Annotated in this window: 54 protein-coding genes and 1 pseudogene (2 of these 55 running past the window's edge); 22 read left to right on the top strand and 33 right to left on the bottom strand. The window is 68.0% G+C overall.

Annotated elements, in window-relative coordinates:
- Together CYU89_RS04910 and CYU89_RS04905 are read right to left on the bottom strand one after the other, a co-directional pair.
- Window positions 1-527, bottom strand: a pseudogene (locus CYU89_RS04910) (TIGR03915 family putative DNA repair protein); its annotated part reaches 295 nt to the left of the window's first position; the annotation flags it as partial.
- A gap of 8 nt (window positions 528-535) precedes the next feature.
- Window positions 536-1,786: a putative DNA modification/repair radical SAM protein gene (locus CYU89_RS04905; RefSeq protein ID WP_296279110.1), complete on the bottom strand. Its 1,251-nt coding sequence runs from the start codon at window positions 1,784-1,786 to the stop codon at window positions 536-538.
- 206 nt (window positions 1,787-1,992) lie between these two features.
- Here CYU89_RS04905 and CYU89_RS04900 point away from each other — a divergent pair, with 206 nt between their 5' ends.
- Window positions 1,993-2,532 carry a PH domain-containing protein gene (locus CYU89_RS04900; RefSeq protein ID WP_296279109.1) on the top strand — a complete coding sequence of 180 codons (540 nt, stop codon included), beginning with the start codon at window positions 1,993-1,995 and terminating at the stop codon, window positions 2,530-2,532.
- 12 nt (window positions 2,533-2,544) lie between these two features.
- On the opposite strand, the gene CYU89_RS04895 is transcribed toward CYU89_RS04900, so the two are convergent.
- Both CYU89_RS04895 and CYU89_RS04890 read right to left on the bottom strand, forming a co-directional pair.
- A complete protein-coding gene (locus tag CYU89_RS04895) occupies window positions 2,545-3,213 on the bottom strand; it encodes a ChrR family anti-sigma-E factor (RefSeq protein ID WP_296279108.1) in 669 nt (222 codons plus the stop codon).
- On the bottom strand, window positions 3,210-3,734 hold the full coding sequence (locus CYU89_RS04890; RefSeq protein ID WP_296279141.1) for a sigma-70 family RNA polymerase sigma factor: 525 nt from the start codon (window positions 3,732-3,734) through the stop codon (window positions 3,210-3,212). The genes CYU89_RS04895 and CYU89_RS04890 overlap by 4 nt, the downstream gene beginning before the upstream one ends.
- 246 nt (window positions 3,735-3,980) lie before the next feature.
- Here CYU89_RS04890 and CYU89_RS04885 point away from each other — a divergent pair, with 246 nt between their 5' ends.
- The 9 genes from CYU89_RS04885 to CYU89_RS04845 all read left to right on the top strand — a co-directional run bounded on the left by CYU89_RS04885 (window position 3,981) and on the right by CYU89_RS04845 (window position 13,261).
- Complete coding sequence (locus tag CYU89_RS04885; protein WP_296279107.1) at window positions 3,981-4,763, top strand: hypothetical protein; 783 nt, start codon at window positions 3,981-3,983, stop codon at window positions 4,761-4,763.
- A gap of 66 nt (window positions 4,764-4,829) precedes the next feature.
- On the top strand, window positions 4,830-5,780 hold the full coding sequence (locus CYU89_RS04880; protein WP_296279106.1) for an acyl-CoA desaturase: 951 nt from the start codon (window positions 4,830-4,832) through the stop codon (window positions 5,778-5,780).
- Window positions 5,781-5,782: 2 nt separating this feature from the next.
- The gene (locus CYU89_RS04875; protein ID WP_296279105.1) at window positions 5,783-7,066 is read left to right on the top strand and encodes an FAD-dependent oxidoreductase; all 1,284 of its coding nucleotides are present in this window, start codon (window positions 5,783-5,785) and stop codon (window positions 7,064-7,066) included.
- Window positions 7,063-7,854 (top strand): DUF1365 domain-containing protein, encoded by a 792-nt coding sequence (locus CYU89_RS04870; RefSeq protein WP_296279104.1) that lies wholly within the window; start codon window positions 7,063-7,065, stop codon window positions 7,852-7,854. The genes CYU89_RS04875 and CYU89_RS04870 overlap by 4 nt, the downstream gene beginning before the upstream one ends.
- Window positions 7,851-9,101 (top strand): cyclopropane-fatty-acyl-phospholipid synthase family protein, encoded by a 1,251-nt coding sequence (locus CYU89_RS04865; protein ID WP_296279103.1) that lies wholly within the window; start codon window positions 7,851-7,853, stop codon window positions 9,099-9,101. The genes CYU89_RS04870 and CYU89_RS04865 overlap by 4 nt, the downstream gene beginning before the upstream one ends.
- On the top strand, window positions 9,098-9,895 hold the full coding sequence (locus tag CYU89_RS04860) for a DUF1295 domain-containing protein (protein ID WP_296279102.1): 798 nt from the start codon (window positions 9,098-9,100) through the stop codon (window positions 9,893-9,895). The genes CYU89_RS04865 and CYU89_RS04860 overlap by 4 nt, the downstream gene beginning before the upstream one ends.
- Window positions 9,892-10,974 (top strand): cyclopropane-fatty-acyl-phospholipid synthase family protein, encoded by a 1,083-nt coding sequence (locus tag CYU89_RS04855; protein WP_296279101.1) that lies wholly within the window; start codon window positions 9,892-9,894, stop codon window positions 10,972-10,974. The genes CYU89_RS04860 and CYU89_RS04855 overlap by 4 nt, the downstream gene beginning before the upstream one ends.
- A gap of 1 nt (window position 10,975) precedes the next feature.
- Complete coding sequence (locus CYU89_RS04850) at window positions 10,976-11,503, top strand: lipocalin family protein (RefSeq protein ID WP_296279100.1); 528 nt, start codon at window positions 10,976-10,978, stop codon at window positions 11,501-11,503.
- A gap of 171 nt (window positions 11,504-11,674) precedes the next feature.
- The gene (locus tag CYU89_RS04845; protein ID WP_296279099.1) at window positions 11,675-13,261 is read left to right on the top strand and encodes an EAL domain-containing protein; all 1,587 of its coding nucleotides are present in this window, start codon (window positions 11,675-11,677) and stop codon (window positions 13,259-13,261) included.
- Between the two features lie 496 nt (window positions 13,262-13,757).
- Here the strand turns inward: CYU89_RS04845 and CYU89_RS04840 are convergent, their stop codons facing one another.
- Window positions 13,758-14,474 (bottom strand): hypothetical protein, encoded by a 717-nt coding sequence (locus CYU89_RS04840; RefSeq protein WP_296279098.1) that lies wholly within the window; start codon window positions 14,472-14,474, stop codon window positions 13,758-13,760.
- Between the two features lie 81 nt (window positions 14,475-14,555).
- Entirely contained in the window at window positions 14,556-16,223 is a 1,668-nt protein-coding gene (gene hutU, locus CYU89_RS04835; RefSeq protein WP_296279097.1) for a urocanate hydratase, read from the bottom strand.
- A 109-nt stretch (window positions 16,224-16,332) separates the two neighbouring features.
- Between hutU and CYU89_RS04830 the strand changes: the two genes are divergently transcribed.
- Window positions 16,333-17,067: a ThuA domain-containing protein gene (locus CYU89_RS04830; RefSeq protein WP_296279096.1), complete on the top strand. Its 735-nt coding sequence runs from the start codon at window positions 16,333-16,335 to the stop codon at window positions 17,065-17,067.
- 45 nt (window positions 17,068-17,112) lie between these two features.
- On the opposite strand, the gene CYU89_RS04825 is transcribed toward CYU89_RS04830, so the two are convergent.
- Together CYU89_RS04825 and CYU89_RS04820 are read right to left on the bottom strand one after the other, a co-directional pair.
- A complete protein-coding gene (locus tag CYU89_RS04825) occupies window positions 17,113-17,448 on the bottom strand; it encodes a hypothetical protein (protein ID WP_296279095.1) in 336 nt (111 codons plus the stop codon).
- An 87-nt stretch (window positions 17,449-17,535) separates the two neighbouring features.
- A complete protein-coding gene (locus CYU89_RS04820) occupies window positions 17,536-18,054 on the bottom strand; it encodes a nuclear transport factor 2 family protein (protein WP_296279094.1) in 519 nt (172 codons plus the stop codon).
- A gap of 57 nt (window positions 18,055-18,111) precedes the next feature.
- On the opposite strand from CYU89_RS04820, the gene CYU89_RS04815 reads away from it, so the two are divergent.
- The 3 genes from CYU89_RS04815 to CYU89_RS04805 all read left to right on the top strand — a co-directional run bounded on the left by CYU89_RS04815 (window position 18,112) and on the right by CYU89_RS04805 (window position 21,504).
- On the top strand, window positions 18,112-19,359 hold the full coding sequence (locus tag CYU89_RS04815) for an ectonucleotide pyrophosphatase/phosphodiesterase (protein ID WP_296279093.1): 1,248 nt from the start codon (window positions 18,112-18,114) through the stop codon (window positions 19,357-19,359).
- Between the two features lie 49 nt (window positions 19,360-19,408).
- Window positions 19,409-20,905, top strand: a complete 1,497-nt coding sequence (locus CYU89_RS04810; RefSeq protein ID WP_296279092.1) for a DNA-3-methyladenine glycosylase 2 — start codon at window positions 19,409-19,411, stop codon at window positions 20,903-20,905.
- Between the two features lie 101 nt (window positions 20,906-21,006).
- On the top strand, window positions 21,007-21,504 hold the full coding sequence (locus tag CYU89_RS04805; RefSeq protein WP_296279091.1) for a methylated-DNA--[protein]-cysteine S-methyltransferase: 498 nt from the start codon (window positions 21,007-21,009) through the stop codon (window positions 21,502-21,504).
- A 6-nt stretch (window positions 21,505-21,510) separates the two neighbouring features.
- Here the strand turns inward: CYU89_RS04805 and CYU89_RS04800 are convergent, their stop codons facing one another.
- The 4 genes from CYU89_RS04800 to CYU89_RS04785 all read right to left on the bottom strand — a co-directional run bounded on the left by CYU89_RS04800 (window position 21,511) and on the right by CYU89_RS04785 (window position 26,515).
- Complete coding sequence (locus CYU89_RS04800; protein ID WP_296279090.1) at window positions 21,511-22,272, bottom strand: LytTR family DNA-binding domain-containing protein; 762 nt, start codon at window positions 22,270-22,272, stop codon at window positions 21,511-21,513.
- Complete coding sequence (locus CYU89_RS04795) at window positions 22,269-23,486, bottom strand: histidine kinase (protein ID WP_296279089.1); 1,218 nt, start codon at window positions 23,484-23,486, stop codon at window positions 22,269-22,271. Before CYU89_RS04795 ends, CYU89_RS04800 begins: the two co-directional genes overlap by 4 nt.
- Before the next feature lie 2 nt (window positions 23,487-23,488).
- Entirely contained in the window at window positions 23,489-25,132 is a 1,644-nt protein-coding gene (locus tag CYU89_RS04790) for a serine hydrolase (RefSeq protein WP_296279088.1), read from the bottom strand.
- A 126-nt stretch (window positions 25,133-25,258) separates the two neighbouring features.
- Entirely contained in the window at window positions 25,259-26,515 is a 1,257-nt protein-coding gene (locus tag CYU89_RS04785) for a formimidoylglutamate deiminase (RefSeq protein ID WP_296279087.1), read from the bottom strand.
- A 72-nt stretch (window positions 26,516-26,587) separates the two neighbouring features.
- Here CYU89_RS04785 and CYU89_RS04780 point away from each other — a divergent pair, with 72 nt between their 5' ends.
- Both CYU89_RS04780 and hutI read left to right on the top strand, forming a co-directional pair.
- Window positions 26,588-26,782, top strand: a complete 195-nt coding sequence (locus CYU89_RS04780) for a hypothetical protein (protein WP_296279086.1) — start codon at window positions 26,588-26,590, stop codon at window positions 26,780-26,782.
- Between the two features lie 4 nt (window positions 26,783-26,786).
- Window positions 26,787-28,013 carry an imidazolonepropionase gene (gene hutI / locus CYU89_RS04775; protein WP_296279085.1) on the top strand — a complete coding sequence of 409 codons (1,227 nt, stop codon included), beginning with the start codon at window positions 26,787-26,789 and terminating at the stop codon, window positions 28,011-28,013.
- Between the two features lie 64 nt (window positions 28,014-28,077).
- Here hutI and CYU89_RS04770 read toward each other — a convergent pair whose 3' ends face one another.
- Both CYU89_RS04770 and CYU89_RS04765 read right to left on the bottom strand, forming a co-directional pair.
- Window positions 28,078-28,251, bottom strand: coding sequence for a 30S ribosomal protein THX (locus CYU89_RS04770; protein WP_296279084.1), 174 nt, complete (start codon window positions 28,249-28,251; stop codon window positions 28,078-28,080).
- Between the two features lie 140 nt (window positions 28,252-28,391).
- The gene (locus tag CYU89_RS04765; protein ID WP_296279083.1) at window positions 28,392-28,799 is read right to left on the bottom strand and encodes a MerC domain-containing protein; all 408 of its coding nucleotides are present in this window, start codon (window positions 28,797-28,799) and stop codon (window positions 28,392-28,394) included.
- A gap of 90 nt (window positions 28,800-28,889) precedes the next feature.
- On the opposite strand from CYU89_RS04765, the gene CYU89_RS04760 reads away from it, so the two are divergent.
- The 3 genes from CYU89_RS04760 to CYU89_RS04750 all read left to right on the top strand — a co-directional run bounded on the left by CYU89_RS04760 (window position 28,890) and on the right by CYU89_RS04750 (window position 32,851).
- Complete coding sequence (locus CYU89_RS04760; RefSeq protein WP_296279082.1) at window positions 28,890-31,064, top strand: TonB-dependent receptor; 2,175 nt, start codon at window positions 28,890-28,892, stop codon at window positions 31,062-31,064.
- Between the two features lie 180 nt (window positions 31,065-31,244).
- A complete protein-coding gene (locus CYU89_RS04755; RefSeq protein ID WP_343125240.1) occupies window positions 31,245-31,619 on the top strand; it encodes a MarR family winged helix-turn-helix transcriptional regulator in 375 nt (124 codons plus the stop codon).
- A complete protein-coding gene (locus CYU89_RS04750) occupies window positions 31,616-32,851 on the top strand; it encodes an MFS transporter (RefSeq protein WP_296279080.1) in 1,236 nt (411 codons plus the stop codon). The genes CYU89_RS04755 and CYU89_RS04750 overlap by 4 nt, the downstream gene beginning before the upstream one ends.
- 90 nt (window positions 32,852-32,941) lie before the next feature.
- On the opposite strand, the gene CYU89_RS04745 is transcribed toward CYU89_RS04750, so the two are convergent.
- Complete coding sequence (locus CYU89_RS04745; RefSeq protein WP_296279079.1) at window positions 32,942-33,430, bottom strand: Fur family transcriptional regulator; 489 nt, start codon at window positions 33,428-33,430, stop codon at window positions 32,942-32,944.
- Window positions 33,431-33,443: 13 nt separating this feature from the next.
- Window positions 33,444-34,850 carry a glutamate--tRNA ligase gene (gene gltX / locus CYU89_RS04740; RefSeq protein WP_296279078.1) on the bottom strand — a complete coding sequence of 469 codons (1,407 nt, stop codon included), beginning with the start codon at window positions 34,848-34,850 and terminating at the stop codon, window positions 33,444-33,446.
- 90 nt (window positions 34,851-34,940) lie between these two features.
- Here gltX and lpxH point away from each other — a divergent pair, with 90 nt between their 5' ends.
- A complete protein-coding gene (lpxH, locus tag CYU89_RS04735; protein ID WP_296279077.1) occupies window positions 34,941-35,678 on the top strand; it encodes a UDP-2,3-diacylglucosamine diphosphatase in 738 nt (245 codons plus the stop codon).
- A gap of 110 nt (window positions 35,679-35,788) precedes the next feature.
- On the opposite strand, the gene CYU89_RS04730 is transcribed toward lpxH, so the two are convergent.
- The 8 genes from CYU89_RS04730 to CYU89_RS04695 form a co-directional block, all read right to left on the bottom strand.
- A complete protein-coding gene (locus CYU89_RS04730) occupies window positions 35,789-36,586 on the bottom strand; it encodes a ferritin-like domain-containing protein (protein WP_296279076.1) in 798 nt (265 codons plus the stop codon).
- Window positions 36,587-36,600: 14 nt separating this feature from the next.
- The gene (gene purF, locus CYU89_RS04725) at window positions 36,601-38,070 is read right to left on the bottom strand and encodes an amidophosphoribosyltransferase (protein WP_296279075.1); all 1,470 of its coding nucleotides are present in this window, start codon (window positions 38,068-38,070) and stop codon (window positions 36,601-36,603) included.
- 7 nt (window positions 38,071-38,077) lie between these two features.
- Window positions 38,078-38,689, bottom strand: a complete 612-nt coding sequence (locus CYU89_RS04720; RefSeq protein WP_296279074.1) for a CvpA family protein — start codon at window positions 38,687-38,689, stop codon at window positions 38,078-38,080.
- 40 nt (window positions 38,690-38,729) lie between these two features.
- On the bottom strand, window positions 38,730-39,749 hold the full coding sequence (locus CYU89_RS04715) for an SPOR domain-containing protein (protein WP_296279073.1): 1,020 nt from the start codon (window positions 39,747-39,749) through the stop codon (window positions 38,730-38,732).
- 67 nt (window positions 39,750-39,816) lie between these two features.
- Entirely contained in the window at window positions 39,817-41,082 is a 1,266-nt protein-coding gene (folC, locus tag CYU89_RS04710) for a bifunctional tetrahydrofolate synthase/dihydrofolate synthase (RefSeq protein WP_296279072.1), read from the bottom strand.
- An 8-nt stretch (window positions 41,083-41,090) separates the two neighbouring features.
- Window positions 41,091-41,903: a TonB family protein gene (locus tag CYU89_RS04705; RefSeq protein ID WP_296279071.1), complete on the bottom strand. Its 813-nt coding sequence runs from the start codon at window positions 41,901-41,903 to the stop codon at window positions 41,091-41,093.
- A 42-nt stretch (window positions 41,904-41,945) separates the two neighbouring features.
- Window positions 41,946-42,590 carry a histidine phosphatase family protein gene (locus CYU89_RS04700; protein WP_296279070.1) on the bottom strand — a complete coding sequence of 215 codons (645 nt, stop codon included), beginning with the start codon at window positions 42,588-42,590 and terminating at the stop codon, window positions 41,946-41,948.
- Window positions 42,591-42,700: 110 nt separating this feature from the next.
- Complete coding sequence (locus CYU89_RS04695) at window positions 42,701-44,869, bottom strand: S46 family peptidase (RefSeq protein WP_296279069.1); 2,169 nt, start codon at window positions 44,867-44,869, stop codon at window positions 42,701-42,703.
- Between the two features lie 181 nt (window positions 44,870-45,050).
- On the opposite strand from CYU89_RS04695, the gene tdh reads away from it, so the two are divergent.
- The gene (gene tdh / locus CYU89_RS04690) at window positions 45,051-46,085 is read left to right on the top strand and encodes an L-threonine 3-dehydrogenase (protein ID WP_296279068.1); all 1,035 of its coding nucleotides are present in this window, start codon (window positions 45,051-45,053) and stop codon (window positions 46,083-46,085) included.
- A 72-nt stretch (window positions 46,086-46,157) separates the two neighbouring features.
- On the opposite strand, the gene CYU89_RS04685 is transcribed toward tdh, so the two are convergent.
- From CYU89_RS04685 to CYU89_RS04660, 6 genes are all read right to left on the bottom strand, one after another.
- Window positions 46,158-46,904 (bottom strand): TorF family putative porin, encoded by a 747-nt coding sequence (locus CYU89_RS04685; protein ID WP_296279067.1) that lies wholly within the window; start codon window positions 46,902-46,904, stop codon window positions 46,158-46,160.
- Between the two features lie 188 nt (window positions 46,905-47,092).
- Complete coding sequence (locus CYU89_RS04680; RefSeq protein WP_296279066.1) at window positions 47,093-48,163, bottom strand: sulfate/molybdate ABC transporter ATP-binding protein; 1,071 nt, start codon at window positions 48,161-48,163, stop codon at window positions 47,093-47,095.
- A 12-nt stretch (window positions 48,164-48,175) separates the two neighbouring features.
- Window positions 48,176-49,135, bottom strand: coding sequence for a sulfate ABC transporter permease subunit CysW (gene cysW / locus CYU89_RS04675; protein WP_296279065.1), 960 nt, complete (start codon window positions 49,133-49,135; stop codon window positions 48,176-48,178).
- A 1-nt stretch (window position 49,136) separates the two neighbouring features.
- Window positions 49,137-49,997, bottom strand: coding sequence for a sulfate ABC transporter permease subunit CysT (cysT, locus tag CYU89_RS04670; RefSeq protein WP_296279064.1), 861 nt, complete (start codon window positions 49,995-49,997; stop codon window positions 49,137-49,139).
- 1 nt (window position 49,998) lies between these two features.
- Entirely contained in the window at window positions 49,999-51,015 is a 1,017-nt protein-coding gene (locus CYU89_RS04665; protein WP_296279063.1) for a sulfate ABC transporter substrate-binding protein, read from the bottom strand.
- A gap of 16 nt (window positions 51,016-51,031) precedes the next feature.
- A complete protein-coding gene (locus tag CYU89_RS04660) occupies window positions 51,032-52,498 on the bottom strand; it encodes a porin (RefSeq protein WP_296279062.1) in 1,467 nt (488 codons plus the stop codon).
- A 173-nt stretch (window positions 52,499-52,671) separates the two neighbouring features.
- Here CYU89_RS04660 and kbl point away from each other — a divergent pair, with 173 nt between their 5' ends.
- A complete protein-coding gene (kbl, locus tag CYU89_RS04655) occupies window positions 52,672-53,871 on the top strand; it encodes a glycine C-acetyltransferase (RefSeq protein WP_296279061.1) in 1,200 nt (399 codons plus the stop codon).
- A 26-nt stretch (window positions 53,872-53,897) separates the two neighbouring features.
- On the opposite strand, the gene CYU89_RS04650 is transcribed toward kbl, so the two are convergent.
- From CYU89_RS04650 to CYU89_RS04640, 3 genes are all read right to left on the bottom strand, one after another.
- Complete coding sequence (locus CYU89_RS04650) at window positions 53,898-54,188, bottom strand: hypothetical protein (protein ID WP_296279060.1); 291 nt, start codon at window positions 54,186-54,188, stop codon at window positions 53,898-53,900.
- 74 nt (window positions 54,189-54,262) lie between these two features.
- Window positions 54,263-55,060 (bottom strand): pseudouridine synthase, encoded by a 798-nt coding sequence (locus CYU89_RS04645; RefSeq protein ID WP_296279059.1) that lies wholly within the window; start codon window positions 55,058-55,060, stop codon window positions 54,263-54,265.
- Between the two features lie 42 nt (window positions 55,061-55,102).
- Window positions 55,103-55,268 carry the 3' end of a hypothetical protein gene (locus CYU89_RS04640; protein WP_296279058.1) on the bottom strand. It continues 344 nt past the right edge of the window, so the window shows 166 of its 510 coding nt (coding positions 345-510); the start codon falls outside the window, past its right edge; it ends in the stop codon at window positions 55,103-55,105.

The following is a 55,268-nucleotide window of genomic DNA, read 5'->3' as shown; positions in this document are numbered from 1 at the left end:
TGCACGCTGCGGTAGGGCGTGAGGATGGCCCACCGCATGCCGGCGAAGCGGCGCATGAAGAACGGGGCGACGCGGTCGACGATGAAATGGTCGGGCTCGAACCACGCGATATAGGCATTGTCTTCGCCGTCCACCTGCCGGAAGCGGACGAAGGCCTTCATCTTGTGCGTGTCGCGACGCACCGCCTGCGCCCACCGCATCGCGCGATGCACGTCGGCATCGGTGGCGCGGTCGAGCAGCGCCCGCTCGCCGTTGCCGATGCGCCACAACAAGCGGTACAGCAGCGCATGCCGGCCGGCATCGCGATGGCAGAGCACCGAGGCTGCGAATGCCATGAAGTCGGCAGGCACCGACAGGCCCTTACGCCGGCCGGGCTGATCCGCCACCGGGGTGGCCGCCAGCAATTCGCCCTGCGCATCGGCCTGCCATTCCACGTCCTCCGGGGGCAGCGCGGCTTCCCAGGCGTGGCGTGCCTGCACGCGCCACGCGTCGAGATCCCAGGCAGGTGTCACCGTGGCGCGGAACATCGCGCGCGTCAGCCGAACAGATCGGCCTGGCGTGGCGCCGGAGCCAGTTCGCGCCGCAGCCGGACGGGATCGTCCAGGCGTTGCCGCGGGTGGTGGTCCAGCAGCACGATGAACGGCAGGACCTTCTGCAACGGCGCGCGCAGGCGGGCAAGATCGGCAACGCGCAGCCTGCCCTGCTGCCGCGAATCGATGATGCGCTGAACGTTGCGCGCGCCCAGCCCCGGCACGCGCAACAGCATCTCGCGTGGCGCGGTGTTCAGGTCGACGGGGAAACGGTCCGGATGCCGCAGCGCCCACGCCAGCTTGGGATCGATCTCCAGGTCGAGCATGCCGTCCTGCGGTCCACTGCCATCGACGATCTCCTCGACGTCGAATCCATAGAACCGCAGCAGCCAGTCGGCCTGGTAGAGGCGGTGTTCGCGCAACAGCGGCGGCGCACGCAGCGGCAGCTGCGTGGACGCATCCGGGATGGGACTGAAGGCGGAGTAGTACACGCGGCGCATGCGGAACTGGCGGTACAGGGCATCGCTGCTGACCAGGATGGCGCGGTCGTCCGCCGCGTCGGCGCCCACGATCATCTGCGTGCTCTGCCCCGCAGGGGCGAATTTCGGCGGACGTTTCCGCTTCGGCTGCGCTTCCTGCCTGCTGGGCTTCGCGGCCTGGATGCGCCAGTGCAGTTCGCCCATCGCATCGCGGATGCCCTGCGCCTCTTTCTGCGGCGCGAGCTGCTTCAGGCCGGCCTCGGTCGGCAGCTCGACATTGATGCTCAGGCGGTCGGCGTAACGCCCGGCGGCGGCCAGCAGTTCCGGCGACGCTTCGGGAATGGTCTTCAGGTGGATGTAGCCGGCGAAGCGGTGGTCCTCGCGCAGGCTGCGGGCGACTTCCACCATCTGCTCCATCGTGTAGTCGCCGTTGCGGATGATGCCGCTGGAAAGGAACAGGCCCTCGATGTAGTTGCGCTTGTAGAACTCCAGTGTCAGCCGGACCACCTCCGCGGTGGCGAATCGCGCCCGCGGCACGTTGCTGGACACGCGGTTGACGCAGTAGGCGCAGTCGTAGATGCAGAAGTTGGTCAGCAGGATCTTCAGCAGCGAGACACAACGCCCGTCCGGCGTGTACGAGTGGCAGATGCCCATGCCTTCGGTGCTGCCGATGCCGCCCTTGCCCAGCGAATGCCGCTTGCCGGCGCCACTGGACGCGCACGATGCGTCGTACTTGGCCGCATCGGCGAGGATCGCGAGCTTGTCTTTCAACTGCATGGGCGAATCGTAGCCGGGTCGGCGTGCAGGACGTGAGACGGCACGGGACACGCCCCACGATGCCGGCGCGATCCATCGCACGACGAGGGCAGCGCCGGCGACCCGCCGTCCGCAATCAGGGGCCGGTCGACCGGCCGCATCCGCATGCCGGCCTGCGCGCGCCGTGCCAGAATGCGCGCCGTCATCCGGAGCCGACCCTGTCGTCCATGCATGCCTCGCCCCCGCTGGAAGCCTCTTTCAATCCGTTGATCCGCGCCTACCTGGTCGCGATGGTGGCGTGGTACCTGCTGATCAGCGTGGTCGGCGCACCGCTGATCCTGCTGTGGCTGCCGGGGCCCGGCCAATGGTGGGCGCGCCATTACTTCGCGCGGCTCGGATGCACCGTCGACGACCGCACGCTGCAGTTCCGCAAGGGCATTCTCTTCCGCGTCGAGAAGACGATCCCGCTGGAGAACATCCAGGATGTGACGTTCATCGAGGGCCCGATCCTGCGCCTGTACCACCTGAGCATCCTGCGCGTTGAAACCGCCGGCCAGAGCCCGGGGCAGGCGCATGCGATGCAGCTGGTCGGCATCGTCGACGCCCATGCGCTGCGCGACGAGATCCTCGCCCGCCGCGAGCGGCTGCGCCTGCATCACGCGTCGGCCGCGCCTGCGGCGTCCTCGTCGCAGGACACGCTGGACGCGATCCGCGAACGCGTCGACGAGATTGCCGTGCTGCTGCGGCAGCAACGCGCCTCGTCCTGAGCCACGCCGGCGCTACAGCTTGAACAACGGCTGCAGGCGCTGCGCCAGCCAGCCGGGGAAGCGCAGCGGGGCGTCGAGGGCCGACACGCAGATGCAGGCCGTGCCGGGCACGGTGACCGGCTGGTGTTCGACATCGCTGTCCAGGTCGGCCACGTCGCCGGGTGCGAACTGGCCCAGCGCGTCGTGGTAGGCGCCGCGCAGGATCTGGGTCAGTTCGGTGCCGCCATGGCTGTGCACGGGCATGCTGCGGCCCGGGCCGATCTTCAGCATCAGTAGGGTGCCGGTCTTGGTGTTGGGGGCGCGGATGCAATGCACGCCGGGCGCCATCCAGCGCCATTTCAAAGCGCGGTACGAGGTGCCGAAATACGGATGCAGCGGTGCCGGCAGGCGGTCGTCGTCCTCATACGGCGCGCGCGGCGGCGGCACGGTTGCCGGCGCGGGCGCCTCGTCCAGGCGCGACCACATGGACGCACGCAGCTCGGCCTGGCGGTCGCCGGCAGCGACGGCGGGCTGCTGCTGCTCGACCAGGTGCCCGCCGATGCGCTCGGCGTCTTCCACGCGCGCGCGGCAATGCGCGCAGGTCTCCAGGTGGGTGGCGGCCACGATCGCCACTTCGACCGCCAGTGCGCCGGCGGCGTAGCTGACCACGGTGGAAGGATCGAGATGATGGTGCGGGTTCACGACTGACCTCGTACTTGGCCCTGCAGCCGCAGGAATGCGCGGCGCAGGTGCGACTTCACGGTGCCGAGCGGCATCTGCAGCTCGTCGGCGATCTCCTGGTGGCTCTTGGCCTCGAAGTAGGACATGCGCATCAGGCGCGCCTGCACGGGGGGCAAGTCCTCGATGCGGCGCTGCAGATGGGCATGTTCGGCGTGGTCTTCGGCCGAACTGAACGGGCGCGCCAGCTCTTCGTCGACGGCCGGGCCGGCGTCTTCCATGATCTGTACCCAGCCGGGCTCGCGCCGCACGCGGTCGATATGCAGGTTGCGGCCGATGCGGAACAGCCAGGTGGACACCGCACCCTGCTGCGGGTCGTACATGGCGGCCCGCTGCCACAGGCGCAGGAGCGCCTCCTGCGACAGCTCCTCGGCCACGGCTTCGGTATTGCCCAGGCCGCGCAGGTACAGGCACAGGCGCGGCATGAAATGATCGTACAAGCGCATGAAACAGGCGCGGTCGCGCTGCCGGGCCACGGCGAGCATGTCGCCGGTCCAGTCGTGGACATCGCGCGTGGCGGGGGTAACGGTGGACACCGAACGTGCCGCCCGGAGGGGCGACGGTCTCCTTGTGAGGTCGGTGGGCATGGTATGCCAGGTCCGGCTGGGTTCGTGATGACGCTCTCTACGAAGATGACCGGCACTCGGATGCAGGGGGCGCGCACGTTGTCCAGGCATCCGTCCCGCAGTGCGTGCCGTAAGAAGGAACCAGTTCATCTTCGGCACGCTCCCATGACCCGTCCCCTGGCCGTCCTGCCCCTCTTCGCCGCCCTGATGATGGCCAGCCCGGCCGCGCGCCCCGATACGGGCGTGTTGCGGCAGGAGGCGACCGCCTACGCCCGCCAGGGCGATACCGTGCTGTACCGCGAGTCCCACTGGCGCTACCGGCAGGAAGGCAGCGCCCGGCGGCTGGTCCTCTACCGGTGCCCCGATGGCCGTGCCTTCGCACGGAAGACGGTGGTGGACCGCGCGACCGCACAGGCGCCGGACTTCGATTTCGAGGATGCGCGCGACGGCTACCGGGAGGGGGTGCGCAGCAGCGAGCGCGGGCGGGTGGTCTATGTCAGGGAAAAGGCGGGCGCACCTGCGAAGGAGCGCACGCTGGCCGTGCCTGCCGGGGCGGTCATCGATGCCGGATTCGATGCCAGCGTGCGGCTGCACTGGAACACCCTGCGCGCGGGACGCGACGTGACCCAACCGTTCCTGTTGCCCAGCCGGTTCGACTTCATGCCGGTGAAGCTGGATCCCGGCGAGGTCGTACGCTGGAACGGCATCCCCGCCCAGCGCATGGCGATGAAGCTGGATCGCTGGTACGGCTTCGTCGCCCCGACGATGCAGTTGACCTACGCCAATGCGGACCAGCGCCTGCTGGAATTCGCCGGCATCGCCACCATCCGCGACGACAAGGGCCGGCACCAGGACGTACGCATCGTGTTCCCGCAGCCGCCCGCCGCGGCGGATGCGCGTGCACTGCGCGATGCGTTGGCCACGCCACTGGTCGGCCGCTGCGGGTGAGCGGTCTTCACGCATCCAAAGCGCGCGTTCGGTCGTACTAGGGATTCAAGCGATCGAGACCTCCTGATGCCGGCCAGCGATTCCCCCACTCCCCCGCCGGCGCCCCGTGTGCTGCCGGCGCTGCGACGCTGGTTCGACACCCAGGCGGCGCAGGAACACGAGGATGGTGGCGACCGGATCGACTGGCTGCGTGCCGCCCCTTTCATCGGCATGCATCTGGCCTGCCTGGCCGTTTTCTGGGTCGGCGTATCCCCGGTGGCGGTGATCGTGGCCGCGGTGCTGTACGCGGTACGCATGTTCGCCATCACCGGCTTCTACCACCGCTATTTCTCCCACCGCACGTTCCGCACGTCGCGCGTGCTGCAGTTCGTGTTCGCACTGATCGGCGCGTCCAGCGTGCAGCGCGGTCCGTTGTGGTGGGCGGCGCACCATCGCAACCACCATCGCCATGCCGACACCGCGGCCGATCCGCATTCCCCCGCCGTGCATGGATTCTGGTGGAGCCATGCGGGCTGGTTCCTGACGCGGGGCGGCTTCCGCACCGACTGGTCGCGCATCCCCGACCTGGCGCGCTATCCCGAACTGCGCTGGCTGGATCGTTACGACACCGTCGTGCCGGTGCTGCTGGCGGCCGCGCTGTACGGTGTCGGTGCGCTGCTGGAACGCGTGGCACCGCACCTCGGCACCAGCGGCGGGCAGATGCTGGTCTGGGGCTTCTTCGTCTCGACGGTCGTGCTGTTCCACGCCACAGTGACCATCAATTCGCTGGCGCACCGCTTCGGCCGCCGCCGTTTCGATACGCGCGACGACAGCCGCAACAACCTCTGGCTGGCGCTGCTGACGTTCGGCGAGGGTTGGCACAACAACCACCACTTCTTTCCCGGCACCGCGCGGCAGGGATTCCGCTGGTGGGAAATCGACCTGACCTGGTACGGCCTGCGCGCAATGGCGCTGTTCGGGCTGGTGCGCGATCTCAAGCCGGTGCCCGCGTGGGTACTGGCCAAGGCGAGGCGCTGAGCATGCGCATAGCGGTCATCGGATCGGGCATTGCCGGGCTGGCCTCGGCCTGGTGGTTGTCGCAGCAACACGAGGTGACGCTGTTCGAGGCCAACGACTACCTCGGTGGCCACACGCATACGCATACCGTCGTGCAGGCGGGCCGCGAATACCGCATCGACAGCGGCTTCATCGTGTTCAACCCCGACCACTATCCCCTGTTGTGCGGGTTGTTCGACGAACTCGGCGTGGCGTCGCAACCGACGACGATGAGTTTCTCCGTCCACAGCGCGCGCAGCGGCCTGGAATACAATGCGACGTCACTGGACACGCTGTTCTGCCAGCGCCGCAACCTGGTGTCGCCACGCTTCTGGGGCATGCTGCGCGACCTCGCCCGCTTCTATCGCGAAGCGCCCGCGCTGCTCGAGGGCGACGATCCGGGCCCCACCCTCGGCGACTACCTTCGTCAGGGCGGCTATGGCGCCGCGTTCCGGGACGAGCACCTGGTGCCCATGGCCTCGGCCCTGTGGTCGTCGCCGCCGCAGGGCATCCTCGCCTTTCCGGCCCGTTACCTGGTGCAGTTCATGGCCAACCACCACATGCTGACGCTCGGCGAACGCCGGCCGTGGCGCGTGGTGACGGGCGGCTCGGCGACCTACGTGGAGGCGCTGCGCCGGCGGTGGAAGGTGCGCGAGCGCGTCTCCACGCCGGTGCATTCCGTGCTCCGCTGCGAGGAGCACGTGGGCGTGATGACCGCCACCGGAACCGAACGTTTCGATCATGTGGTGATGGCCTGCCACAGCGACGACGCGCTGCGCCTGCTGCACGATGCCGACGCGCGCGAGCGCGGCGTGCTGGGCGCGATCCGCTACCAGTCCAACGACACCGTGCTGCACACGGATGCCCGCCTGCTGCCGCGCCATCGCAAGGCCTGGGCCGCGTGGAACGCGCATCTTCCCGCCGATCCCGCCGCGCCCTGCACGGTGAGTTACTGCATGAACCTGCTGCAGGGTATCGACTCGCCGGAGCCGTTCGTGGTGACGCTCAATCGCAGCGAGGCCATCGATCCGGCGCGCGTCCTGCGACGCATGCACTACCGGCACCCGGTGTACGACCATGCCATGGTGGCGGCGCAGCGGCGCAAGGCCGAGATCCAGGGCGTGCGGCGTACCTGGTTCGCCGGCGCGTACTGGGGCTGGGGCTTCCACGAGGATGGCATCCGCAGCGCGCGCGCGCTGGTCGAGGCATTCGAGGCCCAGCACGCGGCAGGTCCCGTGATCCGCGAAGACGCACCGGTGCCGGCATGAATGCCGGGCCGGCCAAGGCGGACCTCGCCAGCGCGGTGTACGAAGGATGGGTGCGCCATCGGCGGCATGCGCCGCGCCCGCACGCCTTCCGCTATCGCATGGCGCAGCTCTATCTGGACCTGGACGAGGTGGAACGCATCTTCGACCGACGCTGGCTGTGGTCGGTGAATCGCCGCAACCTGGCCGAATTCCGTCGCAGCGACTACCTGTCGCCCCACGAGCAGCCCCTGGCCGAGGCCGTGCGCGACCGCGTCGCGCGCGAAACCGGCCATCGCCCGCAAGGTCCGGTCCGCTTGCTGACCCATCTGCGCTATGGCGGCTACGTGTTCAACCCGGTGAGCTTCTACTACTGCTTCCAGCCCGACGGCATCACCCTGGACGCCGTGCTTGCCGAGATCACCAACACGCCCTGGCGCGAGCGGCACAGCTACGTGCTGCCCGTTCGCGACGGCGTGCCGAAAGGCGACGGCTGGGAATGGGGCTTCGACAAGGCCTTCCATGTCTCGCCCTTCCTGCCCATGGCGTGCGCCTACCACTGGCGCTTCAGTACGCCCGACGACGGCCTGCGCGTGCACATGCAGGTCGATCGCGAAGGCCAGCGTGCCTTCGACGCCACGCTGACGCTGCAGAGGCGCCCCCTGGACGGCGCCTCGCTGGCGCGCGTGCTGTGGCGCTACCCCCTGATGACCGCGCAGGTGATGACCGGCATCCACTGGCAGGCACTGCGCCTGTGGCTGAAGCGCACACCCGTCCACGACCACCCTTCCCTTGCCCGCGAGACCCCATGAACGAGATCGCCGACGTCACTGCCGTTTCTTCCTACGGCGCGCTCGACCGCCTGCTGCGCTCGCAGTTGCTGGCGCGCCTGGACGCGCTGGACCACGGCATGCTGGTGGTACGCGATGCGCTGGGCGAGCACCGTTTCGGCCGGACCGGTGGCGACGCGCTGCCCGCGGTGCACCTGTGGATCGACGATGCCGCGTTCTATCGCGCGGTCGCCGCGCAGGGCAGCGTGGGCGCCGGCGAGTCCTACATCGCCGGCCAGTGGCGTTGCGACGACCTGGTCGCGCTGGTGAGATTGCTGGTGCGCAACCGCGCACTGCTCGACGGCATGGAAGGCGGCCTGGCCCGGCTCGGTGGCTGGGCGTTGCGCAGCTGGCATGCGCTCCGCCGCAACACGCGCGAAGGCAGCCGTCGAAACATCGCGGCGCACTACGACCTGGGCAACGATTTCTTCGCATTGTTCCTGTCGCCGGACCTGATGTACTCGTCGGCGATGTTCGCCTCGCCGGACGACGACCTGGACACCGCGTCGTACCGCAAGCTCGATGCGGTGTGCCGGAAGCTGGCGCTGGTTCCGGGCGATCGCGTGGTCGAGATCGGCACCGGCTGGGGCGGTTTCGCCCTGCACGCGGCACGGCACTACGGGTGCCACGTCACCACGACCACGATCTCGCGCGAACAGCACGCGCTGGCCAGCGCCCGCGTGGCCGCTGCCGGCCTGCAGGACCGGGTGACGCTGCTGCTGCAGGACTACCGCGACCTGCAGGGGCAGTACGACAAGCTGGTGTCGATCGAAATGATCGAAGCGATCGGCGCGCAGTACCTGGAGACGTTCTTCGGCAAGCTGGGCAGCCTGGTGCGCCCCGGTGGCCGGGCGCTGCTGCAGGCGATCACCATCGAAGACCACCGCTATGCGCAGGCACGCGATTCGGTGGACTACATCAAGCGCTTCGTCTTCCCTGGCAGTTTCATCCCGTCGCTCAGTGCGATGTATGCCGCGAAGACACGGGCCAGCGACCTGCAGGTGGTGCACCAGGAAGACTTCGGCCTGTCGTATGCGTACACGCTGCGCGCATGGCGCCGTCGCTTCATGACCCGCCTGGCCGAGGTACGCACGCAGGGATTCGACGAGCGCTTCATCCGCCTGTGGGAGTTCTACCTGGCGTACTGCGAGGGCGGCTTCCTCGAGCGTTCCATCGGCGTGTCGCACGTGCTGATGGCGCGCCCCGGCCACGTGTCGGAGGCCGCATGAGCTCCCTCTCCGCCCTGGTGCTGGTCGCGGTGCTCGCTGCCGTCGTGATGACGCTGGGCTGGCGGTGGCAGCGACGGCACGAGAACACAGGCATCGTCGACGTGCTGTGGTCGGCCTGCGTGGGCGGCGCGGCGGTGCTGCTGGCCGCCCTCGGCGACGGCGCCTGGCAGGCCCGCGCGGTCCTTGCCGTGCTGGGCGGGACCTGGGGTGCGCGCCTTGCGCTGCATCTCTGGCACCGCGTGCGCAGCGAGCCCGAAGACGGCCGCTACCGGTACCTCCGCGAGCATTGGCAAGGCCACCAGGGCAAGCTGTTCCTGTTCTTCATGGCGCAGGCACTGCTGGTGGTGCTGTTCGCACTGCCCTTCGCCGCGGCCGCGCGCAGCCCTGTCGACAGCGCATGGCCATGGCTCGTGCTGGCGGTGGCGATCTGGATCGCGAGCGTGGCCGGCGAGGCCATCGCCGACCGCCAGCTGGCACGCTTCCGTGCCGACCCCGGCAACCGCGGGAAGACCTGCCGAGACGGGCTGTGGCGGTATTCGCGCCATCCGAACTATTTCTTCGAGTGGCTGCACTGGTTCGCCTACATCGCGCTCGCCGTCGGTTCGCCGTGGGCGTGGCTGTCGTGGTGCGGGCCGGTGGTGATGTACGTGTTCCTGCGCTGGATCAGCGGCATCCCGTATACGGAAGCGCAGGCGTTGCGCACGCGCGGCGACGACTACCGCGAGTACCAGCGCACGACGCCGATGCTGTTCCCCTGGTTTCCCAAACCCGCCGCCGAGGAGGCGACACGATGAACGCGATGGTGGAAGAACTGGCTGCCGACAAGGCTGCCCCGGGCCTGCTGGGCCTGGCCGAACGTGGCCTGCTGCCCGATGCGGCGATCCGCGCCGGCATCCGCCAGCTGTGCGCCCAGCGACTGCGCGACGAAAGCGAAGGCGGCCAGGAAGCGCAATCCGCGTTGCTGGCGCACCGCCTGCGCGCCTTGCGCCAGGGCGCGCTTGCCGTGCATACCGATGCCGCCAACCGGCAGCACTACGAACTGCCGGCCGATTTCTTCCGTCACTGCCTCGGCGGACGGCTGAAGTACAGCAGCTGCTACTACCCGACCGGCGCGGAAACGCTCGACCAGGCCGAAGAGGCGATGCTGGCGCTGTACGGCGAGCGCGCCGCGCTGGCCGACGGGCAGGACATCCTGGAGCTGGGCTGCGGCTGGGGTTCGCTGACCCTGTGGATGGCTGCGCGCTATCCGAACGCGCGCATCACCGCCGTGTCCAATTCGAACTCGCAGCGCCAGTTCATCGAAGCGCGCTGCGCCGAGCGCGGCCTGCGCAACGTGCGCGTCATCACCTGCGACGTGAACCAGCTGCAACTGGAACCGCAGGCGTTCGACCGCTGCGTGTCGGTGGAGATGTTCGAGCACGTCAGCAACCATGCCGCACTGATGCGCCGCATCCACGATGCGCTGCGCCCGGGCGGCGCGCTGTTCGTGCACATCTTCGTCCACCGCCACCTGATGTATCCTTTCGAGACGCAGGGCGAGGACAACTGGATGGGCCGGCACTTCTTCACCGGCGGCATGATGCCGTCGGCCGACCTGCTGCTGTTCTTCCAGGACCACCTGCACCTGCAGGAGCGCTGGCTGCTCGACGGCACGCATTACCAGCGCACCGCCAACCACTGGCTGGCCCGGCACGACGCCAACCGCGAAGCGGTGATGGGCGTGCTGCGCGAGGCGTATGGCGATGCCGCCGCGCTGTGGAACCAGCGCTGGCGCATGTTCTGGATGGCGTGCGCGGAGCTGTTCGGCTACCGCAACGGCCAGGAGTGGCTGGTGGCGCATTACCGGTTCCAGCGTCCGGCGCGGGGGCACTGACATGCGTACCCTGCCCTTTCTCGTACTCGCACTGGTCGTCGCGACGACCGCCGCATGCCGCTCCGGCAACGTCAAGCCTTCCATCCCGACCGCCGCACCGGTGGACGTGGACCGCTTCATGGGCGACTGGTACGTCATCGCCCACATCCCCTCCTTCCCGGAGCGGGAGGCCTACAAGGCGGTCGAGTCCTACGCCCGCATGCCGGACGGCCGCATCCAGACCACCTTCCGCTTCCGCAAGGGCGCGCTGGACGGTCCGGAGAAAACCATGCATCCGGTCGGCACGGTGAAGCCGGACGGCGGCGGCGCGGTCTGGGACATGCAGTTCGTCTGGCCGATCCAGGCCGAATATGTCATCGCCTGGGTCGATGCCGATTACCAGCAGACCATCGTCGGCCGCAGCAAGCGCGATTACGTCTGGCTGATGGCGCGCACGCCGCAGATTCCCGACACCGATTACCAGGCGCGCATCCGGCAGATCGAAGCGCTGGGCTACGACGTATCGAAGATCCGCCGCGTCCCGCAATGAGCACCACAGCCATGTAACCGCCCTTACGTGAGCTCGGGCCGGGACGCGCTTTCGTCGCACGACGACGCGCGCTAAGGTGGTCGGTGTCGCTCAAGTCGTGCCTTCCAAGGCCGATGGGGAAGGTTCCCCGGCGATACGGGGCTGTCCGGCGAGGCTGCACAGGGGGGCTGCATGGCGACGCCACCGTTTCACACGGCCAACATGCTCCGTGAGCGGATCGCCGATGCGGTCTGCCACGAGAAGATATTCCCGGCCTACCAGCCGATCGTCTGCCTTCGGACAGGCGCGATCCACGGACTGGAAGTACTGGCACGATGGCACGATCCCGCGTTCGGCGACGTGCCTCCGAAAGACTTCATCCCCATCGCGCTGCAGGCATCGCTGCTGCCGCTGCTGACCCTGAATCTCGCGCGCCGCGCCTGCAGCGAGGCCAGCGCATGGCCTGGCCGCTTCTGCTTGGCATTCAACGTGCCGCCTTCGCTGCTGCAGGACGCGCCCGCCGTGCGCCTGCTGCTGGAAGCGATGTCCGAATCGTCGTTTTCCCTGGATCGCATCTGCATCGAGATGACCGAGGACGAACTGGTCGAGGACGAACCCGCGACCGAGCGTGCGTTCGGTTACCTGAAGTCGCATGGTGTGCGCGTGGCGCTGGACGATTTCGGCACGGGATTCTCCAGCATGGTGCGCTTGAGCCGTTTCGGCTTCGACGAACTGAAGATCGATGGCAGCCTGATCCGGCGCCTGGCGACCGACCGCGAGAGCCGCAAGGTGGTCTCGGCCATCATCGGGCTGGGACACAGCCTGGACGTCCCGATCGTCGCAGAAGGCGTGGAGACCGACGCCCAGGCGGACGTGCTGCGCGAGCTGGGCTGCGATTTCGCACAAGGCTGGCTGACGGGCAAGCCGATGCCGGGCAACGCCGTGGCGCACCTGCTGGCCAACGCGCCCGTGCACGCCGCGTCGCCCGCGTCACGGCCGTTGTCGCCGTGGCTGCGGCAGCACCAGTTGTCCTCCCTCTACACCAATGCGCCCGTCGGGCTGGCCTTCCTCGACACGGACATGCGCTACGCGGCGGCGAACACGCAGTTCGCGCACATGGTGGGCAGGCCGTTGCGCGAGATCGTGGATGCGCATGTCCAGCAGGTCTACACGCCCGACATCGCGGCATGGATCATGCAGGCATCGCAGCGGATCCTGGACAGGGGCGACATCTCCCGCGTCGAATTCCGCTTCCCGAACCGCGAAGAAACCTTCCTGGTGGTCGGCACGCGCGTGACCGACGAGATGGCGCAGCCCATCGGCGTGTCGGTGGTCGCCATCGACATCACCGACCGCAAGCACGCGGAGGAAGAGATGCGGGCGCGGGAGGCGATCTATCGCGGCGCAGTGGAACTCGGGCCCAACGTGGCGTGGGTGAGCGACGGCGATGGCGCGCTGACCTACATCAGCCCGGCGCCGCAGGAACCCGAAGGGTGCACCATGGAAGCGCGACTGGCGACCTGGTATGCACGCATGGAAGACGAAGACCGCGTGCGCGTGCGCGCCGAATGGCTGGTTGCCGTGCACGCGCGCGACACCTTCGAGACGCGGTTCCGCCTGCGCTGGTTCGATGACCGCTGGCGCTGGGTGTCCAGTCGTGCGATCCGCCGCACCATGGAGGACGGCAGCCGCGGCTGGTTCGGCGTGTTCACCGACATCTCGCGGCAGGTGGAACTGGAGGAGCAGCTGGCGCGCCTTGGCAGCGCGGATTCGCCCTGAGCCCATGCAGGGCCGGTCTACGCGGCGCGTCGCCGCTGCGCGCGTCGCCTGACCGGATGCGGACACCCCGCACGGCGCTGACGCGCGCTGGATGCGCTTGGCACGAACGGATGGATCATGCGCGAATGGGAGTGTCCGGCCCCTCGCCGCGTACACCACCCCGCACCTCCCGGGTCCGCCATGCTCGCCCGGGATCGAACCTCAGTGCAGATATCCGGATCAGGTGGGCGCGAATCCGCGCGTCGCCTTCTTCTCGCCTTTCTCCGCCCGCTTTTCCTTCAGGGTCTTCGCAGGCTTCTTCTTCGTCTCTTTCTTCTTGTCCAGGCCTTTGGCCATCACGTGTACTCCAGTCGTTGAGACGACGGCAAGCATGACACATCCGGCTGCCGCCGCCCGTACGCGGCGACGCCTCGGGATGGCGCCCGTGGCGCCGGCCTGGGCACCGGGCAAGAAGGATATCCCGCGGCTGGACCGGTTGAGCGATGGAGCGCTGGGGTCAGCGCGCGGAAGTGCCGAGGCTGGCGGCGTCGGGCAGCGCCGGCAACTTGCGCGCGAGGTCCAGCTGCGCCCGGTAGAGGAGTTTGGGAGAAGGCTCGATGCCGTCTCTCCGCCGGTACACAGCCAGGAGGTTCTTCATGATGACGTAGGGGGTAGAGAACAGGCCGAACACCGACCACCAGCCCGTCAATGCGCACACAGCCGCCGCCCATCTGTTCGCTTTGCTCCCGCACTCGCGACAGCAGAGCTGGTCGGTTTCAGAGTATCTGTATATCCATATCAGCGAGACCACGTGATAAGCGTCGCGCACTTCAATGGTCCGGCCGCCACGCTGGCAGCATGGACATTCGCCGAACTTCATGGCGATTGCATGCTGGTAGACGAGGTCGGGAGCAAGTGTCGCCGCCCGCGCGGCCAGCATGGAGTCCTCGCTGCAGCGCTGGCTGCAGAACTTCTGGGCGCCGCGCCTCACGGGCTGGAGAATGACGGACTTCCCGCAGTAGTCGCAGTGGTTGGTCACGCCACTGCGCTCGAACAGGGACCGCCTGACCTCCGCTACCTTCAGGTCGAGCGCATGCCCTGCCAGCCCACGCTCTGCCAGCAACTCGGTGAGCGCCTCGCGCGCCTCTTGCGTCAGCGGGCCGAGGCCTCGCTGGATGAGATCGCTCTCATCCAGCGCAGCGAACATCCGCTTGAAATCCTCTTTCGAGTACATCGGACTCCCCGAGCGATCCCTATCCGCCGTCCCGAAGATGCGGAGCTCTCAACGACCCCGTACGGCCGACCCTGATCACGATCACGCCATCGGCAGCTTCAACCCCTGCTCCTTCGCGCACTGCACGGCGATGTCGTAACCGGCATCCGCATGCCGCATCACGCCGGTGCCGGGATCGTTCCACAGTACGCGCGCGATGCGCTTGTCGGCCTCCGCCGTGCCGTCGCAGACGATGACCACGCCCGAGTGCTGCGAGTAGCCCATGCCCACGCCGCCACCATGGTGCAGCGACACCCAGGTGGCGCCACCGGCGACGTTAAGCATCGCGTTGAGCAGCGGCCAATCGGAAACCGCATCGCTGCCGTCCTTCATCGCTTCGGTCTCGCGGTTCGGCGAGGCCACGCTGCCGGAGTCGAGGTGGTCGCGACCGATCACGACCGGGGCTTTCAGTTCGCCGTTGCGCACCATCTCGTTGAACGCCAGGCCGAGCTTGTGGCGCAGGCCCAGGCCGACCCAGCAGATGCGCGCCGGCAGGCCCTGGAAGCTGATGCGCTCGCGCGCCATGTCCAGCCAGCGATGCAGGTGCGCATCGTCGGGGATCAGCTCCTTCACCTTGGCGTCGGTCCTGTAGATGTCTTCCGGATCGCCGCTGAGCGCGACCCAGCGGAACGGGCCCACGCCGCGGCAGAACAGCGGGCGCACGTAGGCCGGCACGAAGCCCGGGAAATCGAACGCGTTCTTCAACCCCTGGTCGAACGCCATCTGCCGGATGTTGTTGCCGTAGTCGAACGTGGGCACGCCCATCTGCTGGAACGCGAGCATCGCCTCCACGTGCACGCGCATGGCCTGCTTGGCGGCATCGCGCACGCGTTCGGGTTCGGCCTTCTGTTCGGCCAGCCACTGTTCCACGGTCCAGCCGATCGGCAGGTAGCCGTGCACGGGGTCGTGCGCACTGGTCTGATCGGTGACGGCGTCAGGACGCACGCCGCGCTTCACCAGCTCCGGCAGGATCTCCGCGGCATTGCCGAGCAGCGCGATGGACTTTGCCACGCCGCCCGCGGTGTACTTCGCGATGCGCGCGAGGGCGTCATCGAGGTCGGTGGCCTGTTCGTCCACGTAGCGCGTCCGCAGGCGCATGTCGATGCTGGACTGGCGGCATTCGATGTTGAGCGAGTTCGCGCCCGCCAGCGCCGCGGCCAGCGGCTGCGCGCCCCCCATGCCGCCGAGGCCGGCGGTGAGGATCCACTTGCCGGTCAGGTCGCCGCCGTAGTGCTGCCGACCCATCTCGACGAAGGTTTCGTACGTGCCCTGCACGATCCCCTGGCTGCCGATGTAGATCCACGAGCCGGCGGTCATCTGGCCGTACATCGCCAGGCCCTTGCGGTCGAGTTCGTTGAAGTGCTCCCACGTGGCCCAGTGCGGCACCAGGTTGGAGTTGGCGATCAGCACGCGCGGCGCATCGGGATGCGTGGGGAAGATGCCGACCGGCTTGCCCGACTGCACCAGCAGCGTCTCGTTGTCGTCGAGTTCGCGCAGCGACTTCAGGATGGCGTCGTAGCAGGCCCAGTCGCGCGCGGCGCGGCCGATGCCGCCGTAGACGACCAGCGAGGCGGGATCTTCCGCGACGTCCGCGTCCAGGTTGTTCTGCAGCATCCGGTACGGCGCTTCGCTGAGCCAGGACTTGCAGGTGAGCGTGGCACCGCGCGGCGCGCGGATGACGCGGGACGGGTCGTGGCGGGGATCGGACATGCGGGCGTTCCGGATAAAGGGATTGCCGTCATTATCGGCGCGAGGACTGGTCGGGCGCGAGCCATCGCCATGCTGCAGTGCATGAAGGGCAACATGGCAGAATCCGGCCATGAACCTTTCCCGCGTCATCGCTGCTCCCTTGCTGCTGGCCAGCCTGTCGCTGCTGTCGCCCGCACATGCCGCTCCGCCTGACCGCGTACTGATCTTCACCAAGACCGCGGGATTCCGTCACGACGCGATCCCCACGGCCGTCGCGACGTTGAAGGTGCTGGCGGCTGAAGCGGGGCTGCGGGCCGACCACACCGAGGACGCAGGTGCGTTCACCGCCGGCAACCTGTCGCGTTATCGCGTGGTCGTGTTCGCCAGCACCACCGGTGACGTGCTGGATGCCGGGCAGCAGGCGGCGATGGAAGGGTTCGTGCGCGCGGGCGGCGGGTTCGTCGGCGTGCATGCGGCGGCCGACACGGAGTACGCGTGGCCCTGGTATGGACGCCTGGTCGGCGCCTACTTCAGGAGCCATCCTCCCGGGCTGCAATCGGCGCACGTGCAGGCCGAGCACGACGGGAAGCCTGTCGGGCCACGCTGGCGCATCACCGACGAGCTGTACAACTATCGCGACAGTCCGCGCGGACAGGTGCAGGTCATCGCCACGGTGGACGAGCGCGACTACGAGGGCGGCACGATGGGCGGAGACCACCCCATCGCGTGGTGCCATGCCTTCGAGGGTGGCCGCAGCTGGTACACCGGACTCGGCCACGACGCGAAGGTGTACGAGGATCCGAACGTCCTCGCACAGCTCGGGCGCGGACTGCGCTACGCCGCCGGGCGTTCGGACGACTGCTGACACGTCCGCCCGCCTTGGCGAGGAAGCGGGCACACCGCCACCGTGTCAACGGATGGACGGATCCAGCGTGCGCAACGCCTGGCCGAGGCCGGTCTGGCCGGTACGGTCGAGTTCGTCCTTCGTGTAGGAGCGACCCGGCAGGCCATTGCAACGCGCCCGGGCGTCACGCTGGCGAATACGACTGCCGGTGTTGCGGATGCAATGCGCATCCGACAGGCGAGGCTTTTCCTGATGCTTCGATGGCGGGGCGACAGGCGCTGTCGCATCGGCGGCGCGCTCCGGCGCCTGGGCGTCTCCGTCACGCTCGACGGACGCCTGCGCTTGCGCTTGCGCGGCAGCCGCCATCAGGCAGGCAGCGAATAAGGCAGAGACGTACTTCATGAGAGGGGCTCCGGCCGGGCTGGATAACGACGATACGCCCAATGTGACATGCGCGTCGCGATCGTCCCGGTCCGGTTCAGCGGGACCTCAGGCCGCCGGGCATCGCGCCTTCCGACCCTCGTGGAAACGCTGGACGGCGGCCGCATCCGCCTTCTGCGGCACGACGCCGTCGTCGAACAGCACCTGCCAGGTGCCTTCATCGTTCCGGTACCAGACGGAGCCGAATCGACCGATGCGGGCATCGCCGGTCTTGGGATCCTCGTACAGCGCCGGGCCGCTGGAGTAAGCGGTCCGGCCATCGCCCCCCAGGGTCACGGTGGCCGGATACCAGCTGAGCCTGAGCGCCTTGCCCTCGATCAGCGGCGCCCACTCGCGGGTGATCGCGTCGCGCCCACGGGTCGGTTTCTGGCTGACGCCGAAGGCGGCCTGGGGGTGGAGATGGCTGGCGAAGGCGTCCGCGTCATGCTGCGCCACGGCGTCAGCGAAACTCAGCTCACGCTGCCAGACAGCGCACTCGGCCTCGTGGACGGCCGTGGGCGAGGCGGCACTGGCGACGCCGGACGCAACCAGCAGGACGATGGACGAAAGTAGGACTAGCGCCGTCATGCGGAATGCCCCGGAGTCTGCCAAGCTGTGGCCGATTCCAGCTTTTCCCCGTAACGCATGCACCTGCCATTCGTCAGGGTGATGCTGCTGGTGGTCCTGTCATGGATTGCCGGCTGCGCCTCCACCCCCAACGCTCCTTCCGCGCCTCAGCCTCGCACCGTACTGCTCGTCTCCATCGACGGCCTGCGTGCCGACATCCCCGGCAGTGGCCGCATGCCGACGCTGGATGCGCTGTTCGCGCAAGGCGCGCATGCCGCCTGGCTGAACCCGTCCTACCCGACGCTGACGTTCCCCAATCACTACACCCTGGTGACCGGGCTGCGTCCTGATCGCCACGGCATCGTGCACAACGACATGCGGGATGCCGTGCTTGGGCAGTTCGAATCGAAGAAAGCCTCCGGGCGCGACGGCCGGTTCTGGGGCGGCGAACCGGTCTGGATCGGCGCCCAGCGCGCCGGCCTGAAGACGGCGACGATGTTCTGGCCCGGTTCGGAAGCGGAAATCGCGGGCGGACGCCCCGACCATTGGCGCCCCTTCGATAGTGGAACAACGCCCGCCCAGCGCGTGGCCAGCGTCCTGGCGTGGCTGGACCTGCCGGCGGCCGAGCGCCCGCGCTTCATCACCCTGTATCTCGAACAGTACGATGTCGCCGCGCATGCCGACGGCACTTTTTCGCCCCGGGCACTCGCTGCCATGCACGAGATCGACGACGCCCTCGCGGCGTTGCTGCGCGGCCTGGAGGGGCGGCGCCTGCGGGATTCGACCAACCTGATCGTGCTGTCGGACCATGGCATGGCCGATGTGCGCAGCGTCGATACCGCCTATCTCGACGACGTGCTGCCGGAGGCCCTGTTCTCCTGGTCCTCGCTCGGTCCCGTCGCCCACATCATCCCGCGCCCCGGCCAGGAAGCGGACGTGGCGCGCCGCCTGGTCGGCCGCCACGACCATTACACCTGCTGGAGCAAGGAAACGCTGCCCGCGGCCTGGCACTACGGGCGCAATCCGCGCATAGCGCCCTTCGTGTGCCAGTCGGACGTCGGCTGGCGCCTGCAGCTGCATCGCCACCCACTGCCCAGGCAGCCCGTGAAAGGCGAGCACGGCTTCGCACCGGAAGACCCGCAGATGCGTGCGTTCTTCGTGGCCACCGGCCCCGACTTCTTCCCGAACGCGGCGCTGCCCGCCTTCGACAACGTCGACGTCTATCCCCTGCTCGCCCACTTGCTGGGAATACCTGCGGCCCCGAACGACGGCACGCTCGATACCTTCGCGCCTGTCCTGCGGCCGCGGACGCCGTCGCCGCATTGATGTCCGGAAACGGCGAGTCCTAACGCATGGCCGGTGCTAGCCTGCGCGCATGTCCGATGCCGCCAGCCTGCTGCCCGACCGCCACGTCTGCGAACAGGCGCGGCTGAGCCGCGATCCGCGCTTCGACGGGCTGTTCTTCACCGCCGTCACCAGCACGCGGATCTACTGCCGGCCGGTGTGCCCGGCACCGGCGCCGAAACCGCAGAACATCGTCTACTACCGGAACGCAGCGGCCGCAGAAGCCGCGGGCTTCCGCCCCTGCCTGCGCTGCCGGCCGGAACTGGCACCGGGCGATGGCACCTGGCGGCGTGGAGATGAAGTGGTGGCGCGCGCCTTGAAGCTGATCGACCAGGGTGCCCTGGTCGACGCACCGGTAGCCGACCTTGCCGAACGCGTGGGCCTGGGCGAACGGCAACTGCGGCGGCTGTTCACCGATCGCCTCGGTGCCACGCCGGTGGATGTGCACGGCACGCGTCGCCTGTTGTTCGCCAAACAGCTGCTGACCGAAACCACGCTGCCGATCACGCAGGTGGCGCTGGCCGCCGGCTTCGGCAGCCTGACCCGGTTCAATACGGCGTTCCGCGAGGAATACAGGATGGCGCCGCGCGACCTGCGCAAGCGCGAGCTACCGCCGACGCACGAGGTGATGACGTTGCGGCTCGGTTATCGCCCGCCGTACGACTTCACCGCGATGCTCGATTTCCTGCGTGGCCGTGCGTTGCCCGGCGTGGAAGTCGTCGATGAGCGCAGCTACCTGCGCGTGATTGGAACGCCGGACGCACCCGGCTGGCTCCGCGTCAGCGCGTGGGACGCCAGTTCGCACGCACTGAGGTTGGAACTGCACGGCAGCGCCCCGAGCGACCTGTTGCAGATCGTCAGCCGCCTTCGCCGCATGTTCGACCTGGATGCGGATCCCGCCGCGATCGCCGACGCACTCGGCGACGATCCGCGATTGCGGCCGCTGCTCGCCGCGCGTCCCGGCCTGCGCCTGCCGAGCGGCTGGGATGGCTTCGAGATCGCGGTGCGCGCGGTGATCGGCCAACAGGTCAGCGTGGCCGCGGCACGCACGTTGACCGCACGCCTCGCACAACGGCACGGCACGCCGCTGGCGATCCCGTTCGACGCACTGACGCATCTGTTCCCCACACCGGATCTTCTGGCCGATGTGGACCTGACGGAGATCGGCCTGACCCGCGCACGCGCCGACACGATCCGCGGGTTGTCGCGCGCGTTGCTGGAGGGACGGGTGGATTTCCTGCCCGAGCGCACGCTGGAGGATTTCACGTCGCGCTGGGTCGCCCTGCCCGGCATCGGTCCGTGGACGGCGCATTACATGGCGCTGCGCGCGCTCGGCCACCCGGATGCGTTTCCCGCCGACGACCTGGTACTGCAGAAGGCCGTACCGACGGACGGCACGCGGATGACCGCCAAAGCGCTGACTGCGCGCGCCGAAGCGTGGCGGCCTTGGCGCGGCTATGCGGTGATCCATGTGTGGAAGGGCAGCATGGCGGTAGCGAAGCCGCCTCCTGTTGTGGGAGCGACGTAAGTCGCGAAGGGTCGCCGGTAAGGCCTCATCGCGACTTACGTCGCTCCCACAGGAAACACTTCGCGCGTCTTCACCATCAGTTCCCCTATCCTGCCCACGCCATGATCCTCTTCCGCCATCTCGACAGCCCTGTGGGCACGCTCACCCTCGCCGCGAACGAGGACGGGCTGCATGCGATCGAGTTCCCATGCAACCGGCATCCGGCAGATCGGGAAGGTTGGACACCGGGCGATCATCGCGTGCTCGATATGGCGGCGCGCCAGTTGGACGCCTATTTCGCGGCGAAGCGACGCGATTTCGATCTTCCGCTGGCGCCGCGCGGCACCGACTTCCAGCGCACCGTGTGGATGACGCTGGCGGGGATCGGCTATGGCGAGACGATCAGCTACGCGCAATTGGCGCAGCGAGTGGGGAAGCCCACCGCGATGCGCGCGGTGGGCGCGGCGAACGGTCGCAATCCGCTGCCCATCGTGCTGCCCTGCCACCGCGTAATCGGTGCGGACGGTGCGCTCACCGGTTTCGGCGGCGGCCTGCCGACCAAGCAGTTCCTGCTGGAACTGGAAGGTGCGCAGCCCAGGTCGCGCGACCTGTTCGGCTGAGCCGGGTCACATCCCGCGGAAGCGCTGCTGGAAGGCGCCGCTGACCGGCAGCACGTCGTCGCGTCCCTTGACGCTCAACAGGTGCCGGCCGAGTTCGTCCTTGCGCACGCGGTCGATGGCCTGCACGCGCACCAGCACGCCGCGGTGCACCTGCCAGAACACGTCCGGGTCGAGTCCGCCAAGCAGATCCTTCAACGGCATGCGGATGATGGCTTCGTCATCGGCGGTCACCACGCGCACGTACTTGTCCTGCGCCTGGAAGAACAGCACCTCGTCGATCGCGATCATGCGCACGCTGTCGCCGACGCTGGCGGTGATCCAGCGGATCAGGCGATCGCCCTGCGGCCGCAGGCGCGCTTCCAGATCGTCGATCAGCATGCGCATGTCCGGTGCGCGCGTTTCGGCCAGGCGTGCCTGCATGCGCTCCACTGCCTGCGCCAGGCGCGCGTCCTGCACCGGCTTCAACAGGTAGTCCGCCGCACCGGCCTCGAACGCACGGATGGCGTAATCCTCGTACGCGGTGGTGAACACCACCAACCCGCCTTGCGCCACTACCTGCCGCGCGACGTCCAGGCCGCTGACGCCCGGCATGCGGATGTCGAGGAAGGCGACCTGCGGGCGGTGTTGCGCGACGGCATCCAGTGCCGACAGGCCATCCTCGCAGATGGCCACGATCTCGAGCTCCGGCCACGCCGCGCGCAGCTGTTGCTGCAGCGCGCGGCGCTGCGGCGCTTCGTCTTCGGCGATCAGGGCGGTGACGGCCTTCATGCCGACGACCCTAGCGGCACGCGGATCTCCGCGCAAACACCGCGACCGTCGACGGCCGGCGTCAAGGCGAACGCGGCACGCGTGCCGTAACGCGCCGACAGTTGTTCGCGCACGTTCGCCAGGCCCACGCCGGTACTCAGGCCGGGGCGTAGGCCGGCGCCATCGTCGCGCACCTGCACGCGCAGCATGCCGTCCTCGCGGACCGCCTCGATGTCGATGCGGCCCGGACCCGGCCTGGGTTCGATGCCGTGTTTGATCGCGTTCTCCACCAGTGTGATCAGCAGCGAGGGCGGGAACGGCGACGCGCGCACCGCATCGTCGGCGCGCACGGCGTACGCCAGCCGGCCGCCCATGCGCACCTGCATCAGTGCGAGGTAACTGCTGCAGATATCGAGCTGCTGGCCGAGCGTGGCGTGCAGGCCGCGGTCGTCGCGCAGTTTCGGAATGGTGGCGCGCAGGAAATCGACCAGCGCATCCAGCGTGGCTTCGGCCTGTGCGGGATCCTGCCGCACCAGCGCGCGCACCGAGGCCAGGGTGTTGAACAGGAAATGGGGTTCCACCTGCGCCTGCAGCACGCCCAGGCGCAGGTCGGCTTCGTGCACGCGTCCTTCCAGCGCGCTGAGTTCGCGTTCATGATGGTGCTCGTCCCAGCGGCGGTGTTCACTGAAGTACGCCCGCAGCGCCAGCCCGCCGCCGAACAGACCGTAGACGACAACCAGCCCAGCGACGTTGATCGCCAGCCCGATCGCCTTCACCAACGGCGTCAATGTGGGCGGATTCATCGACAGTCCCGCAGCCTCCAGGCCTGGCTTGATCAACTGTTCGATGTAGGACGATCCGACGCGATCGATGAAGAAGCTGAGCACCATGCCGACCAGCACGGCGATCACGACGGCCTTGCGCTCGCGCGCCACCGGCCATGCACGGTGCCGCACCGCGGTGGCCAACGCAGGTCCCAACGTGGCCATGAGACTGAAGACCACGAATTCGGTGAGGCCCACTTTGATCGCGACGCCGAGGTCCTGTACCGCCACACCGCTGCCGGCGCCGATGAAGGCGGCGACCACCGCGATCACGCTGCAGAACAGCAGGCTGCGCCCGAGCAGCCAACGCAGGCCGAACACCGGATACTGACGGTAGCGACTCCATACCGCATCGCCGCCCACCAGCACTTCGGCGGGCAGCTTCTGTCGCAGCGGATAGGTCCGCTCCATGCTTACTTCCTTTCGCCGCGCAGTTGCTGGCCGGCCTGCTTCAGCGTCAGCGCGACCACCTTGCCGGCCGCATCGCGTTCGAAGCGGATTTCAGCACCGACGGCGTCCATGACGAACACATCGCGTTCGACCGCCTGCACCGGCAGCGCCGGCTGGCCCGTGCCCTGGATGGTCAGCGTCTCGCCCTGCGCCTTCACCGTGAGCGCGAACGCAGGCACCAGCGGGTACTCGCCCTCGTATTCGCGCAGTGTGGCGACATCGATCTTCAACGCGGGCTTCGCCGCGGCGGCATCGATCCGCTTGGCCGGCAGCACGCCCCCCATCTGCATCCACGTGAACGACTGGCCGGCCGCCGTGCGCTGCGGCCGCAGCACCGCGTCGAACTCGCGCGGATAGAAATCGCCTGCGCTGTCGTAGCCCATCGCATACGTGCCCTGGCCGGCCACCTGGATTTCCAGCGCATCGCCCTTGCGGCGCAGGGCCATCTTCATGCCGCCGGCGAGTTCGTATTCCCCGGCGAGTGCGTCGAGCAGCGCGCCGTCCGGCGTGGCCTCGCGGCGCGGCGTGCCGAGGGGGAAGCTGGCATCAACCAGATGCAGACCCAGCGAGCCCAGGCTGCCGATCGAGTTCCACGTCGTGTCGGACAGGATCACCACGCCGCGCTGCTTGTCCTTGTCGAACGACACGAACGACGAGAAACCACCGGTGCCGCCTTCGTGCACGTGCACGGTGCGTCCGCCAACGGGCATCAGCATCCAGTTCATCGCCATCGGCGGTGCATCCGACACCTTCTGCTGCGAACGCTGCAGGGCGGCCGAGATCGAGGTGGATTCGGTCCCCAACTGGCCTTGCACGTAGCGCACCATGTCATCCAGCGTGGCGCGCACGCCGCCGACACCGGCGAGGTTGGTCTGGAAATGCCAGGCGGACGTGGCCCGTGCGTTCGGCGTATGGCCCACGGCGGCGCGCACACCGGCGGGCGCCACATCGACATAGGCATGCCGCATGCCGAGCGGCGCGAACAGGCGCTGCTTCAGCAGCGTCTCCATATCCGTGCCCGCACGACGCGCGACGGCGTACGAGAGCACCATCGAGGCGAAGTTCGAATACTCGAACTTCGTGCCGGGCGCTGCGGTGAGGGTGACGTCGCCCAACGAGGCGAGCAGTGCGGCTTCGTCCAGCTTCGCATAGGGATCCGTCATGTCGGGCGCCCCCATGCGCGAGGGCAGCGCCGGCAGTCCGGAGGTGTGGGTCACGACGTGGCGCAGCAGGATCGGCTGGCCCTGGAACTGCGGCAGCTTCGTGCCTTCGGGCAACCAGGCGGAGAGCGGATCGTCCAGCGAACCTTTCCCCTGCCCGATCAGGTCGGCGAGCAAGGCCGCGGTCATGGTCTTGCTGACCGAGCCGATCTCGAAGGCGGCATCGGGACCGATGCGCGACGCATCCTTCGCATCCGCGCACTGGTAGGTGCGGGCGACGGTGCCGGCTTCGATGACCGCGACGGCCATGCAGGCCCCGGTGCGATCGCCCTGCAGGCGCTGCTGGACCTTGCCGGCCAGCGCCTGGTCGGTCATGGCATGGGCGGGCGTGACGGCGGCGAAGCCGGCGGCGGCAAGGGCGAGAGCGATCGAATGAGCATAGGCCACGGCGGTTCTCCTGACGGGATGGTGGCCATGCTGGCGGACGCCGTCGCCACGCGTGCGGATCTGCGATGGACGACCCGGTGGCCGCGACGAACGCCGCGATCCCGCGGATGGCCGGCGCGCCAAGCCCTAGTCGCCCAGCAGCTGGCGCACGGTGGTGCCGTAGCGACGCGCGATGGCATCGCCGTCCACGTGGCGGCCTTCGGTGACCACCTCGCGGCCACCGACCCGGACCGCGCGGACCAATGGCCGGTTGCCCGCGAACAGCCAGCGGTCGACCACGTCGTCGGCCGTCGCGCCTGCCAGCGCGGTGGCATCGGCATCCAGCCAGACGGCGTCCTGCGGATCCGGCGCAAGGCCCGTGGCATCCGCCTCGCTGTCCAGTACTCCCGCCAGCAGGGTACGGCCGACACTCGGCGAACCCGGCAGCACCGCGATGTTGCGATGGCGCGTGATGAGTCGCTGGCCGTACTCCAGCCAGCGCAGCTCTTCCACCGGCGATACCGAGACGTGCGAATCCGAACCGATGCCCCAGCGGCCGCCGGCCTGCAGGAACTCGCGCAGCGGGAACAGGCCATCGCCGAGGTTCGCTTCCGTCGTGGGACAGATCGCGACGGTGGCGCCGCTGTCGGCGATGCCACGTGTTTCTTCCGGCGTCAGGTGCGTGGCGTGCACCAGCGTCCAGCGCCGATCGACCGGGAATTCGCGCAACAACCATTCCACCGGGCGCGCGTCGCGCAGCGCCAGGCAGTCCTGTACCTCACCCACCTGTTCGGCAATGTGGATGTGCACCGGCGCATCGGCAGACAGTGCCGACAGCACCTCGCGCATGGCGGCTTCCGGTACGGCACGCAGGCTGTGGAACGCACAGCCGACGCGCAGCCGCGCGTCCTGCAGCGGACGCAGGGCTTCGAGCAGGCGTAGGAAACCATCCACGTCATGCCCGAACCTCCGCTGGCGCGCCGACAGTTCGCGACCGTCGAAGCCGCCCGTCATGTACAGCACCGGCAACAGGGTCATGCCGATGCCGGTGTCGCGCGCGGCGGCAATCAGGGCGTTCGACATCGCCGCGGGGTCGTCGTAGGGCGCGCCGTCGGGCTGGTGATGCACGTAATGGAATTCGCACACGCGGGTGTAGCCGGCTTCCAGCATCTCGGTGTACAGCTGCGTCGCCACCGCGTAGGTGCTCTCCGGCGTCATCCGCGCGGCGAAGCGGTACATGATTTCCCGCCAGGTCCAGAAACTGTCTTCCGGATTCGTCTGGTGCTCGGCCATCCCCGCCATTGCCCGCTGGAAGGCGTGCGAATGCAGGTTGGCGATGCCGGGAACGCGCCATCCTTCGTCGGTCAGGATGGGCAGGCCTGCGTGGGAATGGGGATTCGACATGGCGGTGCTTACGGCCGGCGACAGGGGTGCGTTAGGCTACCGCGTCGCCCACGCCAAGACACGCCCGCCGCCATGCTTGCCATCGTCCTCTCACTGGTTGCCGTCGCCCTCGCGCTGATGGCCGTCTTCATCGCCGTGCAGGCGCAGAAGAAGAAAGGCGGCGCCGGAGATCGCGTGAACGATGGCGGCTCCACCACGCACGGCGACATGGGCTGTGCATCCGACAGCGGAGGCGGTGGCTGCGATGGTGGCGGTGGAGGTGACTGACGACATGGAGACGCGCTGGGATGGCCTGCTGGTCAACGCCCGCCTGGTCACGCTGGCCGGCGATGACGGCTATGGCATGGTGGAGAACGGTGCGCTGGGCTGGCGCGATGGCGCATTCGTGTTCGCAGGTCGTCTCGCGGATCTACCGGCGCCGCCAGCGTCCGTCGCCGACCATGTCGTGGACGCGCAGGGCGACTGGGTGACGCCTGGCCTGGTGGATTGCCACACGCATGTGGTGTTCGCCGGCGACCGGGCTGGCGAGTTCGAACAGCGCCTGCAAGGCGCCAGCTACGAAGACATCGCGCGCGCCGGCGGCGGCATCGTGTCCACGGTACGGGCCACGCGCGCCGCCAGCGAGGACGCCCTGCTCGACGCCTCGCTGCCACGCGCGCGCGCCTTGCGCGACGACGGCGTGACGACATTGGAGATCAAGTCCGGTTACGGCCTCGACTTCGACAACGAACGCAAGATGCTGCGCGTGGCGCGCCGCATCGGCGACATCCTCGGTATCACCGTGCGCACCACCTTCCTTGGTGCGCATGCCCTGCCGCCCGAGTTCGCCGGGCGCGAGGACCACTACATCGACGCCGTGTGCACGTGGCTGCCGACGCTGCACGAGGAAGGTCTGGTGGACGCGGTGGATGCCTTCTGCGAGCGTATCGGCTTCACGGCGGCGCAGACGCAGCGCGTGTTCGAAGCGGCGCGCGCATTGGGCATCCCGGTGAAGCTGCATGCCGACCAGCTCAGCGATGGTGGCGGCGCGGCGTTGGTCGCGGCATTCGATGGCCTGTCGGCCGACCACGTGGAATACACGTCCGAGGCCGGCGTTGCGGCGATGGCGCGCGCAGGCAGCGTGGCGGTCCTGCTGCCGGGTGCCTTCCACGTGCTGCGCGAAACGAAACTGCCGCCGCTGGAGGCGTTCCGCGTTCATGGCGTGCCGATGGCGGTGGCGACGGACTGCAACCCGGGCACGTCGCCCCTGCAGTCGCTGCGCCTGGCCATGTCGCTGGCCTGTACGCATTTCCGCCTGACCCCGGAGGAAGCGCTGCGCGGCGCCACCGTGCATGCTGCGCAGGCGCTGGGCCTCGAGGATCGCGGCCGTCTGGTAGTGGGACAGCGCGCGGACTTCGTGCGCTGGCGCATCGGCCAGCCAGCGCAACTGGCGTATTGGCTGGGCGGCGATCTGGTCTCGGCCGTGCATGTGGGCGGTCGGGTCGTGAGCCCCCCCTGAAAAACAAAAACCCCGGCGAGAGCCGGGGTCTTGCGTTCGCGACCGGCGTACCGGCGCGGCGGGCTTACTTGGCGACAGCCTTCTTGGCCACGGCCTTCTTCGCCGGCGCCTTCACGACCGACTTCTTGGCGGTAGCGGTGGCGGCGATGCCCGCCTTGGCGACGGTACGCTTGCGCGCGTTGCCGTAGCTGGACGAATAGCGCTTGCCCTTGGCCGTCTTGCGATCACCCTTGCCCATCTGTGTTCTCCTGATTCAATGAAAAGTCCGCCCGGACGAGGGCGGCTGCGCGGGCATCCACCAGACCGGGGCGCCGCGCGCGAGGCCGCAAAGCCTACCACAGCGGGGCCTCCACGGCCGCTGCCGCCGTGTCGCCGGACTCAGTGGGCGCAGCTGGCGTCGTGCACGTGCCAATGGTTCAGGCGCAGGTTCAGCAGGTGCGCCAGCCCCACCAGCAGCCCCCCCACCGTCATCACGACGGCATGGGGCACTGCGGCTTCGTGCAAGGGCGCATACAGCACGCCGGCCCACAGGGCCATTAGACCGAACAGCAACATGCCCAACGCGCGGAAGGCGCGGTGCCGGCGGTAGCCCCATATCAGGCTGAAAAGCCCCAGCACCGTGACGAACACGACGAAGCCGCGTTCGAAGCCATCGCCCAGCCAGATCGACAGTCCGAGCGACGGGATCACCGCCAGCAGCAGCGGCGTGATGGCGCAATGCAGCGCGCAGACCAGCGAGCCGGCGGCGGCGAAGCGGTCGAGCAGCGATCGGAACGAGGACTTCATGGAGACGAGTATGACTTCCGGGAGGGTTATATTGTCACTGTTGGTATAATATAACATCATTCGCAACCCCACCTGAGTGATGCCCATTCCATGCCATCCCCACGCCGTCTCGCCCGCCCCGCTCCTCGCCTGCTGGTGACCGCCCTCGCCCTCGCGCTGGTCTCCCCCCTCGCTTTCGCCAACGACGCCGGCGCCCCCCAGGCCAAGGACCTGGACGCGGTCGTCGTCACGGCCTCGCCGCTGAAGGGCAATGCCGAATCCGTCGCCACGCCCGTGGATGTCCTCTACGGCGAAGACCTGGACAAGGCCAAGGCCGGCACGCTGGGCGAGACGGTCGCCAAGCTGCCGGGCGTGCAGGCCACCTACTTCGGCACGGGCGTTGGCCGGCCGATCATCCGCGGCCAGGAGGGACCGCGCGTGCAGGTGCTGTCCGGCGGCCTCGGCTCGATGGATGCCTCCACGGTGAGCGCCGACCATGCGGTCAGCATCGAACCCTTCCTCGCCGACCAGATTGAAGTGCTGAAGGGCCCGGCGACCCTGCTGTTCGGCAGCGGCGCCATCGGCGGCGCCGTCAATGTCGTGGACGGCCGCCTGGCCGAATCGATCCCCGACCAGCCGCTCAGCGGCCGCGCCGAAGTCCGCGGCAACACGGTCAACGACGAACGCACCGGCATGTTCCGCGTCGACGGTGTGAGCGGAAACTGGGTGCTGCACGTCGATGGCCTGGTGCGCGACACCGACGACTACGACATTCCCGGCGTCGCGATCCTGCACGAGCATGAGGAAGGCGAGGAACACGAAGAGGAACCCCAGCCTGACGGCACGCTGCCGAACAGTTCGCTCAGCACCAAGGCAGGCGCGGTCGGCGCTAGCTATCTCGGCGACCGTGGCTATTTCGGCCTTGCCGCCAGCACCTACCGCAGCAACTACGGGATTCCCGCCGGTGCCCACGTGCATGGCGAGGAAGACCACGACCACGACCATGACGGAGAAGCAGACCACGATGACGAGGCGCACGAAGAAGGCCCCGTGCGCATCGACATGGTGCAGAACCGGTGGGACGTGAAGGCTGGCGTCTACGACCCGGTGTCGTTCCTGGAAAGCCTCAACCTGCGTGCCGCGTGGAACGACTACGAACATGTCGAGCTGGAAGGCGACGAGATCGGCACGCGCTTCACCAACGAGGGGTATGACGCCCGGCTGGAAGCGGTGCAGAAACCGTGGAACGGCTGGCGCGGCGCCTTCGGCCTGCAGGTCGGCAGCACCGACTTCAGCGCGGTGGGGGCGGAGGCCTTCGTGCCGTCCACGGTCACGGACACCCTGGGATTGTTCGTCCTGCAGCAGAAGGACTTCGGCCCATGGAAGCTGGAGCTGGGCGGCCGCTACGACCAGGTCAAGCTGAAGCCCGACGACCGCGCATCGATCGATTTCGGCGCCACCAATCTGTCGGCCGCGGCGATCTGGCGCCTGAGCGACGGCTTCGACCTGCGCTTCGGCCTGGACCGGTCGGAGCGCGCGCCGACCAACGAAGAACTGTTCGCTGGCGGCACGCACGTGGCTACGCAGTCGATCGAGATCGGCGATGCCTCGCTGGATACGGAGAAAGGCGTGCGTGCGGAAATCGGCGCGCATTGGCACACCGATCGCGTGGACCTGAAGCTCGCGCTGTACCAGACCCGGTTCAAGGACTTCGTCTACCTCACCGACACGGGCGTGGAAGAGGAAGGTTATCCGGTCCGACTGTGGACGCAGGACGATGCGACGTTCACGGGTGCCGAGGCGGAAGCGAAGATCCAACTGGCCGACACCGCCGCAGGTGCCTGGGACCTGCGCCTGTATGGCGACTACGTGCGCGCGAAGCTGGACGGCAACGGGCTGCGCACGGTCGCCTTCGAGGTCCCGCACGGCGACCACACGCACGGCTACGAAGTCGACATCGCGCAGGGCGGCTATCTGCCGCGCATCTCGCCGATGCGCGTCGGCGCCGACCTGGGCTGGTCGCGTGGCGGCTGGCGGGCCTCGCTGGGCGCGGTGCGCTACAGCAAGCAGGACGATGTGGCGCAGAACGAGGCGCCGAGCGACGGATACACGCTGGTCGATGCCCACGTCGCATACCGGTGGGATCGCGTGGCATCGAGCTGGGAAGTGTTCCTGGACGGCAGCAACCTGACCGACGAAGAAGCCCGCCCGCATACCTCGCTGCTGCGCGACTACGCGCCGTTGCCGGGCCGCGGCGTGGCGTTCGGCATCCGCGCGTACTTCTGATCGACACCTGACGGTCCTCCCCGGGGCGGCTGGCCTCCAAGGCAGCCGCCCTTCTTGACATCGATTATGTGCATATACACATAATTGGCTTCCTCTCGTGCGAGTCCGTGCATGCCCACCCCTACGCCCAGCGTCTGCACTTGCTTCCGGTTGAGGCGGGCCAGCCGGCGCGTGACCCAGGTGTACGACCACGAACTGGCGGCCGTCGGCCTGAGCCTCAACCAGTATTCGATCCTCCGCCGCACGGAACGCGAGCCTCGCGCGCTCGGCGGACTCGCGGACGAACTCGGCATGGATCGCACCACGCTGACCCGCAACCTCTCGCCGCTGATGGACGCCGGTTTGCTGGAAACCGTGCGTGGCGAGGATGCACGTCAGCGCCTGGTCGCGCTGACGACCGAAGGACGGGCGCGGCTCACCCGCGCGAAACCCCGTTGGCAGCGCGCGCAAGCGGTCATCGACGGCTTGATGGGCGACACTGCTGTCAAACGCCTGCACGACGGCCTCGAACGTCTCGACGATCTTCTGCGGAAGCACTTGGGAGACGCTGCATGAGCGCCACCCTCGCAACACCCGCACCGCGCATGCACTGGGGCCTGCTGCTGGCCGCATCCGCCACCCTGATGATCACGATGGGAGCGCGGCAGACGACCGGACTGTTCGTCGCCCCGATCCACCAGGAAACGGGCATCGGCATCGCCGCGATCAGTTTCGCCCTCGCCATCGGCCAGTTCACCTGGGGCGCGGTGCAGCCCGTGTTCGGCGCGGTGGCGGACAAGCGCGGTTCGACCGGCGTGCTGGTGCTCGGCGCCGTCCTTCTCTCTCTGGGACTCGCGCTCACGCCCCACCTGACCTCGCCGTGGGGATTGATGTTCACGTTGGGCGTACTGACAGCGGCCGGCGCCGGCGCCGGCAGCTTCTCGATCCTGATCGGCGCGACCGCGCAACAACTGGCGCCCGAGAAGCGCTCGTTCGCCGCCGGCTTCATCAACGCGGGCGGATCGCTGGGCCAGTTCGTGTTCGCGCCGCTGGTGCAGGCCGTCATCGCGTTCGCAGGCTGGGCCAGTGCGATGTACACGCTGGCGGTCGCATCGCTGCTCGCGATCCCGCTGGCCTTCCCGCTGCGCAAGAAAGCCGTGGCGACGACGGGCGCGACCACGGCCACCGCGATCGGCGACATCAGCCTGAAGCAGCAGATCGCGATCGCCCTGCGCGACCGTAGTTACTGGATGCTGCACCTCGGCTTCTTCACCTGCGGCGTGCACATCGCCTTCCTGGTGACGCACCTTCCGGGCGAAGTGGCGCTATGCGGCCTGCCCGCCAGCGTGTCCGCCGTAGCGCTGATGCTGATCGGCCTGTTCAACGTGGCGGGCAGCCTGATCGCCGGCGCACTCGGCCAGCGCGTGCGGATGAAGTGGATCCTCGCGGTGATGTACGCCAGTCGCGCGGTGATGATCGCGCTCTATCTGGTCTCGCCGCCCACGCCGTTGACGTTCTACATCTTCGCCGCCGCGCTTGGCTTCACCTGGCTAGCCACGGTACCGCCAACCGCCGGACTGGTCGGCAAGCTGTTCGGCCCGCGCTACCTGGGCACGCTGTTCGGACTGACCCTGCTGTCGCACCAGGTCGGCGGTTTCTTCGGCGCATGGCTGGGTGGTCTGGCGCTGGAGCGCTTCGGCGACTACACCTGGATGTGGTACGCGGACATGGTGCTGGCGCTGATCGCAGCGGTAGCGAACCTGCCGATCCGGGAAACGTCGCCTAAAGCAGTGCCGGAAGCGGCGTAGGAGCGTTGCCTTGTGGGAGCGACGTGAGTCGCGACGACATGCCAGAGGGGGTTCGTCGCGACTTACGTCGCTCCCACAGCAAGCTGAGGCCTAAGCCTCGGCGCACCGCGCGCACAGCCCATGCACTTCCAGCGTTTGCGCCTGCGGCTGGAAGCCAAGCGCCTTGGCTCGCGCATCGAGTGCCGCTACCACGTCGCGGTCCTCCAGCTCCACCGCGCTGTGGCAGCGGTCGCAGATGAGGAACGGCACCGAGTGCTGCGCACTGTTCGGGTGATGGCAGGCGACGAACGCATTCATCGATTCGAGCTTGTGCACGAAACCGTTCGCCATCAGGAAATCCAGCGCGCGGTAGACGGTGGGCGGCGCATCGGCACCGACCCCCTTGGTCGCGCGCACCCATTCGAGCAGTTCGTAAGCCTTCACCGGCTTGCCGGCTTCGGCGATCAGTTGCAGTACTCGGGCGCGGATCGGGGTCAGCCGCAGGCCACGCTCCTGGCACGCGTGCTCCACCGCCGCCACGAAGGCTTGCGCATCGTGGACGTGGTGGTGCGGGTCGGTGCAGGCGTGGACGTGCGGCATGGGCGATCCGGAGTCAGGCGGACGTACCACTCTTGATGAGTGCGGCGTCGATGCGTTTCAAGGCTTCGTCGCGACCGGCCAGGTATACGGTCTGCGAAATATCGGGGCTGACCTGGGTGCCGGTGATCGCCACGCGCAGCGGCTGGGCCACCTTCCCCATGCCGAGTTCGAGCGCGGCCGCAGCCTCGTGCAGGGCCGTGGACACGCTCTCGGCGTTCCAGTCCGCCAGCGCCTCGAGCCGCTCGCGGGCCTTGGCCAGCGGTGCCTTCGCCGCGGCCCCGAGATGCTTGGCCACGGCAGCCTCGTCGTACACGTCCAACGGCTGGTACCAGACCACCGCCTTCTCGGCCATGTCCTTCAGCGTCTGCACGCGATCACGCAAGGCGATGACGACATCGGCGGGCGCAGGCCCGGCCGACGGATCGATACCGAGCTTTTCGAGTTGGTAGACCAGATGCGGCGCGACGTCCGAAGGCGCGTCGTTCTTCAGGTAGTGTTGGTTCACCCAGCCCAGCTTGGCCATGTCGAGGCGCGCGGCCTTGGAGTTCACGTCCTTCACGTCGAACAGCTCGATCAGCTCCTGCCGCGAGAACAGTTCCTGGTCGCCATGCGACCAGCCCAGCCGCGCCAGGTAGTTGATCAGCGCGTGCGGCAGGTAGCCTGCGTCCTTGTACTGCATCACGTCGGCCGCGCCGGTGCGCTTGGACAGCTTGGCGCCCTGCTCGTCCAGGATCATCGGCATGTGCGCGAACTTCGGCACCGGCGCGCCCAGCGCTTCGTAGATGTTGATCTGGCGCGGCGTGTTGTTGATGTGGTCGTCGCCGCGGATAACTTCGGTGATGCCCATGTCCCAGTCGTCCACGACCACGGCGAAGTTGTACGTGGGGTAGCCGTCGGGGCGGAAGATCACCATGTCGTCGAGCTCGCTGTTGGCGATCTCGATGCGGCCCTTGATCAGGTCATCGAAGGCGACCACGCCGTCGAGCGGATTCTTGAAGCGGATGACGCGGTTCGGATCGTCGCGGTGCGGCAGGCCCTGCTCGCGCGCAGCGCCGTTGTAGCGCGGCTTCTCCTGCTTCGCCATCGCGGCCTCGCGCATGGCGTCGAGTTCTTCGCGCGTCTCGTAGGCGTAGTAGGCCTTGCCGGCGGCGACCAGCTGCTCGGCGACTTCGCGGTAACGGTCGATGCGGTGGGTCTGGTAGATCGGGCCTTCGTCGTAGCCCAGGCCCAGCCAGTCCATCGCATCCAGGATCGCGTCGATCGCGGCCTGAGTGCTGCGCTCGCGGTCGGTGTCCTCGATGCGCAGGATGAAATCGCCGCCGCGATGACGCGCTTCCAGCCAGCAGTACAGCGCCGTGCGGGCGCCACCGATGTGGAGGTAGCCGGTGGGACTGGGGGCGAAGCGGGTACGGCAGGCCATGGGGAACTCGATGGACGGAATACGGCGATTTTAACCCGCGCGCACCGCGTTTCCCCCTGCTCGTTCAGGGGGAGGGCTTAGAATCCCGGCATGACCACACTCTTCATCTCCGATCTGCACCTGGACGCCGAACGCCCCGCCGTGACCGAGCTGTTCGGGACCTTCATGCAGGTCGAGGCCCGCCGCGCCGATGCGCTGTACATCCTGGGCGACCTGTTCGAGGCCTGGGTCGGCGATGACGACCCCTCGGAGACCGGCGCCTACGTGGCCGCCCGGACCCGCGAGGTGGCCGACGCCGGGGTGCCGGTGTACTTCATCCGGGGCAACCGCGATTTCCTCGTCGGCGATGCTTTCGCACGCCGAGCCGGCATGCGCATCCTGCCCGACCCCGCCGTCGTCATGCTGTACGGCAAGCCGGCGATCCTGATGCACGGCGATCTGCTGTGCACCGGTGACGTCGCGTATCAAGCGTTCCGCGCGCAGACACGCAATCCGGCCTGGCAGGCGCAGTTCCTGGCGCAGCCGCTGGCCGAACGGCTGGCCTTCGCGGCGCAGGCACGCGCTGCCAGCGCCGCGCACCAGGGCGGCATGAAGCAGAACGACAAGGCGCAGTTCGAAACCCTGACCGACGTGACGCTGGCGACGGTAGACGCCACGCTGGCCCAGTTCGGCATCGACACGCTGATCCACGGCCATACGCACCGCCCGGCGATCCACGACCTCGCGGTCGGTGATCGCACCTGCCGCCGCATCGTGCTGGGCGACTGGTACGAACAGGGATCCGTACTGCGCGTCGAGCCTGACGGGACGGCGCTGGATTCGCTCTAAGCGATGCGTGCCATGAGATGCAGTCCATGAGAGCGACGCAAGTCGCGATGAACTACCGCGGTGCCGTCATCGCGACTTACGTCGCTCCCACCGCTGTTCCACCCTCGACGTCACGGCGCTTCCAGCGCCGCCAGTTCATCCTCGTCGAAACCTGCCAGCAGCCGCGCTTCGATATTGAACGGACCGTGCAGGTAGCCGCCCGCGTACTCCCTCAGCAGTTCGCGGAAGCGCGCGCGCGGCTCGACGCCGCGCTGTTCGCAATACCAGCGGAACCAGCGTGACCCCGCGGCGACGTGCGCGACTTCCTCGCGCAGGATGACGTCGAGGATCGCGACGGTCTGTTCGTCTCCGAGGTCGCGCAGCTTCACGATCATGCCGGGCGTGACGTCCAGCCCGCGCGCTTCCAGTACGCGCGGTACCAGCGCCATCCGCGCAAGACCGTCATGTGCGGTCTTCTCGGTCATTTCCCAAAGACCATTGTGCGCGTCGAAGTCGCCGTAGTCGTAACCCAGTTCACGCAACCGGTCGCGCAGCAGCACGAAGTGGCGCGACTCGTCATGGGCCACGCCGACCCAGTCCGCATAGAACGCGGCCGGCAGTCCCCGGAAGCGGTACACCGCATCCCAGGCCAGATCGATCGCGTTGAGTTCGATGTGCGCGATGGCATGGATGAAGGCTGCCCTGCCCGGCACGCTGCCCAGTCCGCGGCGAGGCAGGTCGCGCGGGTGCACCAGCACGGGCCTGGGCGGACGTCCTGGCATGCGGATCGGCGCAGGCGGCGGCGCATCGGGGCAGGCTGCGAGTTCGCCGCGCGCGAACGCGGTGGCGTAGTCCTGCGTCAACGCGACCTTCGCGTCGATGTCCGACGCGTCCAGGCAGATGCGCGCGGCCTCGAACAGCGTGGCCATGTCCGCCGGCCGCGTCAGCCGACGCGGCGCTTGCGCTTGGCTTCGTCGGAGCGCGCCTGTTCGATGCGCGCGAAGTATCCCGGCTCGATACCGGTGACGTACTTGCCGTCGAAGCACGAAGAATCGAACTCCGTGAGGTTCGGATTGCCCTCGCGCACGGCGGCTTCCAGGTCTTCCAAGTCCTGGTAGATCAGCCAGTCGCAGCCCAGCTCGCGCTCGATGTCCTCGACACTGCGTTCGTGCGCCACCAGCTCGTCGGCGGCCGGCATGTCGATGCCGTAGATATTGGGATGGCGGACCGGCGGCGCTGCACTGGCCAGGTAGACCTTGCGCGCGCCGGCATCGCGCGCCATCTGCACGATCTGCTTGGACGTGGTGCCCCGCACGATCGAATCGTCGACCAGCAGCACGACGCGGTTGCGGAATTCCAGGTTGATCGGGTTGAGCTTGCGGCGCACCGACTTCACCCGTTCGCCCTGCCCCGGCATGATGAACGTGCGGCCGACGTAACGGTTCTTGATGAAGCCCTCGCGGTACTTCACGCCCAGCACGTTGGAGATCTCCAGCGCAGCGTCGCGCGAGGTATCCGGGATCGGGATGATCGTGTCGATATCGTGGTCGGGACGCAGGCGCAGGATCTTCTCGCCCAGCTTCACGCCCATGCGCATGCGGGCCTTGTGCACCGACACGTTGTCGATCATCGAATCCGGGCGCGCGAAGTACACGTACTCGAAGATGCAGGGTGCGTGCTGCGGGGCGTCCGCGACGATTTCACTGAACAGCTCGCCGCGCGCCGTGATCACGATCGCCTCGCCGGGCTGCACGTCGCGCATGCGCACGAAGCCGAGGATGTCGAGCGCGGCGGATTCGGAGGCGATGATGTATTCGGTGCCTTCGCCATGCTCGCGCTTGCCCAGCACCAGTGGCCGGATGCCGTGCGGATCGCGGAACGCCACCAGGCCCAGGCCCAGCACCACGCTGACGACGGCATAACCGCCCTTCACCCGGCGATGCACGCCGGCCACGGCGCGGATCGCGGCTTCCGGGGTGAGCGTGCGTTGCAGGTCCAGCTCGTGCGCGAACACGTTCAGCAGCACTTCGCTGTCCGAATCGGTATTGATGTTGCGGCGGTCCTGCGCGAACACATCCTGGCGCAAGGCGTCGGTGTTGATCAGGTTGCCGTTGTGCGCCAGCGCGATGCCGTAGGGCGAGTTCACGTAGAACGGCTGCGCTTCGTCCATGCCCTCGGAGCCGGCGGTGGGATAGCGGCAATGGGCGATGCCCACGCGCCCTTCCAGCACGCTCATCGCCTTGGCGTTGAACACGTCCCGTACCAGTCCGTTGTCCTTGTGCACGCGCAGCCGCGTGCCGTCGGCCGTGGCGATGCCGGCGGCGTCCTGTCCGCGGTGCTGGAGGACGGTCAGCCCGTCATAAAGCTGGCCGGCGACGTTCTGGTTGCCGACGATTCCGACGATGCCGCACATGGTGGATCTACTCCGGTTTCGACGCGGGTGAGGCCGACGAGGGGGCGTGCTCCTGTGGTGCGCCGGGCTCTTCCAGCGGCAGGGGCAGCAGCGTTTGCAGGCGCGCATTATCGCCCGCTGGGCGTCCGTTGCCAAAGTCCAGTTCCTGCACAGTCCATTCCGGCAACCATTGCGACAACCATTGCGCACCCGGCAGCAGCACGGGGACGACGGACGAGCGTTTCCATTCAGGTTCGCGGGGCAACTCGGTGAAGGCGGCCAGCAGCAGCACGATGCAGGCGACGAAGGCCCCACGCGCGAGTCCCAGCGCCAGACCCAGCACGCGATCCAGACCCGACAGGCCCACCGACTTGACGAGGTGGCGGATGGCCCAGCCAGTCAGTCCGACGAAGATCATCACGCCGATGAAGCTCATCACGTAGCCGCCCAGCAACTCGCTCGCCGACGGCTGGCCGTCGCCCGACAACGCATGGGCCACGTCGCCGCCGTAATGGAACGCCACCCAGCCGGCCAACAGCCAGGCGACCATCGACGCGAGCGCACTGATGAAACCGCGCATCAGGCCGAACAGGGTCGACACGCCGACGATGGCCAGCAGCGTCAGGTCCAGCGCGCTCATGCGGCGCGCCCGTGGCGCTCGATGCGGCGGCGCGACGGCATCAAGGGTGCGGACGGACCATGCCGTCGACACCGATCTTCGATGCCACCTGTCCCTTCAGTCGGTCCGCATCGGCGCGGTTGGCGACCGGTCCCACGCGCACGCGATTGAGCGTGCCCTTGTCGGTGCGCACCTGTTCGACGAACGCACTGAAGCCGGCACTGCGCGCACGGTCGCGCAACGCGTTGGCGTCGGACGCATTCGAGAAGGCCCCAAGTTGCACGGCGAACCCGGTCCCCGACGCGGCGGGCTTCGTCGCCTCGGCAGGCTTGGTCGCAGATGCCGTCGCTGTCGCCGGCGTGGTGGCGGCGGGCTTCGTCGGTGCCGGCACCGGGGCGGCAGCCGGTTTGACCTCGGTCGTCGCCGGCTTCGGCGCCGGTTTCGCGGGCTCGGGGGGCAGCGCCTGGGTGGTGACGGCGGGCGTGGCCGGGGTGGCCGTGGCGACGGACGCGACGGGGGCAGTCGACGGTGTGGCAGCCGGCGTGCCGGCGGGCACGTCGAGCGTCACGACCTGGGCGTTGACGTCGCCGCGGATCTTGATGGCGTCCAGGCGCGCGGCTTCGGCTTGCGGACGGTCGGCGTAGGGACCGACGCGAACGCGGAACGCGGGTTTGCCGTTGATGGTGGCCGGCTCGACGAAGCCCGGCAGGGTCGCCTGACGCACACGGGCCAAGACGGCGTCGGCATCGGCCTGGGTGGCGTAGGCGCCGAAACTGACGGCGAAGTTGCCGGCCGCCGTCGCCGCCGGCTGAAGGGCGCCCGCAGCCGGCGCCGGCTCCGCGGCGGGCGCAGCCACCTGGCCCTGCAGTCCCACGGCACCGGACGCAGGTGCGTTGCCCGGCGTCACCAGCGGCAGTTCACGCGTTTCGAATTCGCCATCGGCCGCGGGCGGCACGTCCAGCGGTACGTCGGACACGCCACTGTCGGGTGCAGGCCCCTTCACCAGCATGGGCAGGAAGATGACGGCCAGCGCCACCAGCACGACGGCGCCGATCAGGCGCTGTTTCAGGGCAGTATCCATCCAGGTCCACGGCAGCTGCGGCGGGAATGCCGCAGCGATTATACGGCGCGCATCGCGGCGCACCCCGTCATCGACCTGAATGCAGGACCTGCAACGCGTCGGCGACGGTGTGGAAGGAGCCGAACACCAGCACGCGATCTCCCGGCGCCGATGCGTCGAGCGCCGCACGCAACGCTTCCGCCACACCCGTATGCAACGACGCCACTTGCCTGATGCCGTCCTGCAGTCGGGCCGCAAGCTGTTCGGCCGCCTGCGACCGCGGCCCCAGCGTCAGTCCCGCAAGAAACCACTGCAGCGGCAAGTCGGCGAGCGCACCGGTCACGCCCTGCACATCCTTGTCGGCAAGCGCGGCAAAGACCACCCGCGTGCTGCCGCCGATCGGATTGGCCTGCAACCACGACGCCAGTTCGCGCGCCGCCTGCGGGTTGTGGCCGACGTCCAGCACCACATCCACGGCTGCATGCCTGACACGCTGCAGGCGGCCCGGCAGCATCGCGCTGGCCACGCCCTTCGAAAAGGCCTCGTCGGACAAGGCGTCTCCCGGCAAGGCGCGCAACGCGGCGATCGCGGTGGCGGCGTTCGCCCGCTGCGAAGGCGCGGACAGGACCGGCACGGGCAGGTCGAGTTCTGCGCCGACTTCGCGCCAGCGCCAGCGCTGGCTGTCGACGGGCTCGTGGAAGAAATCGCTGCCGAGACGCAGCGCATTCGCGCCGACGGCATAGGCATGGCGCAACACGCTGGAGGGCGAATCCACCTCGCCGAGGACCAACGGCTTCCATGCACGGGCGATGCCCGCTTTCTCCGCGCCGATGCTTTCGCGGTCGTGGCCCAACAGGTCGGTGTGATCGATGTCGACCGTCGTGATGACGGCGACATCGGGATCGACGATGTTCACCGCATCCAGGCGCCCGCCCAGGCCGATCTCGAGCACGGCCAGGTCGAGCGATGCGCGCTCGAACAACCACAGCGCCGACAGGGTGCCGAACTCGAAGTAGGTCAGCGTCGTGCCGCCGCGCGCGGCGTCCACCGCTTCGAAGGCGGCGGCGAGCGAAGCATCGTCGGCATCGACGCCATCGATGCGGACACGTTCGTTGTAGCGCAGCAGGTGCGGCGACGTGTACGCCCCGACCTTCCATCCGGCCGCGCGCGCGATGGCCTCGAGGAAGGCGACGGTCGAGCCCTTGCCGTTGGTGCCGCCAACGGTGATGACGCGCGGCGCGGGCTTGCCGAGCGACATCCGCGCGGCGACCTCGCGCACGCGCTCCAGACCCATTTCGATGGACCTGGGGTGCTGGTGTTCGATATGGGAAAGCCAGTCGTCGAGGGTGCGCATGCGCGCCATTATCCCCCAGGCACGGCGCCCTTCGATCCGGCGCCGCCCGCCTCCGGCGTCTTCAGGGGCACGGCGCGCTGGCGTCCGGAACGCTGCACATGGCCGAGGAACCGCTTGCAGGCCTCCGCATCCTTCGCTTCGCAGAGCACGCGGGTCACGGAGAAGCCATGCTTGCCATCCGTGGTCAGACGCGTGCGGACCAGTGTGGGCGCGTGCGGTATCTCACCGGTGTACACCTCCCAACGGGTCTCGCCGTTTTCGCCCGTCCACGTATAGAGGGCAATGTCGGCAGGCAAGTCGGGAAGGTCGATCGGCGTGGCCTGCGACTCCAGCAATGCCATGGTGGCGGCGACGCCGTCGGCTTCCAGCGGCAATGGATCCTGGATGAACCGTGGCAGGGTTCCATCGGCATCCGGCGTCACGACCGGCACGCGGAGGCGCGGCGCGAGATGCGCGACGGCGGCGCGCACGGGCTCGTCCTCGTCCCCCATCGTGAAGTCGACCGGCACGCGCACGCGGCCACGGACGGCCTTGCCGTGCTCGATCGACGGCGCGTACGTCCATTCGTTCGCCGCATCGATCGCGGCGGTATCCAGCGACCGGTTGCCGGAGGATCGCTCGACCAGGATGCTCTCCACCGCACCGGTCGCCGTGACCGTGATGACCAGCACGACGGTCCCGGAGATGCCCGCACGCGCGGCGTCGGCCGGGTACTTCGGCGGCACCTTCGTCACGACGTGCGCACCGATGTCGTCCACGGCACCGGCGCCGGCCGCCGACAGCAGGCCGGTCATGGCCAGGACCAGGATCCAGGCTTTCATCGCAGTCTCCCCGTTCGCTCCCGTCCGGAGCGTAGCGCAGTCTCAGAGCGCGCGGTGCTTCGCTTCGCCGAAGAAGGGCGTGTGGTGCGCGCAATCATTGAGGCGCACGACCTCCAGCTGGTCGACCGTCGGGCCCTCCAGCAGGTTGAGCGTGGTCGGCGCCTGGCGGAACGTCCAGAGTTTCGCGATCGGCAGGCCGAGGATGCGGCACAGCAGGACACGGTTCACCGCATCGTGCGCCACGATCAGCAGGGTGTCGTCGTCGCCCAGGCCGTCGACGGCGCGCGCCAGGCCGCGCCATGAACGATCCAGCACCTGGCGCAGCGACTCTCCGCCCGGCATCAGCACCGTGTCGGGTTCCTCGCGCCATGCGAGCAGGCGCGCCGGGTCCTTGTCCTGGATCTCGCTGGCGAGCAGACCTTCCCATTCACCGTGCGCTATCTCCTGGAGGTCCGCATCCGTCTGCAGCAGGTCGGCACGCGCCTCGCCCAACGCCAGCTTTGCCGTCCGCTGCGCACGCGAGAGCGGCGATGCCACCGCCCGATCGATGCGGACGTCCTTCAGGCGCAGGCCCAGTGCGGTCGCCTGCCCTTCGCCGACGGGGGAAAGCGGGATGTCGATCTGGCCCTGGTAGCGGCCTTCGGCGTTCCACGGCGTTTCGCCGTGGCGGGCAAGCAGGATGCGCATGCGTCGGTGTGTCCATTCGTGAGAAGCGGTCCCGTTTCCGGAAGCTGGAAACGAGGACGGGAGCGGATCATACCCGCTCCCGTCCCGTGCCTGCCGCTCAGTTGCAGGTGTTACTGGCCGACGCCCATTTCCTTCAGCAGTTGGGGAGCCGGATAGACCTCCTGCATGATCCAGCGCAGGTATCGACCGTCCACGGCGATCATGCGGGTCATCTTCGGATCGAACACCCAGTTGGAACTCACCGATTCCCAGTTGCCATCGAAGGCGAGCCCGATCAGCTTGCCGTGCGCATCCAGCACCGGCGAGCCGGAGTTGCCGCCGGTGATGTCCAGATCGGACAAGTAATTCACCGGCACCGAACCGAGGCGCTTGTCCTCCAGTCCGCCATAGCGCTTGGCGGCCACGGCATCGAGCAATGCCTTGGGCGAGTCGAACGGATCCTGTCCGGTTTCCTTGGCCACGACGCCTTCCAGCGTGGTGAACGGCGTGTACGCCACGCCGTCCTTGGGCGCGTAACCCATCACGTTGCCGAAGGTGATGCGCAGCGACAGGTTGGCGTCCGGGTAGACGAACTCGCCCTGGCTCTTCTTGTAGTCGGCCAGCGCCTGCAGATAGACCGGGCGCGCAGCCAGGTTCTCGCCGGTGCGGGTCTTGCGCTCCTGTTCGAGCTTGAGCAGCGTCGGCATCACCGCCACCGCGTACTGGATGGCCGGATCGTTGCTGGCCTCGAACGCCTTCCGATCGGCCGCGAACCACTTGAGCCGCTCGTCGGTGCTGCCCAGCCGGGTGCCCGCCAGGCGATCCAGCGCGCGCTTGACTGCGGCAGCATCGTTGCCGCCCAGCCACGCATCGATGGCCGCCACCCGCTGGTCCGCCGGCAGCTTGAGGTACTCGTTCAACCAGTACTCCTGCAGTTGGCGATCCATCGAGGCCACGTAGCGGCGCTCCAGCTGCTTCTGCGCACCTTCGATGGCGGGCAGGTCGCGTTCCTGGTAACCGGATTCGCGCTCGGCATTGGGCTTCTCGCGCTCGATCGACAGCCGGTACAGCTGCGTGGCAGAGCCGATCATCGCGGTGGTGTTGAACATCGCCAGCGTAAGGTCGCGCTCTCGCGTGGCCTTGTTCTGATCCAACAAGGCCAGCAGCTTTGCGTGCGCATCCAGTGCAGGCTGGCCTTTCACGCCCTGGCCCTCGAGCCATGCCAGCACGGCAGCCTCTTCGCGCTTTTTCTGGCCGGCCGCGTCGATGCGCTTGAAGCCCTCGAGTTGGCCGTCGTAATTCTTGCTCGTGTTGTTCCAGCCGGCCATGGTGGCCGCGTACTTCACCTGGATGTCGGCGTTCTTCTTGCCGGCCTCCTGCACCATCGAGATCTGGTTCTTGTAGTGGCGCGCGATGGTCGGGTACGTCCAGGCGGCCGTGTTGTCGAATTCGGCGGCCAGCGCATAACGGTTGGTCGACCCCGGATAACCGGCCACCATCACGAAATCGCCTTCACCCAGCGGCTTGTCGGCGAACTTCAGCCAATGCTTCGGCCGGTACGGCACGTTGTCCTTGGAGAACGCGGCCGGCTTGCCGTCCTTGCCCACGTAGGCGCGGTAGAAGGCGAAGTCGCCCGTGTGGCGCGGCCACATCCAGTTGTCGATGTCGCCGCCGTACTTGCCCACGCTGCCCGGAGGCGCGTACGCCAGGCGCACGTCCTTGATTTCCAGGTTCTTGAACAGGCGGTAGGTGTTGCCGCCGGAGAAGCTGTAGAGACGGCAGCGGAAACCGGCCTCGGCCTCGCAGTCGGCGATCAGCTTCTTCTCGAAGGTCTCCAGCGCCCTGGTGCGCGCCAGCGCGTCGGCGCCGGCGGAGGCGATGGCCGCCTTCGCGTCCTTCGTCACGTCGGTGATCTCGTCCAGCACGAACACGCGCGCATTCGGACCCGCGCTGACTTCATCGCCGGTAGTCGGCGCGTTGAAGCCGTTCTTGATCAGGTTGTTTTCGGCGGTGGAGTTCAGCTGGATCGCGCCGTAGGCACAATGGTGGTTGGTGACCACCAGTCCGTTCGGCGAGACGAAGCTGGCGGTGCAGCCGCCCAGCGCGACGACCGCGCCCATCGGATCGCCGGTGAGGTCGGAGAGCTGCTGCGGCGACAGCTTCAGCCCCGCCTTCTTCAGCGGGCCAGCGATTTCAGGCAGTTGCTGAGGCACCCACATGCCCTCGCCCGCCTGGGCGATCTGGGCGGCGAGCAGGGAGAGCGGAACCGCGAGGGCGGCGGCGAGCAGGTTCGGACGCATGGAAATCCCGGAACGGACAGAAGGTTGCGATTGTAATGAACCTGCCGCCCCGGCCGACCATGACTTTTGTCCTACGCCGGCCCAGCCTCCACGCCACGCATACGAGCCAGGGACCCCACCACGGGTCCACCATGGACCGGGGCGTATAATCCGCGCCCTCATTTCCCTGGATCGATGCCCGATGGCACAGACGATGAAGGCGCTGGTGAAGCGCGAGGCCGGCAAAGGCATCTGGATGGAGGAACTGCCCGTCCCGCAGCCCGGCCCCAACGAGGTGCTGATCAAGCTGGAGAAGACCGCCATCTGCGGCACCGACCTGCACATCTACCTGTGGGACGAGTGGAGCCAGCGCACCATCAAGCCCGGCCTGACCATCGGCCACGAATTCGTGGGCCGCATCGCGCAGCTGGGTTCGGCGGTGACGGGCTACGAGGTCGGCCAGCGCGTATCGGCCGAGGGCCACATCGTCTGCGGCCATTGCCGCAACTGCCGCGGCGGTCGCCAGCACCTGTGCCCCAACACCGTCGGCATCGGCGTGAACCGCAATGGCGCCTTCGCCGAGTACATGGTGATGCCCGCCAGCAACCTGTGGCCGATCCCGGACCAGATCCCCAGCGAGCTGGCCGCGTTCTTCGACCCGTACGGCAACGCTGCGCACTGCGCGCTGGAGTTCGACGTGGTCGGCGAAGACGTGCTGATCACCGGCGCGGGCCCGATCGGCATCATCGCCGCCGGCATCTGCAAGCACATCGGCGCGCGCAACGTGGTGGTCACCGACGTCAACGACTTCCGCCTGAAACTGGCGGCCGACATGGGCGCCACCCGCGTGGTCAACGTCGCCAACACGTCGCTGAAGGACGTGATGGCCGACCTGCACATGGAAGGCTTCGATGTGGGCTTGGAGATGAGCGGCAACCCGCGCGCCTTCAACGACATGCTCGACTGCATGTACCACGGCGGCAAGATCGCGCTGCTCGGCATCCTGCCCAAGGGTGCCGGCGTGGACTGGGACCGCATCATCTTCAAGGGCCTCACGGTGCAGGGCATCTACGGCCGCAAGATGTACGAGACCTGGTACAAGATGACGCAGCTCGTGCTGAGCGGCTTTCCGCTGGGCAAGGTGCTGACGCACCAGTTGCCGATCGACGACTTCCAGAAGGGCTTCGACCTGATGGAACAGGGCAAGGCCGGCAAGGTGGTGTTGAGCTGGAACTGAGGTCGCGTCAGGCACAGGATGAATGAAAAGGGCGCCGCGAGGCGCCCTTTTCCTTACACGCAGCTGCCAGCGTCAGGGCACGGCGATACCGACCGTCAGGACGAGGCCCGGCTTGTAGATGTCCGAAGCACTGCGAAGCTCGGAGGCATCCGAGCCGAAGGTGTCGTAATACCCCAGGGTCGCGGTCGCCGGGCCGAACGCCTTGGACACGGAGATGGAGCCGTCGTAGTAGTCGGCGCGCCCGTCGCTGCCGTAATCGATGGACGTGTAACCGGTGCTCGCGGCCACGGAAAACCCGCTGTCGCCGATGTCGTAGCTCGCCGACACGCCCGCATACACCTGGTCCGCGCCGGTGTTGCCGTAATCGTCCGCATAACCGAGGATGCCGCCGACGGTGACCGGACCGCTCCACGTGACTTTCGCGAGGTACTCGTTGTAGTCGATGTCGCCGTAATCGCTGGCGGCGCGCTCGTAGGTATAACGGTTCACGCCCAGGTCGATGTTCCAGGCGTCGTTGAGATCCTTGTTCCAGCCGACGAAGTAGTCCACTTCGATGTCAGGACCGCCGCGTCCGAAGTCCACGTTCGACGCCCACGCGCCCACGTAAAGGCCGAACGGAGCGGAATACGTGGCGCCGACCTGGAACGCCGGCTTGTTGTCCGTCTGCGAGACGCCTCGGAAGACGTAGTCGGACGTGCCGGTGAATGTGGCGCTGAAAGGCGACGAGGCTTCTTCCTCGGCATCCTGCGCGAACGCGGACAGCGGCAGGGCCAGCAGCAGGGCGGTGGCAAGGGCGGTGGCGAGCTTGACGGGCTTCATCCGGAGTCTCCTGATCGGTTGGCGGACGGTGGCGGCGGAGGCGGTGATCGGTATCACACCGTAATCACAGCTTCACGGTTTTTTAACTGCAACCTGATAGTGCGCCGCACCAATCGCCTGCGTCAAGTGCTGGACGAAGTCATCGGAAATTGGTTTCTTTTTCAATCAATTCATGCAGTTACACCGCATCAGGCTGGTGCCGTTGCACCACCGCGGGGAAACCATCCGAACCGTTTTGGTGCCAAATGGACGGACTGCCCGGGCCGCGTCGTCGGGCCTTCACGGTCGGCGGGCAATTCCACGTCGAGCTCCACGCCGCTGTCGACCAGACGCGTGCGCAGGCGCAGGCGCGGCCCGGTCCGCTGCGCGTCGACGATGGTCGCGGGCCAGGACGACGCGCCGGCGGCATCGACGAGATGGAGATCCTCCGGCCTCACGTAAACCTCCGCATCCCCCTCCTGCCCCACCTGGCCGTGCGACTGCAACGGCAAGCCGGCGACACGCAGTGTGCCGTCCTCCCAGCGCGCGGGCAGCCGGTTGACCGCACCGACGAACGAATACACGAACGGCGATGCCGGCACGTCATAGGCATCGGCTGGACTGCCCACCTGCTCGATGCGGCCCCGGTTGAGGATCGCGACGCGGTCTGCCAGCTCCAGCGCCTCCTCCTGGTCGTGGGTGACGAAGATGGTCGTCAGCCCGGTCCGGTCGTGCAGCTCGCGCAACCAGCGCCGCAGGTCGCGACGCACCTGCGCATCGAGCGCACCGAACGGTTCGTCGAGCAGCAGCACGCGTGGCTCGATGGCGAGCGCCCGCGCCAGGGCCACGCGTTGCCGCTGACCGCCTGAGAGCTGCGCCGGGTAGCGCGCGCCGAAGCCGTCGAGCTGGACGAGCGAAAGCAGTTCCGCGACCCGCGCACGAATGGTCGCATCGGGCACGCGATGGCGGCCTTTGCGCACGCGCAGGCCGAAGGCGATGTTCTCCTCCACCGTCAGGTGGCGGAACAGCGCGTAGTGCTGGAACACGAAGCCCGCCCGCCGCGCCTGCACGCTGAGACGCGTCGCCTCTTCGCCGTCGAACAGCACGCGCCCGCGATCGGCATGCTCGAGTCCGGCGATGACGCGCAGCAACGTGGTCTTGCCGGAGCCCGAGGGTCCGAGCAGCGCCAGCAGCTCGCCCTGGCGGATGTCCAGCGACACGTCATCCAGCGCAGCGAAGTCGCCGAACTGCTTGCCCAGGTGTTCGATCTTGATGCCCATGATGTCGCCTTCTCAATGACGGTGGTTGGCGGCCAGGGCTTCGCCGTGGCGCCATTCCAGCCAGGTCTTCAGCACCAGCGTCGCCAGCGCGGTGAGCGCCAGCAGCGAGGCCGCCGCAAACGCAGCGCTGTATGCGTACTCGTTGTAGAGGATTTCCACATGCAGCGGCAGCGTGTTGGTGCGGCCGCGGATGTGGCCGGACACAACCGAGACCGCGCCGAACTCACCCAGAGCGCGCGCACTGCACAACAGCACGCCGTACAGCAGCGCCCAGCGGATGTTGGGCAGCGTGACGCGCCAGAACGTCTGCCAGCCGCTGGCGCCGAGGCTGAGCGCAGCCAGCTCTTCGTCCGTACCCTGCTGCTCCATCAGCGGCATCAGTTCGCGCGCGATGAACGGGAACGTCACGAAGATCGTGGCCAGCACGATGCCCGGCAGCGCGAAGATGATCTTCGGCAGTTGCACGTGCAGCTCGCCGAGCAGCGGCAGCGAGAGGCGCCAGCCTTCATCGATCAACGCGTAGGCCCAGCCCTGCGCACCGAAGATCAACACGTAGATCAACCCGGCGACCACCGGCGATACCGCGAATGGAAGATCGATCAGCGTCACCAGCCACCGCTTGCCGCGGAACTCGTGCTTGCTGACCGCCCACGCGGCCGCGACGCCGAAGGCCAGGTTGAGAGGCACCACGATCGCCGTCACCAGCAGCGTCAGTCGTACCGCGGCCAGCGCATCGGTTTCGGTGATGGCGGCGGCAAAGGCCGTCCAGCCGCCGCGCAGCGCTTCCACGAACACCAATGCCAGCGGCAGCAGCAGGAACGAGAGCAGGAAAGCGAGCGCCCCCAGTACCAGCAGCACCTGCACCCAGGCGGGCTCGGTGGTAGCGGCATGGCGGCGGACGGGACGTGCAGGTGCATCCACGACAGACGACTCCGGCGGAACGGCGATGACGGCGGAGAGGGCGTCGCCCATGCTACCCGCCCGCCCGTTTGCCGGTCCGCTGCAGCCGCGCCTGCAGGGTATTGATCACCAGCAGCAGCGCGAACGACAGCAACAACATCGCGGCGGCGATCGCGGTGGCGCCCTCGTAGTCGAACTCTTCCAGCTTGATCGTGATCAGCAGCGGCGCGATCTCCGACACGCCCGGCAGGTTGCCGGCGATGAAGATCACCGAACCGTATTCGCCCACGCCGCGCGCGAACGCCAGCGCGAAGCCGGCCAGCACGGCCGGCCACAGCGTCGGCAGCACCACATGGCGCACCGCCTGCCAGCGGCTTGCGCCGAGCGTGGCCGCCGCTTCTTCCAGTTCGGTCTCGATCTCCGCCAGCACCGGCTGCACCACGCGCACCACGAACGGCAGGCTGATGAACACCAGAGCCACGGTGATGCCGAGCGGCGTGTATGCGACCTTGATGCCGGCCGCTTCCAGCCATTGCCCGAGCCAGCCGGTCGGCCCGTACAGCGCCGTCAATGCGATGCCGGCCACGGCGGTGGGCAAGGCGAACGGCAGATCGATCATCGCGTCGAACACCCGCTTGCCCGGGAAGCGGTAGCGCACGAACACCCACGCGACCAGCGTGCCCATCACGGCATTGAAGGCGGCCGCCACGAGCGCCGTGCCGAAACTGATCCGCAGCGCCGCCAGCACGCGCGGTTCCGTCCAGACCGCCCAGAGGCCGGCCAGGCCCAACCCGCTCGCCTTGGCGAAAACACCTGCCAGCGGAATAAGCACGATCAGCCCCAGCCACGCGAGCGTGTAGCCCAGGCTGAGGCCGAAACCGGGAATGACGCGCCGCGGGCGCGCCTTTCCGGACCACGGATGCACTGCCGCCACGTTACTTCGCCTGGATCTGGTCGAACACGCCGCCGTCGGCGAAATGGGTGGACTGGGCCTTCGCCCATGAGCCGAAGACGCCGTTGATCGTCACCAGCTCCAGTTTGGGGAAGCGTGCGATGTCTTCCGGCGCCGCGTACTGGGGGTAGCGCGGACGGTAGTAGTGCTTGGCGGCCAGGCGCTGGCCGGTCGGCGAATACAGGTACTTCAGGTAGGCCTGGGCCGCCTCGCGCGTGCCGTGCTTGTCCACGTTGCGGTCCACCAGCGCCACCGGCGGCTCGGCGAGGATCGACAGCGAGGGCACCACGATGTCGAACTTGTCCGGTCCCAGTTCCTCGATCGACAGGAACGCCTCGTTCTCCCACGCCAGCAGCACGTCACCGATGCCGCGCTGGACGAACGTCGTGGTGGAACCGCGCGCACCCGTGTCGAGCACCGGCACGTTGCGGAACAGCGCGCGCACGAAGTTGCGCGTCTTCGCCTCATCGCCCTTGAAGATCTTCAGCCCGTACGCCCACGCCGCCAGGTAGTTCCAGCGCGCGCCGCCGGAGGTCTTCGGATTCGGCGTGATCACCGAGATGCCGGGCTTCACCAGGTCGTGCCAGTCGCGGATCTTCTTCGGATTGCCCTTGCGCACCAGGAACACGATGGTCGACGTGTACGGCGCGCTGTTCTCCGGCAGCCGCGACTGCCAGTTGGCCGGGAACAGCTTGGCGCGCTGTGCGATGGAGTCGACGTCATAGGCCAGCGCCAGCGTCACCACGTCGGCTTCCAGGCCGTCGATGACAGAGCGCGCCTGCTTGCCGGAACCGCCGTGCGAGGTCTCGATACTGACCTTCTGCCCCTTGGTCTTCCGCCAGTCGGCGGCGAAGGCGGCGTTGAACTCGCGGTAGAACTCGCGAGTCGGGTCGTACGACACGTTGAGCAGGTTGATGTCCTTGGCGCCTGAGGCGGCGGCCAGCGTCAGGCCGAAGGCCAGCAGCGCAGTGCGGACATGGTGGCGGATGGAAGTCTTCATGGAGGGTCTCCGGGAATCAGAAGGCGACCTGCAGTCGCGAGAACACGGCCTTTTCGTCTTCGCGGTCAGCGCCCGCGGCAGCTCCGCCCTCGAACTGGGTATCGAGGTAATTGACGACCAGTTTCAGGTTGCTGGTGAGGTACCAGTTCACGCCCAGCGTCCAGGCCTTGGCGCGACGTGCCGATACGGCAGGATCGGCGAATACGGGAAACGCCCCGTCGTCGACCTCCAGTTCCCCGTATCGTCCCACCAGTTCCCATGCACCCCAGCCACCGCCCGGACTGAAGGGCTTCGCAGGCTTCACCACGCCGCGGTAGCTGGCGTCCTCCCCCGTCAGTACCCAGCTTGCCGTCGCCTGCCAGGCCGTCGTCTCCAGATCCCCACGCGTGCCGGCGGAAGCGCCGCTGGTGACCAGCAGTTCCTGCTTGGATGCGATGTATTCGGCCAGTAGGCCGAAACGCCCGCGGTACAGATAGCCTTGCGGCGAGAAGCGACTGTGCTCGCCGTCCGCCGCCACCGCGCCGCGGTAATTGAAGAACTGCGTCTGCCCCTGGGTGCGATAGCGCGGCAGGAAGTTGTTGCCCGTGCCCTGCTTGTCGCCGATGCTGCCGGCGATGCCGAAGCCCAGGCCGGACCAGGAACTGCTGGTGTTCTTGAAGGGCTCGAAGAACACCCGACCGGCATATTCGAATTCGTTGTCCGGATTGGTGGTCGCGGCATCGCGGCCGTCGGGTGCACCGTTGTACACGCCCGCCACGTAGCTGACGCGTCCCTCCGCGAGTTCGCCCTGCGCCTGGATGCCAAGGTCGCGATTGGGCGCCAGTTCGGTGGGGAAACTGCGCTCGATCAGGGCGATGGCGCCGCCGGACTGCAACCGCTCCAGTCCAACGGGGCCCTTGACCTTGCCGGCGCGCAGCGTGAATGCCGGATCCAGCTTCACGTCGACGTACGCGTCGACGATCGTCGCGCTGTCGCCGGCGAACTCGGGCGTCAGCCGGAACGACACCAGCTTGCCGAGCGACCCTTCGATGGTCGGGCGGATGCGGCGGAACAGGAAGGTGTCGTTCTGCGGCACCGCGTCGTCGTCGAGGAAGAAGCGCGCGTCGCCCTGCACCAGGGCGCGCAGCTTGAACTCGTAGTCGCCATTGGCCGACTTCAGCGAGGCGCCCTTGTCGTTCACCGCGACCACGGGAGCGTCCTTGGCCTTGGCCGCCGTTTCTTCCTGCTGCAGTTCGAGGCGCCGCTCCAGGATGCGCAGGCGCTGATCCAGGTCGCCCAGCGTCGCCGGTCCGGATTCGCCTTCGGCCGCTGCCGCCGTCGGCGCATCGCCGACGCGGCGCTCCAGCGCTTCCAGGCGTTGCAGCAGTTCTTGCACTGTGGGCTGGTTCTGTGCGGCTACGGGGAGCGCGAGCGAACAGGCCAGAGCGCCCAGGATGGCGACGCCACTGTCTTTGCGCTTGCGTGGGCCCGAGTGTGTCCGCATGACCGCTGTTCCCCGTGTGAAGGCCCCGTCCGGGGCCGGAGAGGCGATGCTGCGTGCGCACATGCGGACAGGGAAATGACGAAACGGGGCTCGCTTATGCCGTACGCGCATGACGCAACAGGGCGTTTTGTGGCCGCGGGTAGAATGGCGCCTTCCCTTCTCAGCCCCGTGCCATGGCCAACTCACTCACTGCCCATTACGCCGCCACCCTCGATGACATCCGCGCCCAGGGTTTGTTCAAGTCGGAGCGGATCATCACCAGCCCGCAGTCCGCCGAAATCACCCTCGCCGACGGCAGCACGGTGCTGAACTTCTGCGCGAACAATTACCTGGGCCTGGCCGATCACCCGGACATCATTGCCGCGGCCAAGGACGCGCTGGACACGCACGGCTTCGGCATGGCCTCGGTGCGCTTCATCTGCGGCACGCAGGACCTGCACAAGCAGCTGGAGAAGACGATCGCCGACTTCTTCGGCACCGAGGACACCATCCTCTATGCCGCCTGCTTCGATGCCAACGGCGGCCTGTTCGAGCCGTTGCTGGGCGAGGACGACGCCATCATCTCCGACGCGCTGAACCATGCCTCGATCATCGACGGCGTGCGCCTGTGCAAGGCCAAGCGCTTCCGCTATGCGAACTGCGACATGACGGACCTGGAAGCGCAACTGCAGGCGGCCGATGCGGCCGGCTGCAAGACCAAGCTCATCACCACCGACGGCGTGTTCTCGATGGACGGCTTCATCGCCCCACTGGACGAGATCACCGCGCTGGCGGAGAAGTACAACGCGCTGGTGCACATCGACGAATGCCACGCCACCGGCTTCCTCGGCGCCACCGGTCGCGGTTCGGCCGAAGTGAAGGGGGTGCTGGATCGCATCGACATCATCACCGGCACGCTGGGCAAGGCGATGGGCGGCGCGCTGGGCGGCTTCACCACCGCACGCAAGGAAGTGATCGAGCTGCTGCGCCAGCGCTCACGCCCGTATCTGTTCTCCAACTCGCTGCCACCGCACGTGGTGGCCGCCGGCATCAAGGCGTTCGAAATGCTGTCCGCGGCTGGCCACCTTCGCGAGCGGTTGCAGGAAAACACGCGCTACTTCCGCGAGAAGATGACGGCCGCCGGTTTCGACATCAAACCTGGAGTGCACCCGATCAGTCCGGTCATGCTGTACGACGCGCCGCTGGCGCAGCGTTTCGCCGAGCGCCTCCTGCAGGAAGGCATCTATGCGATCGGCTTCTTCTTTCCCGTGGTGCCGAAGGGTCAGGCGCGCATCCGCACGCAGATCAGCGCCGCGCACACGCGTGAACACCTGGACCGCGCGATCGACGCGTTCATCCGCATCGGCCGCGACCTGGACGTGCTGAACGCCTGATGCAGGGAACGGCGCGCCTTGCCGGTTCAGCGGGCGCGCTTCGCCGTAGTGGCGGTCCCTGGCTTGGCCGGCGCGCCCTTCGCGACGCGGATGCCGCGTGCCTTCATCCACGCGTCGAATTCTTCCGCCGTCATGCTGCGCCCGTTCTGCTGCATGTCGAACCGGTGGCCGTGCGGGCCGGCCTTCACGGTGACCACGTCTTCAGGCGCATCCTTCCTGATCGCGGAGGACGAGGATGTCGACGCGCAGCCCGTCGACAGGCCGACGGCGAGCATCATGGCGCCGCACAGTGGCAGGCGCAGGTTCGAACGGTACATGGTGGGTTCCCCAGGATCAGCGTGAGCGAGTGTAGACAGGCGGACTGCGCCGAACCCGGACCGCCGTCGCGCAATCAGCGCCCGGTTGTCGGGGCGAGTGCATCCCGCTCATGCGCCTCGAGCGCACGCCATGCGCCCTTGCCCAGTTCGCCCAGCACCACCGGTCCGATCGCGACACGCACCAGGCGCAATACCCCGACATCGAACGCGGCCAGCAGGCGGCGGATCTGCCGGTTGCGTCCCTCGTCCAGGACGATCTCCAGCCACGCATTGCGCGCTCCGCTTCGCAGGATGCGAACGCCATGGGCGGACAGGGTTTCGCCGTCGACGCTCACGCCGTCCGTCAGGCCTTGCAGCAACGCGGCATCCGGCAAACGATCGATCTGCACGTGGTACGTCTTGTCGGGGCCGTGTGCCGGATCGGTGATGCGCGCCGCCCATTCGGGATCATTGGTGAAAAGCAGCAGGCCCTCGCTGGCCTTGTCCAGCCTGCCCACGGGCGCGATCCATGGGAGGTGCGCGCCTTCCAGGCACCGGTAAACCGTGTCCCGTCCCTGTTCGTCGCGCGCCGTGGTCACCAGGCCGCGGGGCTTGTTGAGCATCAGGTAAAGTCGCTCGGGTGCGGTACCGGCCTGTCCATCCACATGGATCGCGGCACGACCCGCGACCACGGGGAACTCCGGATCCCGCACGATGCGGCCATCGACCGACACCCGGCCCTCGACGATCCAGCGGGCGGCCTCGCTGCGCGAACACACACCTTGCTTCGACAATACGCGGGCGAGTCCGTGACGCGCGCCCTTCGCATCATTGACGCGCGCACGCACCCCGCCACGCGCGGTGTCGCAGAAAGGAGGCCTGCGCGTCGTCATGGTCCCGACAGCAGAACGGCCGGAAAACCGGCCGTTCGCGCATCAGTTCTTCTTGGCGGGCTCGGCGGGTGCAGGCGCAGGCGCGGCAGCCGGAGCACCGGGAGCCTTGACCACGCGCACGCCGCGCGACTTCATCCAGGCATCGAACTCGTCTGCGGTCATCCGCTTGCCGTTCTGGCTCATGTCGAACCGCCAGGGCGTGTTGTCG

It is taken from the genome of Pseudoxanthomonas sp. (assembly GCF_002863005.1).
Taxonomy (GTDB): Bacteria; Pseudomonadota; Gammaproteobacteria; order Xanthomonadales; family Xanthomonadaceae; genus Pseudoxanthomonas_A.
The sequence above is the reverse complement of the archived record's forward strand: the minus strand, read 5'-3'. Positions and strand labels throughout refer to the sequence as shown.

What these genes read in the sequence shown, in the direction of transcription:
- CYU89_RS04645 (WP_296279059.1), bottom strand. Translation starts at nt 55,060, where the DNA reads ATGACGACGCGCAGGCCTCCTTTCTGCGACACCGCGCGTGGCGGGGTG.
- CYU89_RS04890 (WP_296279141.1), bottom strand. Translation starts at nt 3,734, where the DNA reads ATGCTCGCCGTGGCCCGGCAGCGCGACCGCGCCTGTTTCATGCGCTTG.
- CYU89_RS04825 (WP_296279095.1), bottom strand. Translation starts at nt 17,448, where the DNA reads ATGAAGTACGTCTCTGCCTTATTCGCTGCCTGCCTGATGGCGGCTGCC.
- CYU89_RS04830 (WP_296279096.1), top strand. Translation starts at nt 16,333, where the DNA reads ATGAACCTTTCCCGCGTCATCGCTGCTCCCTTGCTGCTGGCCAGCCTG.
- CYU89_RS04885 (WP_296279107.1), top strand. Translation starts at nt 3,981, where the DNA reads ATGACCCGTCCCCTGGCCGTCCTGCCCCTCTTCGCCGCCCTGATGATG.
- CYU89_RS04780 (WP_296279086.1), top strand. Translation starts at nt 26,588, where the DNA reads ATGCTTGCCATCGTCCTCTCACTGGTTGCCGTCGCCCTCGCGCTGATG.
- CYU89_RS04900 (WP_296279109.1), top strand. Translation starts at nt 1,993, where the DNA reads ATGCATGCCTCGCCCCCGCTGGAAGCCTCTTTCAATCCGTTGATCCGC.
- CYU89_RS04695 (WP_296279069.1), bottom strand. Translation starts at nt 44,869, where the DNA reads ATGCGTCCGAACCTGCTCGCCGCCGCCCTCGCGGTTCCGCTCTCCCTG.
- CYU89_RS04760 (WP_296279082.1), top strand. Translation starts at nt 28,890, where the DNA reads ATGCCATCCCCACGCCGTCTCGCCCGCCCCGCTCCTCGCCTGCTGGTG.
- CYU89_RS04750 (WP_296279080.1), top strand. Translation starts at nt 31,616, where the DNA reads ATGAGCGCCACCCTCGCAACACCCGCACCGCGCATGCACTGGGGCCTG.
- CYU89_RS04810 (WP_296279092.1), top strand. Translation starts at nt 19,409, where the DNA reads ATGTCCGATGCCGCCAGCCTGCTGCCCGACCGCCACGTCTGCGAACAG.
- CYU89_RS04720 (WP_296279074.1), bottom strand. Translation starts at nt 38,689, where the DNA reads ATGAGCGCGCTGGACCTGACGCTGCTGGCCATCGTCGGCGTGTCGACC.
- cysW (WP_296279065.1), bottom strand. Translation starts at nt 49,135, where the DNA reads ATGGGCGACGCCCTCTCCGCCGTCATCGCCGTTCCGCCGGAGTCGTCT.
- CYU89_RS04705 (WP_296279071.1), bottom strand. Translation starts at nt 41,903, where the DNA reads ATGAAAGCCTGGATCCTGGTCCTGGCCATGACCGGCCTGCTGTCGGCG.
- CYU89_RS04745 (WP_296279079.1), bottom strand. Translation starts at nt 33,430, where the DNA reads ATGCCGCACGTCCACGCCTGCACCGACCCGCACCACCACGTCCACGAT.
- CYU89_RS04785 (WP_296279087.1), bottom strand. Translation starts at nt 26,515, where the DNA reads ATGTCGAATCCCCATTCCCACGCAGGCCTGCCCATCCTGACCGACGAA.
- CYU89_RS04855 (WP_296279101.1), top strand. Translation starts at nt 9,892, where the DNA reads ATGAACGCGATGGTGGAAGAACTGGCTGCCGACAAGGCTGCCCCGGGC.
- CYU89_RS04665 (WP_296279063.1), bottom strand. Translation starts at nt 51,015, where the DNA reads ATGAAGACTTCCATCCGCCACCATGTCCGCACTGCGCTGCTGGCCTTC.
- CYU89_RS04650 (WP_296279060.1), bottom strand. Translation starts at nt 54,188, where the DNA reads ATGTACCGTTCGAACCTGCGCCTGCCACTGTGCGGCGCCATGATGCTC.
- CYU89_RS04715 (WP_296279073.1), bottom strand. Translation starts at nt 39,749, where the DNA reads ATGGATACTGCCCTGAAACAGCGCCTGATCGGCGCCGTCGTGCTGGTG.
- purF (WP_296279075.1), bottom strand. Translation starts at nt 38,070, where the DNA reads ATGTGCGGCATCGTCGGAATCGTCGGCAACCAGAACGTCGCCGGCCAG.
- lpxH (WP_296279077.1), top strand. Translation starts at nt 34,941, where the DNA reads ATGACCACACTCTTCATCTCCGATCTGCACCTGGACGCCGAACGCCCC.
- hutI (WP_296279085.1), top strand. Translation starts at nt 26,787, where the DNA reads ATGGAGACGCGCTGGGATGGCCTGCTGGTCAACGCCCGCCTGGTCACG.
- CYU89_RS04850 (WP_296279100.1), top strand. Translation starts at nt 10,976, where the DNA reads ATGCGTACCCTGCCCTTTCTCGTACTCGCACTGGTCGTCGCGACGACC.
- kbl (WP_296279061.1), top strand. Translation starts at nt 52,672, where the DNA reads ATGGCCAACTCACTCACTGCCCATTACGCCGCCACCCTCGATGACATC.
- CYU89_RS04800 (WP_296279090.1), bottom strand. Translation starts at nt 22,272, where the DNA reads ATGAAGGCCGTCACCGCCCTGATCGCCGAAGACGAAGCGCCGCAGCGC.
- CYU89_RS04860 (WP_296279102.1), top strand. Translation starts at nt 9,098, where the DNA reads ATGAGCTCCCTCTCCGCCCTGGTGCTGGTCGCGGTGCTCGCTGCCGTC.
- CYU89_RS04795 (WP_296279089.1), bottom strand. Translation starts at nt 23,486, where the DNA reads ATGGAGCGGACCTATCCGCTGCGACAGAAGCTGCCCGCCGAAGTGCTG.
- CYU89_RS04770 (WP_296279084.1), bottom strand. Translation starts at nt 28,251, where the DNA reads ATGGGCAAGGGTGATCGCAAGACGGCCAAGGGCAAGCGCTATTCGTCC.
- CYU89_RS04875 (WP_296279105.1), top strand. Translation starts at nt 5,783, where the DNA reads ATGCGCATAGCGGTCATCGGATCGGGCATTGCCGGGCTGGCCTCGGCC.
- CYU89_RS04865 (WP_296279103.1), top strand. Translation starts at nt 7,851, where the DNA reads ATGAACGAGATCGCCGACGTCACTGCCGTTTCTTCCTACGGCGCGCTC.
- CYU89_RS04660 (WP_296279062.1), bottom strand. Translation starts at nt 52,498, where the DNA reads ATGCGGACACACTCGGGCCCACGCAAGCGCAAAGACAGTGGCGTCGCC.
- CYU89_RS04880 (WP_296279106.1), top strand. Translation starts at nt 4,830, where the DNA reads ATGCCGGCCAGCGATTCCCCCACTCCCCCGCCGGCGCCCCGTGTGCTG.
- CYU89_RS04905 (WP_296279110.1), bottom strand. Translation starts at nt 1,786, where the DNA reads ATGCAGTTGAAAGACAAGCTCGCGATCCTCGCCGATGCGGCCAAGTAC.
- CYU89_RS04805 (WP_296279091.1), top strand. Translation starts at nt 21,007, where the DNA reads ATGATCCTCTTCCGCCATCTCGACAGCCCTGTGGGCACGCTCACCCTC.
- CYU89_RS04700 (WP_296279070.1), bottom strand. Translation starts at nt 42,590, where the DNA reads ATGCGCATCCTGCTTGCCCGCCACGGCGAAACGCCGTGGAACGCCGAA.
- CYU89_RS04845 (WP_296279099.1), top strand. Translation starts at nt 11,675, where the DNA reads ATGGCGACGCCACCGTTTCACACGGCCAACATGCTCCGTGAGCGGATC.
- folC (WP_296279072.1), bottom strand. Translation starts at nt 41,082, where the DNA reads ATGCGCACCCTCGACGACTGGCTTTCCCATATCGAACACCAGCACCCC.
- gltX (WP_296279078.1), bottom strand. Translation starts at nt 34,850, where the DNA reads ATGGCCTGCCGTACCCGCTTCGCCCCCAGTCCCACCGGCTACCTCCAC.
- hutU (WP_296279097.1), bottom strand. Translation starts at nt 16,223, where the DNA reads ATGTCCGATCCCCGCCACGACCCGTCCCGCGTCATCCGCGCGCCGCGC.
- CYU89_RS04840 (WP_296279098.1), bottom strand. Translation starts at nt 14,474, where the DNA reads ATGTACTCGAAAGAGGATTTCAAGCGGATGTTCGCTGCGCTGGATGAG.
- CYU89_RS04820 (WP_296279094.1), bottom strand. Translation starts at nt 18,054, where the DNA reads ATGACGGCGCTAGTCCTACTTTCGTCCATCGTCCTGCTGGTTGCGTCC.
- CYU89_RS04815 (WP_296279093.1), top strand. Translation starts at nt 18,112, where the DNA reads ATGCACCTGCCATTCGTCAGGGTGATGCTGCTGGTGGTCCTGTCATGG.
- CYU89_RS04765 (WP_296279083.1), bottom strand. Translation starts at nt 28,799, where the DNA reads ATGAAGTCCTCGTTCCGATCGCTGCTCGACCGCTTCGCCGCCGCCGGC.
- CYU89_RS04685 (WP_296279067.1), bottom strand. Translation starts at nt 46,904, where the DNA reads ATGAAGCCCGTCAAGCTCGCCACCGCCCTTGCCACCGCCCTGCTGCTG.
- CYU89_RS04680 (WP_296279066.1), bottom strand. Translation starts at nt 48,163, where the DNA reads ATGGGCATCAAGATCGAACACCTGGGCAAGCAGTTCGGCGACTTCGCT.
- CYU89_RS04870 (WP_296279104.1), top strand. Translation starts at nt 7,063, where the DNA reads ATGAATGCCGGGCCGGCCAAGGCGGACCTCGCCAGCGCGGTGTACGAA.
- tdh (WP_296279068.1), top strand. Translation starts at nt 45,051, where the DNA reads ATGGCACAGACGATGAAGGCGCTGGTGAAGCGCGAGGCCGGCAAAGGC.
- CYU89_RS04730 (WP_296279076.1), bottom strand. Translation starts at nt 36,586, where the DNA reads ATGGCCACGCTGTTCGAGGCCGCGCGCATCTGCCTGGACGCGTCGGAC.